Origin of the sequence: Kitasatospora sp. NPDC094016, from assembly GCF_040304045.1 — a bacterium.
GTDB lineage: Bacteria > Actinomycetota > Actinomycetes > Streptomycetales > Streptomycetaceae > Kitasatospora.
This window is the reverse complement of sequence record NZ_JBEOUK010000003.1, coordinates 200,728-258,398: the sequence shown is the minus strand read 5'-3', so window position 1 is coordinate 258,398 and position 57,671 is coordinate 200,728. Positions and strand designations below refer to the sequence as shown.

General features: G+C 72.6%; 49 protein-coding genes and 1 pseudogene (1 of these 50 running past the window's edge). 28 read left to right on the top strand and 22 right to left on the bottom strand.

Annotation, left to right across the window (positions count from 1 at the left end):
* The 5 genes from ABT015_RS04665 to dnaA all read right to left on the bottom strand — a co-directional run.
* Nucleotides 1–473, bottom strand: partial view of a DciA family protein gene (locus ABT015_RS04665; protein ID WP_350876745.1) — the 5' portion only. The gene continues 67 nt to the left of window position 1, outside the view; 473 of the gene's 540 nt are visible here — the first part of the coding sequence; it begins with the start codon at nt 471–473; the stop codon falls past the left edge of the window.
* 106 nt (nt 474–579) lie between these two features.
* Nucleotides 580–1,713, bottom strand: coding sequence for a DNA replication/repair protein RecF (gene recF, locus ABT015_RS04660; protein ID WP_350876743.1), 1,134 nt, complete (start codon nt 1,711–1,713; stop codon nt 580–582).
* Nucleotides 1,714–1,750: 37 nt separating this feature from the next.
* Nucleotides 1,751–2,626 carry a phosphogluconate dehydrogenase (NAD(+)-dependent, decarboxylating) gene (gene gnd, locus ABT015_RS04655; protein ID WP_350876741.1) on the bottom strand — a complete coding sequence of 292 codons (876 nt, stop codon included), beginning with the start codon at nt 2,624–2,626 and terminating at the stop codon, nt 1,751–1,753.
* A 182-nt stretch (nt 2,627–2,808) separates the two neighbouring features.
* Nucleotides 2,809–3,939 (bottom strand): DNA polymerase III subunit beta, encoded by a 1,131-nt coding sequence (gene dnaN / locus ABT015_RS04650; protein WP_350876739.1) that lies wholly within the window; start codon nt 3,937–3,939, stop codon nt 2,809–2,811.
* A 962-nt stretch (nt 3,940–4,901) separates the two neighbouring features.
* Complete coding sequence (gene dnaA, locus ABT015_RS04645; protein WP_350876737.1) at nt 4,902–6,815, bottom strand: chromosomal replication initiator protein DnaA; 1,914 nt, start codon at nt 6,813–6,815, stop codon at nt 4,902–4,904.
* Nucleotides 6,816–7,285: 470 nt separating this feature from the next.
* Here dnaA and rpmH point away from each other — a divergent pair, with 470 nt between their 5' ends.
* The 9 genes from rpmH (at nt 7,286) to ABT015_RS04600 (ending at nt 14,076) form a co-directional block, all read left to right on the top strand.
* Nucleotides 7,286–7,423 (top strand): 50S ribosomal protein L34, encoded by a 138-nt coding sequence (gene rpmH, locus ABT015_RS04640; protein WP_030392420.1) that lies wholly within the window; start codon nt 7,286–7,288, stop codon nt 7,421–7,423.
* Nucleotides 7,424–7,443: 20 nt separating this feature from the next.
* Nucleotides 7,444–7,872 (top strand): ribonuclease P protein component, encoded by a 429-nt coding sequence (gene rnpA / locus ABT015_RS04635; protein ID WP_350876735.1) that lies wholly within the window; start codon nt 7,444–7,446, stop codon nt 7,870–7,872.
* Nucleotides 7,869–8,240, top strand: a complete 372-nt coding sequence (gene yidD / locus ABT015_RS04630) for a membrane protein insertion efficiency factor YidD (RefSeq protein WP_063348465.1) — start codon at nt 7,869–7,871, stop codon at nt 8,238–8,240. The genes rnpA and yidD overlap by 4 nt, the downstream gene beginning before the upstream one ends.
* Nucleotides 8,237–9,400: a membrane protein insertase YidC gene (gene yidC / locus ABT015_RS04625; protein WP_350876733.1), complete on the top strand. Its 1,164-nt coding sequence runs from the start codon at nt 8,237–8,239 to the stop codon at nt 9,398–9,400. Before yidD ends, yidC begins: the two co-directional genes overlap by 4 nt.
* A gap of 82 nt (nt 9,401–9,482) precedes the next feature.
* Nucleotides 9,483–10,013 carry a Jag family protein gene (locus ABT015_RS04620; protein WP_063348467.1) on the top strand — a complete coding sequence of 177 codons (531 nt, stop codon included), beginning with the start codon at nt 9,483–9,485 and terminating at the stop codon, nt 10,011–10,013.
* 178 nt (nt 10,014–10,191) lie between these two features.
* Nucleotides 10,192–11,031 (top strand): 16S rRNA (guanine(527)-N(7))-methyltransferase RsmG, encoded by an 840-nt coding sequence (rsmG, locus tag ABT015_RS04615; protein WP_350876731.1) that lies wholly within the window; start codon nt 10,192–10,194, stop codon nt 11,029–11,031.
* A 283-nt stretch (nt 11,032–11,314) separates the two neighbouring features.
* Nucleotides 11,315–12,265: a ParA family protein gene (locus tag ABT015_RS04610; protein WP_350876943.1), complete on the top strand. Its 951-nt coding sequence runs from the start codon at nt 11,315–11,317 to the stop codon at nt 12,263–12,265.
* A gap of 14 nt (nt 12,266–12,279) precedes the next feature.
* A complete protein-coding gene (locus tag ABT015_RS04605; RefSeq protein ID WP_350876729.1) occupies nt 12,280–13,332 on the top strand; it encodes a ParB/RepB/Spo0J family partition protein in 1,053 nt (350 codons plus the stop codon).
* Between the two features lie 126 nt (nt 13,333–13,458).
* Nucleotides 13,459–14,076 carry a GNAT family N-acetyltransferase gene (locus ABT015_RS04600; RefSeq protein ID WP_350876727.1) on the top strand — a complete coding sequence of 206 codons (618 nt, stop codon included), beginning with the start codon at nt 13,459–13,461 and terminating at the stop codon, nt 14,074–14,076.
* A gap of 82 nt (nt 14,077–14,158) precedes the next feature.
* Here ABT015_RS04600 and trxA read toward each other — a convergent pair whose 3' ends face one another.
* The 7 genes from trxA to ABT015_RS04565 form a co-directional block, all read right to left on the bottom strand.
* On the bottom strand, nt 14,159–14,485 hold the full coding sequence (gene trxA, locus ABT015_RS04595) for a thioredoxin (RefSeq protein ID WP_350876725.1): 327 nt from the start codon (nt 14,483–14,485) through the stop codon (nt 14,159–14,161).
* A 142-nt stretch (nt 14,486–14,627) separates the two neighbouring features.
* Nucleotides 14,628–15,596, bottom strand: a complete 969-nt coding sequence (gene trxB / locus ABT015_RS04590) for a thioredoxin-disulfide reductase (RefSeq protein WP_350876723.1) — start codon at nt 15,594–15,596, stop codon at nt 14,628–14,630.
* 202 nt (nt 15,597–15,798) lie between these two features.
* Complete coding sequence (locus tag ABT015_RS04585) at nt 15,799–16,788, bottom strand: hypothetical protein (protein WP_350876721.1); 990 nt, start codon at nt 16,786–16,788, stop codon at nt 15,799–15,801.
* Complete coding sequence (gene sigM, locus ABT015_RS04580) at nt 16,785–17,516, bottom strand: RNA polymerase sigma factor SigM (RefSeq protein WP_350876718.1); 732 nt, start codon at nt 17,514–17,516, stop codon at nt 16,785–16,787. The genes ABT015_RS04585 and sigM overlap by 4 nt, the downstream gene beginning before the upstream one ends.
* 45 nt (nt 17,517–17,561) lie before the next feature.
* Nucleotides 17,562–19,538, bottom strand: a complete 1,977-nt coding sequence (locus ABT015_RS04575; RefSeq protein ID WP_350876716.1) for a protein kinase family protein — start codon at nt 19,536–19,538, stop codon at nt 17,562–17,564.
* 307 nt (nt 19,539–19,845) lie between these two features.
* Entirely contained in the window at nt 19,846–22,335 is a 2,490-nt protein-coding gene (gene murJ, locus ABT015_RS04570; protein WP_350876714.1) for a murein biosynthesis integral membrane protein MurJ, read from the bottom strand.
* Between the two features lie 57 nt (nt 22,336–22,392).
* Nucleotides 22,393–24,972 carry a DUF6049 family protein gene (locus ABT015_RS04565; protein ID WP_350876712.1) on the bottom strand — a complete coding sequence of 860 codons (2,580 nt, stop codon included), beginning with the start codon at nt 24,970–24,972 and terminating at the stop codon, nt 22,393–22,395.
* A gap of 331 nt (nt 24,973–25,303) precedes the next feature.
* Between ABT015_RS04565 and ABT015_RS04560 the strand changes: the two genes are divergently transcribed.
* Nucleotides 25,304–26,728: a CCA tRNA nucleotidyltransferase gene (locus ABT015_RS04560; protein ID WP_350876941.1), complete on the top strand. Its 1,425-nt coding sequence runs from the start codon at nt 25,304–25,306 to the stop codon at nt 26,726–26,728.
* 58 nt (nt 26,729–26,786) lie between these two features.
* On the opposite strand, the gene ABT015_RS04555 is transcribed toward ABT015_RS04560, so the two are convergent.
* The 5 genes from ABT015_RS04555 to ABT015_RS04535 all read right to left on the bottom strand — a co-directional run bounded on the left by ABT015_RS04555 (nt 26,787) and on the right by ABT015_RS04535 (nt 32,020).
* Nucleotides 26,787–27,857 carry an LppU/SCO3897 family protein gene (locus ABT015_RS04555; protein ID WP_350876710.1) on the bottom strand — a complete coding sequence of 357 codons (1,071 nt, stop codon included), beginning with the start codon at nt 27,855–27,857 and terminating at the stop codon, nt 26,787–26,789.
* 33 nt (nt 27,858–27,890) lie between these two features.
* Entirely contained in the window at nt 27,891–28,535 is a 645-nt protein-coding gene (locus tag ABT015_RS04550) for an LppU/SCO3897 family protein (RefSeq protein WP_350876708.1), read from the bottom strand.
* A gap of 96 nt (nt 28,536–28,631) precedes the next feature.
* Nucleotides 28,632–29,969 (bottom strand): MFS transporter, encoded by a 1,338-nt coding sequence (locus ABT015_RS04545; protein ID WP_350876706.1) that lies wholly within the window; start codon nt 29,967–29,969, stop codon nt 28,632–28,634.
* A 140-nt stretch (nt 29,970–30,109) separates the two neighbouring features.
* Nucleotides 30,110–31,192 carry an inositol-3-phosphate synthase gene (locus ABT015_RS04540; RefSeq protein WP_350876704.1) on the bottom strand — a complete coding sequence of 361 codons (1,083 nt, stop codon included), beginning with the start codon at nt 31,190–31,192 and terminating at the stop codon, nt 30,110–30,112.
* A 126-nt stretch (nt 31,193–31,318) separates the two neighbouring features.
* Nucleotides 31,319–32,020: a PadR family transcriptional regulator gene (locus ABT015_RS04535; RefSeq protein ID WP_350876702.1), complete on the bottom strand. Its 702-nt coding sequence runs from the start codon at nt 32,018–32,020 to the stop codon at nt 31,319–31,321.
* A 354-nt stretch (nt 32,021–32,374) separates the two neighbouring features.
* Between ABT015_RS04535 and ABT015_RS04530 the strand changes: the two genes are divergently transcribed.
* Both ABT015_RS04530 and ABT015_RS04525 read left to right on the top strand, forming a co-directional pair.
* Complete coding sequence (locus tag ABT015_RS04530; protein ID WP_350876700.1) at nt 32,375–35,038, top strand: transglycosylase domain-containing protein; 2,664 nt, start codon at nt 32,375–32,377, stop codon at nt 35,036–35,038.
* Nucleotides 35,039–35,200: 162 nt separating this feature from the next.
* Nucleotides 35,201–36,778, top strand: a complete 1,578-nt coding sequence (locus ABT015_RS04525; RefSeq protein ID WP_350876698.1) for a glycosyltransferase family 87 protein — start codon at nt 35,201–35,203, stop codon at nt 36,776–36,778.
* Between the two features lie 24 nt (nt 36,779–36,802).
* Here the strand turns inward: ABT015_RS04525 and ABT015_RS04520 are convergent, their stop codons facing one another.
* From ABT015_RS04520 to ABT015_RS04510, 3 genes are all read right to left on the bottom strand, one after another.
* Nucleotides 36,803–37,837 carry an alanine racemase gene (locus tag ABT015_RS04520; RefSeq protein WP_350876696.1) on the bottom strand — a complete coding sequence of 345 codons (1,035 nt, stop codon included), beginning with the start codon at nt 37,835–37,837 and terminating at the stop codon, nt 36,803–36,805.
* 13 nt (nt 37,838–37,850) lie between these two features.
* Complete coding sequence (locus ABT015_RS04515; protein WP_063348484.1) at nt 37,851–38,969, bottom strand: lipid II:glycine glycyltransferase FemX; 1,119 nt, start codon at nt 38,967–38,969, stop codon at nt 37,851–37,853.
* A 178-nt stretch (nt 38,970–39,147) separates the two neighbouring features.
* A complete protein-coding gene (locus ABT015_RS04510; RefSeq protein WP_063348485.1) occupies nt 39,148–39,447 on the bottom strand; it encodes a hypothetical protein in 300 nt (99 codons plus the stop codon).
* A 315-nt stretch (nt 39,448–39,762) separates the two neighbouring features.
* Here ABT015_RS04510 and rpsF point away from each other — a divergent pair, with 315 nt between their 5' ends.
* The 4 genes from rpsF (at nt 39,763) to rplI (ending at nt 41,548) form a co-directional block, all read left to right on the top strand.
* On the top strand, nt 39,763–40,053 hold the full coding sequence (gene rpsF / locus ABT015_RS04505; RefSeq protein ID WP_063348486.1) for a 30S ribosomal protein S6: 291 nt from the start codon (nt 39,763–39,765) through the stop codon (nt 40,051–40,053).
* Nucleotides 40,054–40,149: 96 nt separating this feature from the next.
* Nucleotides 40,150–40,767: a single-stranded DNA-binding protein gene (locus ABT015_RS04500; protein ID WP_350876693.1), complete on the top strand. Its 618-nt coding sequence runs from the start codon at nt 40,150–40,152 to the stop codon at nt 40,765–40,767.
* 80 nt (nt 40,768–40,847) lie between these two features.
* Entirely contained in the window at nt 40,848–41,084 is a 237-nt protein-coding gene (gene rpsR, locus ABT015_RS04495; protein ID WP_030304537.1) for a 30S ribosomal protein S18, read from the top strand.
* Nucleotides 41,085–41,101: 17 nt separating this feature from the next.
* Nucleotides 41,102–41,548 (top strand): 50S ribosomal protein L9, encoded by a 447-nt coding sequence (gene rplI / locus ABT015_RS04490; protein WP_063348488.1) that lies wholly within the window; start codon nt 41,102–41,104, stop codon nt 41,546–41,548.
* A 98-nt stretch (nt 41,549–41,646) separates the two neighbouring features.
* Here the strand turns inward: rplI and ABT015_RS04485 are convergent, their stop codons facing one another.
* Nucleotides 41,647–42,987, bottom strand: coding sequence for an MATE family efflux transporter (locus ABT015_RS04485; RefSeq protein ID WP_350876690.1), 1,341 nt, complete (start codon nt 42,985–42,987; stop codon nt 41,647–41,649).
* A 452-nt stretch (nt 42,988–43,439) separates the two neighbouring features.
* On the opposite strand from ABT015_RS04485, the gene dnaB reads away from it, so the two are divergent.
* Together dnaB and ABT015_RS04475 are read left to right on the top strand one after the other, a co-directional pair.
* A complete protein-coding gene (gene dnaB / locus ABT015_RS04480; protein WP_350876687.1) occupies nt 43,440–45,077 on the top strand; it encodes a replicative DNA helicase in 1,638 nt (545 codons plus the stop codon).
* A gap of 96 nt (nt 45,078–45,173) precedes the next feature.
* Complete coding sequence (locus tag ABT015_RS04475; protein ID WP_350876685.1) at nt 45,174–46,646, top strand: acyltransferase family protein; 1,473 nt, start codon at nt 45,174–45,176, stop codon at nt 46,644–46,646.
* A gap of 73 nt (nt 46,647–46,719) precedes the next feature.
* On the opposite strand, the gene manA is transcribed toward ABT015_RS04475, so the two are convergent.
* On the bottom strand, nt 46,720–47,910 hold the full coding sequence (gene manA, locus ABT015_RS04470; protein WP_350876683.1) for a mannose-6-phosphate isomerase, class I: 1,191 nt from the start codon (nt 47,908–47,910) through the stop codon (nt 46,720–46,722).
* A 329-nt stretch (nt 47,911–48,239) separates the two neighbouring features.
* Between manA and ABT015_RS04465 the strand changes: the two genes are divergently transcribed.
* From ABT015_RS04465 to ABT015_RS04420, 10 genes and pseudogenes are all read left to right on the top strand, one after another.
* Nucleotides 48,240–49,004, top strand: a complete 765-nt coding sequence (locus ABT015_RS04465) for a polyprenol monophosphomannose synthase (protein ID WP_350876681.1) — start codon at nt 48,240–48,242, stop codon at nt 49,002–49,004.
* 232 nt (nt 49,005–49,236) lie between these two features.
* Nucleotides 49,237–50,283: an MBL fold metallo-hydrolase gene (locus ABT015_RS04460; RefSeq protein WP_350876679.1), complete on the top strand. Its 1,047-nt coding sequence runs from the start codon at nt 49,237–49,239 to the stop codon at nt 50,281–50,283.
* Nucleotides 50,284–50,299: 16 nt separating this feature from the next.
* Nucleotides 50,300–50,881: a molybdenum cofactor guanylyltransferase gene (gene mobA, locus ABT015_RS04455; RefSeq protein WP_402446651.1), complete on the top strand. Its 582-nt coding sequence runs from the start codon at nt 50,300–50,302 to the stop codon at nt 50,879–50,881.
* A gap of 94 nt (nt 50,882–50,975) precedes the next feature.
* Nucleotides 50,976–51,257 (top strand): annotated as a pseudogene (locus ABT015_RS04450) (DUF6457 domain-containing protein); the annotation flags it as partial.
* Complete coding sequence (locus tag ABT015_RS04445; protein ID WP_350876677.1) at nt 51,254–52,519, top strand: molybdopterin molybdotransferase MoeA; 1,266 nt, start codon at nt 51,254–51,256, stop codon at nt 52,517–52,519. The pseudogene ABT015_RS04450 and the gene ABT015_RS04445, both read left to right, overlap by 4 nt.
* Before the next feature lie 49 nt (nt 52,520–52,568).
* The gene (locus ABT015_RS04440) at nt 52,569–53,615 is read left to right on the top strand and encodes a potassium channel family protein (RefSeq protein ID WP_350876675.1); all 1,047 of its coding nucleotides are present in this window, start codon (nt 52,569–52,571) and stop codon (nt 53,613–53,615) included.
* A 47-nt stretch (nt 53,616–53,662) separates the two neighbouring features.
* Nucleotides 53,663–54,640, top strand: coding sequence for an NAD(P)H-quinone oxidoreductase (locus tag ABT015_RS04435; protein ID WP_350876673.1), 978 nt, complete (start codon nt 53,663–53,665; stop codon nt 54,638–54,640).
* Nucleotides 54,641–54,774: 134 nt separating this feature from the next.
* Nucleotides 54,775–55,443, top strand: a complete 669-nt coding sequence (locus tag ABT015_RS04430) for a hypothetical protein (protein WP_350876671.1) — start codon at nt 54,775–54,777, stop codon at nt 55,441–55,443.
* 197 nt (nt 55,444–55,640) lie between these two features.
* On the top strand, nt 55,641–56,252 hold the full coding sequence (locus tag ABT015_RS04425; protein ID WP_350876669.1) for a bacterial proteasome activator family protein: 612 nt from the start codon (nt 55,641–55,643) through the stop codon (nt 56,250–56,252).
* Nucleotides 56,253–56,511: 259 nt separating this feature from the next.
* On the top strand, nt 56,512–57,671 hold a 1,160-nt coding region (locus ABT015_RS04420; protein WP_350876667.1), incomplete at its 3' end, for a protein kinase domain-containing protein.

The following is a 57,671-nucleotide window of genomic DNA, read 5'->3' as shown; positions in this document are numbered from 1 at the left end:
GCCGCCGGGCCCAGCACCTTGATGGTGCGGACCGTTCCGTGGCCCAGTTCGTGGTTCAGACGGGCCACCAACTGCCTTGCCAGCCATCGAAGTTGGGTGGCCCATGCGGTGGAGTCGCACTGCACGGTGAGCACTGCCGCGGCGTCGTCGTAGGAGGAGGGGTGGCAGTGCGCGGCGATGTCCGGGCCGACGATCTGCGGCCAACGGCCCATCACCCCGCCGACCGCGGCCGAGGACTCCCAGCCCCGTTCGGTCAGCAGCCGGTTCAGCGCCGCCCCCAGCGGGACCGGGTCACGGCCGTCCGACCGGGCTCCGCTGCGCAGGCCGTGCCGCTTCGCCTCGCGCTTCTCCCGGACCTGCTCGCCGCGCTGCCGCGCCTGGGCCCGGGCCGCCCGCAGCGCGGAGCGGGCGAGGTCGGCGCCGGTCGGCGTCGCGTCGCCCGGCTGGGGGGAGTTCTCCGCCGGCTCGCTCACGGCGATCTCCTTTCCCCAGGCTGTGGACAACGGTCGCGGACGCGCGCCGGTGAGCCGTCCAGCCTACGGGAGTGCCCGGACGGTGATTGCGCAGGTGCGGGGGGAGTCAGGCGTCGATCCGGCGGACGGCGCCGTCGGCGACCGCGAACCGGGCGCCGGCCAGCGCCTTCGGCACGTCCTCGGCGACCGCCGCGGTGACCAGCACCTGCTCGCCGTCGGCCACCAGTTCGGCCAGCCGGTCCCGGCGGGCCGCATCCAGCTCGGCGAACACGTCGTCCAGGATCAGCACCGGCTCGCCGCCGTCGGCGCGCAGCAGCTCGTACGAGGCCAGCCGCAGCGCCAGCGCGAACGACCAGGACTCGCCGTGGCTCGCGTAGCCCTTGGCGGGCAGCGGGCCGAGGCCGAGCACCAGCTCGTCGCGGTGCGGGCCGACCAGGGTGATGCCGCGGTCCACCTCCTGCTTGCGGACCGCCTGCAGCGCGTTCAGCAACTGCTCCTCGGCCTGCTCGCGGCTGGTCGGCAGCCCGCCCTCGAAGGAGCTGCGGTACTCCAGGACGGTGTCGCCGCCGCCCGGGGCCAGCTGCCCGTACGCGGCCGCCACCAGCGGCTGGAGGGAAGCCACCAGCTGGATCCGGAAGGCCGTCAACTCGGCTCCGGCCCGGGCCAGATGGCCGTCCCAGACCTCCAGGGTGGAGAGGTCGGCGCCCTTGCCGCCACCGGCCCGGCGGGCCATCGCGGCGGTCTTCAGCAGGGCGTTGCGCTGCTTGAGGACCCGCTCGTAGTCCTGCCGGACCCCGGCCAGCCGGGGGGCCCGGGCGGTCAGCAGCTCGTCCAGGAAACGGCGGCGCTCACCCGGGTCGCCCTTGACCAGGCTCAGGTCCTCGGGCGCGAACAGGACGGTCCGCAGCAGGCCCAGCACGTCGCGCGGGCGGACGTTGTCGGAGCGGTTGATCCGGGCCCGGTTGGCCTTGCCCGGGGTCAGCTCCAGCTCGACCAGGGTGGTGCGGCCGCGGTCCACCACCGAGGTGCGCACCACCGCCCGCTCGGCGCCCAGCCGGATCAGCGGGGCGTCGGTGGCGACCCGGTGGCTGCCCAGCGTGGCGACGTAGCCGATCGCCTCGACCAGGTTGGTCTTGCCCTGGCCGTTGGGCCCGACGAAGGCCGTCACGCCCGGGTCGAGGGGAACCTCGGCCCGGGCGTACGACCGGAAGTCGGCGAGCGACAGATGCGCGACGTGCATGGCTGTGGACTGCGCTCGCCTTCTGGGGAGGTGCGGGTTACTTGGACTCGACCGCGTGGCCGCCGAACTGGTTGCGCAGCGCGGCGATCATCTTCATCTGCGGCGAGTCGTCCTGACGGGAGGCGAAGCGGGCGAACAGCGAGGCCGTGATCGCCGGCAGCGGCACCGCGTGGTCGATCGCGGCCTCGACGGTCCAGCGGCCCTCACCGGAGTCGGCGGCCCAGCCGCGCAGCTTCGCCAGGTGCTCGTCGTCGTCCAGCGCGCGGACGGCCAGGTCCAGCAGCCAGGAGCGGATGACGGTGCCCTCCTGCCAGCTGCGGAAGACCTCGCGCACGTCGGTGACCTCGGGGGCGGCCTCCAGCAGCTCCCAGCCCTCGGCGAAGGCCTGCATCATCGCGTACTCGATGCCGTTGTGGACCATCTTGGCGAAGTGGCCGGCGCCCACGGCACCCGCGTGCACCGAGCCGAAGTCGCCCTCGGGCTTGAGCGAGTCGAACACCGGCTGGACGCGGGCCACGTGCTCGGCGTCGCCGCCGTACATCAGGGCGTAGCCGTTCTCCAGGCCCCAGACGCCACCGGAGACGCCGCAGTCGACGAAGCCGATGCCCTTGGTGGCCAGCGCCTCGGCGTGCTTGATGTCGTCGGTCCAGCGGGAGTTGCCGCCGTCGACCACCACGTCGCCGGGGGAGAGCAGCTCGGCGAGCTCGTCGACGGTCGCCTGGGTGGCGGCGCCGGCCGGGACCATCACCCAGATCACCCGGGGGCCCTGCAGCTTGGAGACGAGCTCCTGGAGGCTCTCGACGTCGGAGATGTCCGGGTTGCGGTCGTAGCCGATGACGGTGTGGCCGGCGCGGCGGATCCGCTCGCGCATGTTGCCGCCCATCTTGCCGAGACCGATGAGGCCGAGCTCCATGACCAAGTCCTTACCTGTGGTGACGTGCCTGCCGGCGGCGCCGTTGCCGCACGCCCCGAGCCTACGCGCTGCGGCGGTGGCGGCTCCCTGTGGTCGGGCCGACCGGGGGAGGACGCCCACAGGCTGTGCACATCTGCTGTGCACAGCCTGTGGGTGACGGCCTGCGGGCAGCGGCCGCGAGGTCAGCCGGAGAGGCGGACCGGCATGATCAGGTACTGGTACGCCTTGTCCTCCTCGGCGTCCACCGAGGCCTTGCCGCTGAGCAGCGCGGGCTTGGTCGGCGTGGTGAAGCTCAGCTGGGCGTAGGCGGAGTCGATGGCCTTGAGGCCCTCCTCCAGGTAGCCCGGGTTGAAGGCGATCGAGATGTCGTCGCCCTCCAGGTCGGCGTCGACCCGCTCGGTGGCCTGGGCGTCGTCGCCCGAGCCCGCCTCCAGGGTCAGCACGCCCTGCTCGAAGCTGAGCCGGACCGGGGTGTTGCGCTCGGCGACCAGCGAGACGCGCTTGAGCGCCTCCAGGAAGGGCTGGGTCTGGATCGCGGCGACGGCGCTGAACTCCGTCGGGAACAGGCTGCGGAACTTGGGGAACTCACCCTCCAGCAGCCGCGTGGTCGTCCGACGGCCGGCGCCCTCGAAGCCGATCAGGCCCTCGCCCGCGCCGCCCGAGGAGAGCGCGATCGAGACGTTGTCGCCGCTGCCCAGGGACTTGGCGATGTCCTGCAGCGTCTTGGCGGGCACCAGGGCGACGGCCGAGATGTCCGACTGCTCGGGCTTCCACAGCAGGTCGCGGACCGCGAAGCGGTAGCGGTCGGTGGCGGCCAGGGTGATCCGGTCGCCCTCGATCTCGACCCGGACACCGGTGAGCACCGGGAGGGTGTCGTCGCGGCCGGCAGCCACCGCGGCCTGGCTGACCGCGGAGGCGAACACGTCGCCCGAGACGGTGCCCGTGGCGGTCGGCATCTGGGGCAGCGCCGGGTACTCGTCCACCGGGAGGGTGGGGAGGGTGAAGCGGGAACTGCCGCAGACCACGCTGACCCGCTGGCCGTCGGTGGAGATCTCCACCGGCCGGTTCGGCAGGTTGCGCGAGATGTCGTTCAGCAGCCGACCGGAGACCAGGACGGTGCCGGCCTCCTCGATGTCGGCTTCCAGCTCGACCCGGGCCGAGACCTCGTAGTCGAAGCCGGACAGCGCCAGGCTGCCGTCCTGTGCCGTCAGCAGCAGGCCGGCCAGCACCGGCACCGGCGGCCGTGCCGGGAGGCTGCGGGCAGCCCAGGCCACCGCCTCCGCGAGGACGTCACGCTCCACCCGGAACTTCACCGGTAACCGCCTCCTGGATCGAGCGCTCCCGCTCGCACTCTGGTTCGTCTGATCTTGATCGTCGGTCGGACTGTCCACCGAGCTGTGCCACTCCGCTTCCGGTCGCCGAGGACAGTCTGACGTACTCCGCCGACAGACGGGGCAGACGGGCGGAAGCAAGCCGAACAGATGTCGGGGCGCGGTTGTCCACAGATTCGGGGCCCACCCACTTTCAAGCGAGTCGATGGGTCTAAATGTGTAGTGGTAGTAGTAGGGCCTGTGGAAACCGTGGATAACCTCGTTTCCGCAGGTCAGACCCACTTTTTTGTCCACAGCGGGTGTGGACGGCGGCTGTGGACGAACACGCGGTGCTGTGGACAGCGGAGCGTTACCCACAGGGCACGCTGGGTATCCACAGGTTATCCCCAGGGCTGTCCCCAGATTCGGGCCCGGTTATCCACGGGCGCCGGTCAACTTTACGTGACGCCTTTCACACCAGGGCATGAACGCCGCCCCACGCTTGTCGAACTGTGGATCATGCTGTGGACAACCTGGGGATAACCGCCCCTCCCCTGGGGACAACCGGTGGACAACCCGGACGGCCCATTGGCGGCCCGTCAATTGTCCACACCCTGTGGATAACGGTTGTGCACAAGTCCACAGGCGCCTGACCTGCGCGGAAGAGCGTAGCGGCGACACGCCTGTGGACGAATTCTGGATAACTTCGGACGCCCCGGCCTGTGGACTACGGGGAGGGTGCCCGTCCTGTGGACAACTGCCCTGCGCGGCCCCGGTTTTCGAATCACCGGTCAGATGTTCGGCGCGGGCTGTGGACTGGCGCGACGTCCGTCGACGGCATCTCTGCCCAGCCGGCGCCCGGGGCACACCTGCGGACATGAGAAAAGGGCGTCAGGATCGCTCCTGACGCCCTTCCGGCCATCTCGGGCCCCGGCCCCGACGCCGGCCCGACTCCGGCCCTGCGGCTAGCTCTTGATGCGGTTGGTCAGCTCGGTGACCTGGTTGTAGATCGACCGGCGCTCGGCCATCAGCGAGCGGATCTTGCGGTCCGCGTGCATCACCGTGGTGTGGTCGCGGCCGCCGAACTGCGCGCCGATCTTCGGCAGCGAGAGGTCGGTCAGCTCCCGGCAGAGGTACATGGCGATCTGACGTGCAGTCACCAGGACGCGGCTGCGCGAGGATCCGCAGAGGTCGTCCACGCCCAGCCCGAAGTACGCGGCGGTCTGCTGCATGATGACCTGCGCGGTGATCTCCGGCCCGGCGTCCTCGTCCCCGCCCGGGATCAGGTCCTTGAGGACGATCCCGGCCAACTCCAGGTCCACCGGCGCCCGGTTGAGGTTGGCGAAGGCGGTGACCCTGATCAGGGCGCCCTCCAACTCCCGGATGTTGCGGGTGATCCGGGACGCGATGAACTCCAACACGTCGGCCGGGGCGTTGAGTTGCTCCTGGATCGCCTTCTTGCGCAGGATCGCGATCCGGGTCTCCAGCTCCGGCGGGGTGACGTCGGTGATCAGGCCCCACTCGAAGCGGTTGCGCAGCCGGTCCTCCAGCGTGGTCAGCAGCTTGGGCGGCCGGTCCGAGGAGAGGACGATCTGCTTGTTCGCGTTGTGCAGGGTGTTGAAGGTGTGGAAGAACTCCTCCTGCGTGGACTCCTTGCTCGCGAGGAACTGGATGTCGTCCACGAGCAGGATGTCCATGTCCCGGTAGCGCCGGCGGAAGGTGTCCGCCTTGCCGTCCCGGATCGAGTTGATGAACTCGTTGGTGAACTCCTCCGAGGACACGTAGCGCACCCGGGTGCCCGGGAAGAGACTGCGCGAGTAGTGCCCGATGGCGTGCAGCAGGTGGGTCTTGCCCAGCCCGGACTCGCCGTAGATGAAGAGCGGGTTGTACGCCTTGGCCGGGGCCTCGGCGACCGCCACCGCCGCCGCGTGCGCGAAGCGGTTGCTGGCGCCGATGACGAAGGTGTCGAAGAGGTACTTGGGGTTCAGCCGGGCGGCCGGCTCGTCCTTGCGGGAGCCGCCGGCCGGCGGGGCGCCGGGCGGGGCGGGCACGCCGGGGACGGCCGGGCGTTCGGTTGCGCGTTCCGGCGCGTTCTTGTCCGCGGGACGCCCGCCGGCCGGGCGTGAGCCGGGGGCGCGGCGGCCGGCGCCGGCGCGGGGCTGCTCGTTCGGGCCGGGGCCGTAGGCGCCGCCGAACAGGTCGCCCTGGGTGGTCGCGGACGGGCCGGGCATCGGGCGCGGCGCCGGCCGGGAGGGCTCGTCGGCCTCGCGGTAGCCGGGGGGCTGCTCCTGGTAGCCGCCGCCCTGCTCCGGGTAGCCGCCCTGCTCCTGGTACCCGTTCTGGTCGGGGTAGCCGCCGCCCTGCTCCGGGTAGCCACTTTGTTCCTGGTACCCGCCCTGCTCGGGGTAGCCCGGCCAGGCCGGTCCGGCCGCCGGGCCGCCGTACGGCGCGGGGCGCTGCTCGTAGCCGCCGGTGTCGTAGCGGGGCCGGTCGTAGTCCTGCTCGTACGGCTGCTGGTAGTCCTGGCCGCCGTAGCCGCCGGCATCCTCCCCGGTCGGGCCGGGGTACGGCTCGGACGGGGCCTGGGCGGCGGGTGCGGGGGTGGTCGGGACGGCGTTGGCGTCGACCATCACGGCGATCCGCACCGGACGGCTGAGCTCGCGGCTGAGGGCCTCGGTGAGCTGCGGCAGCAGCCGGCCCTCCAGCACCTGCTTGGCCCGCTCGTTGGGGGTCGCCAGCAGGGCGGTGTCGTGCATCATCCACATCGGCTGGGTGCGCTGCACCCACTGCTTGTCCATCTCCCCGACGTCCGGGTCGCTGACCAGCCGCTCGACGACTCTCGCCCAGACCGGGACGAGGTCGCTGTTGACATCAGCCACTGGTGCACGCTTTCTCGGTTCCCCGCGGCTCCAGCAGGGGGTGGTGGATCAGGAGACTGTGGATCGGCGGGTCCGTCTCCGGCGGGCCGACCCCACGAGGAAGAACACGAAGAACAAACCAGACAAGTCCTGCAACGGTAGTCAGCGAACAGGGCCGGATCAAGTCGTTGTCCACAGGCTGTGGGCGAAGCGGGCTCCGGACGCCCTCGGGGGGCCGCTCGAAAAAGCTGGTTTGACCCTCGTGCCCCGTCCCGCGTACCGTAACCAGGTCGAGTTGTCGATGGCCGCTGCCGCATGTCCGCGGGTCCACCCGCTCCATAAGGCGCGCAGCACGGGCGCCGTGGATTGCCCTGAACCCCAGCCGAACTGGGGCGATGGGTCGGATTTCCGAATCAGGGGAGATCACGCGGACGCACGGTGACGGCCAAGCGATCCCCCGTCATCCTACGATTCACCTCAGGAGCCCCCGAGTGAGCAAGCGCACCTTCCAGCCGAACAACCGTCGTCGCGCGAAGACCCACGGCTTCCGGCTGCGTATGCGTACCCGCGCCGGCCGCGCCATCCTGGCTGCCCGCCGTGGCAAGGGCCGCACCAGCCTGTCCGCCTGATCCACGACAGAGAGTCTGTTGTGCTGCCCTCCGAGAATCGGCTGCGGCGGCGCCAGGACTTCGCGACCGCGGTGAAACGCGGTCGCCGGGCCGGCCGGCCCCTTCTGGTCGTCCATCTCAGCAGAGAAGGCGACCCCAAGGGGCAGACCGACCGGACCAGCGACTCCCGCCCGCACGTCGCCGAGGGGACTCCTTCGGCGCGTGCGGGTTTCGTCGTGAGCAAGGCCGTCGGCCCGGCGGTCGTCCGCAACCTGGTCAAGCGCCGGTTGCGGCACCTCGTTCGTGATCGTCTGTCCAGGCTGCCCGCCGGTAGCCTGATAGTGGTGCGTGCGCTGCCCCAGGCCGCGACCGCCTCGTACCAGGACCTCGAACGTGACCTGGACGCGGCGCTGAAACGGTTGCTGAAGGTGGAGTCCGCCACGACGGCGCCGACGGGAGCAGGACGATGAAGTTCCTGCTGATGGGTCTGATCAGGGTCTACCAGTGGACCATCAGCCCACTGCTCGGTCCGGTCTGCCGTTACTACCCCTCCTGTTCGCACTACGGCTACGAGGCCGTGAAGGTGCACGGGGCGGTCAAGGGCGGCGGACTGACCGTGTGGCGCATCCTGCGCTGCAATCCGTGGACGCCCGGCGGGGTCGATCACGTTCCGCCGCGTAAGCATCCGGTGTGGCACCGGCGGCTGCGAGACTGGCTGAGCAGCCGGTCCGCCACCGGACAGCCGGTGACCACGACCCCCGCCGGTCCGGACCCCGAGGGCCCGGCGACCATTGGTCCCGAGGGGCCAATCCACATGTCCAAGGAGCCTGACCGGTGACCTTCTCCTTCCTGAATCCCCTGTACACAGCGGTGTCCTGGATCATCGTCCAGTTCCACTCGCTGTACAGCAACATCTTCGACCCGGACGGTGGCTGGGCCTGGGGTCTGGCCATCGCCTCGATGGTGGTCGTCATCCGGATCTGCCTGATCCCGCTCTTCGTGAAGCAGATCAAGGCGACCCGGGCCATGCAGGCGATCCAGCCGAAGATGAAGGCCATCCAGGAGCGCTACAAGAACGACAAGCAGCGCCAGTCCGAAGAGATGATGAAGCTGTACAAGGAGGCGGGTACCAACCCGTTCTCCAGCTGCCTTCCCATCATCGTGCAGGCGCCGTTCTTCACCGCCCTCTACGGCGTGCTCGCCAAGGTCGCCAAGAGCGAGCCGATCGGCGTCATTCACGGCGACCTGCTGCTGAGCGCCGGCAAGGCGCACATCTTCGGTGCCCCGCTCTCCGCGACCTTCGTCAGCAGCCACGAGACCAGCGTCAAGATCGTCACCGCGGTGATGATCATCATGATGTCGCTGTCGCAGTTCATCACCCAGCGCCAGCTGATGACCAAGAACGTCGACCTCACGGTCAAGACGCCGTTCATGCAGCAGCAGAAGATGCTGATGTACGTCTTCCCGGTGATGTTCGCCGTGATGGGCATCAACTTCCCCGTCGGTGTCCTGGTCTACTGGCTGACCACCAACGTCTGGTCGATGGGCCAGCAGCTGATCGTCATCCACAACAACCCGACCCCGGGCAGCAAGGCGTGGGACGAGCGGCAGGTCCGTCTGAAGAAGGCCGGCCGGCTGAACCCGGACGGTTCGGAGATCAAGGGCGCGCTCTGGGGCCTGCTGCCCCCGTCCAAGTCGACCCTCGACGCCGCCTCGGCGGCGGCCGCCGTGGTCGAGGAGTCGGCGCAGGCGCGCCGCCAGCAGCCCCGCAAGCAGACCAAGGCGCAGCGCCAGCAGAGCGGTGCCGGTCAGCACACCGCCGACCTGACCAAGGACACCGAGGCCCCGGCCGAGGAGCCCGCCGACACCGTCCCGGCCGACTCAGGTACCAAGCCGGCGGCCGCCCAGCAGGGACCGGCCAAGCCCGGCGCGGCCAAGCCGGGCACCGCTCGGCAGCAGCCCAAGCGTGGCGGCCAGCGGCCGAAGAAGAAGTCCTGACCGGCCCTGGACCCGTTGTGACAGCGCGCAGAGCTTCGTTCCCGGCCCACCAATCTGGGCCCATCTCCGAAGGAGTCCATCAGTGACGGAAGGCACCACCTCCGCCGTCGAGGCCGAGGCCGCCGCCAGCACCGACGAGAACGTCATCGCCCGACTGGAGCAGGAGGGCGACATCGCGGCGGACTACCTGGAGGGTCTGCTCGACATCGCCGACCTCGACGGTGACATCGACATGGACGTCGAGGGCGACCGCGCCCTGGTCTCCATCGTCGGTGAGGGCAACGACCGCGCGCTGCAGCGCCTGGTCGGCCAGGACGGCGAGGTGCTGGAGGCGCTGCAGGAGCTGACCCGGTTGGCTGTCCACCGGGAGACCGGGGAGCGCAGCCGCCTCATGCTGGACATTGCCGGCTTCCGGGCCCGCAAGCGCTCCGAGCTGGCCGCGCTCGGTGCCGAGGCCGCCGAGCAGGCGAAGAGCAGCGGCGAGCAGGTCAAGCTGCGGCCGATGACGCCCTTCGAGCGCAAGGTCGTCCACGACGCGGTCGCGGCCGCCGGTCTGCGCAGCGAGTCGGAGGGCGAGGAGCCCGAGCGGTGCGTGGTCGTGCTGCCGGTCTGAGGCCGGCGGTACGACGACCGGCCGCCTCGGCGGCCGGTGGGCTTCACCGGACGCGACCCCGTCCGCCTCGTGCGGGCGGGGTCGTCGTCCCTTCGCGGGGCGTGGGCCCGGCGCGAGATGTTTCACGTGAAACTGTGCGGAGAGCGGGTCGGTGGATCCGGGGATCGGAGAGGTCGAGATGGACACGGAGAACGCGGCCGCTGGCCGGCCGGGGGCGGACGACGTGAATCCGGCCGCTGCGGGGCCGGCCGCCGAGGCGGTCGAGGCGACCGAGGTGCCCGAGCTGGCCGAGGCCCCGGCCGTCGCCCGGGAGGTCTTCGGTGATCGTTTCGACGCCGCGGTCCGCTACACCGAGCTGCTGGCCACCGCGGGCGTGCGGCGCGGGCTGATCGGGCCGCGTGAGGTGCCCCGGCTCTGGGACCGGCACGTCCTCAACTGCGCGGTGCTCGCGGAGCTGCTGCCGGCCGGCTCCACCCTGTGCGACGTCGGCTCCGGCGCCGGCCTGCCGGGCATCCCGGTGGCGCTGGCCCGTCCGGACGTCTCGGTGACGCTGCTGGAGCCGCTGCTGCGGCGGACCACCTTCCTGGAGGAGGTCGTCCGGGAGCTGGGGCTGGAGAACGTCACGGTGCTGCGCGGCCGCGCCGAGGAGATGGTCGGCAAGCTCGCGGTGGACGTGGTGACCGCCCGGGCGGTGGCGCCGCTGGACCGGCTGGCCGGCTGGGGGATGCCGCTGCTCCGTCCGCACGGGCAGATGCTGGCGCTCAAGGGCGACAGTGCCGAGCAGGAGCTGGCCGACTCGCGGGCCGGGCTGACCAAGCTGGGCGCGGTCGAGTGGAGCGTGATCTCGGTCGGCGAGGGCACTCTGGAGACCTCGACCCGGGTGGTCCAGGTCAAGGCGGGGGAGAGCCCCGGCGGGGTGAAGGCCGCGACCCGGCGGGCGAAGGCGGCCCGGGCCGGACGCAACGCCGGCGTCCGGACCGGCGAGCGCAGCCGGGGCGGGCGGCGCCGCAGCCGCTGAGGCGGGTGACGCCGGACACGCTCGACGACGGGCGGGTGGTTCCTCCTGAGGGGGGAGCCGCCCGCCCGTCGGCGTTCCGGTGACCGTCGGGGTGACGGCCGGTCGACGGGAGGACACCGGAGTGTCGCAACGTCAGATTTCCGACATAGCGGGCATGGTGTTTCACGTGAAACGTCGCTCCTTGCTCTCGGGAATCCTCGGCCGCAGCCGGGCGGCGACTGTTGCCGCTCCGGTTTCACGTGAAACACTGACCCCCATGCAGGACTCGGAGACCATCGACCAGATCGATGACACGCCCATCGCGAGGGCTGCCCAGGCTGCGGTTCAGGCGATCGGCCGAGCGGGTGAGGGCCTGCCCCGCCCCGGCGCCACCCGGGTGATCGTGGTCGCCAACCAGAAGGGCGGGGTCGGCAAGACCACCACCACCGTCAACCTGGCCGCCTCGCTCGCCATGCACGGACTGCGCGTCCTGGTCGTCGACCTCGACCCGCAGGGCAACGCCTCCACCGCCCTCGGCATCGACCACCACGCCGAGGTGCCCTCCGTCTACGACGTCCTGGTCGAGGGCAAGCCGCTCGCCGACGTGGTGCAGCCGGTGGTGGACGTCGAGGGGCTGTTCTGCGTCCCCGCGACCATCGACCTGGCCGGCGCCGAGATCGAACTGGTGTCGCTGGTGGCCCGGGAGAGCCGGCTCCAGCGCGCCATCGCCGCCTACGAGCAGCCGCTGGACTACGTCCTGATCGACTGTCCGCCCTCGCTGGGCCTGCTGACGGTCAACGCCCTGGTGGCCGGGCGGGAGGTGCTGATCCCGATCCAGTGCGAGTACTACGCGCTGGAGGGCCTGGGCCAGCTGCTGCGCAACGTCGAGCTGGTGCGCGCGCACCTCAACCCCGCGCTGCACGTCTCGACCATCCTGCTCACCATGTACGACGCCCGGACCAGGCTGGCCGCCCAGGTCGCCGAGGAGGTCCGGACGCACTTCCCGCAGGAGGTGCTGAGCACCGCGATCCCGCGCTCGGTGCGCATCTCGGAGGCGCCCAGCTACGGTCAGACGGTCCTCACCTACGACCCGGGCTCGACCGGGGCGCTCTCCTACCTGGAAGCCGCCCGCGAGCTCGGGCTGCGCGCGGCGGGGACGGGCGGCGGCCCGCTCCTGGGGCAGCAGCGGCACGGCAGCGGTACGGGGCACGGAGCCCCGGTGGCACAGCACGGTACGACGGAGGGTCATCGGTGAGTGGTCGCAGGGGTTTGGGACGAGGGCTCGGGGCGCTGATCGGCCCCGCCGTGCCGGTGGACGGCGGGGCGGCGGCACAGCCCGCGACGGCCGTGCCCACACCGGCCCCGGTGGGGGCGACCGGCGCGACGTCGCCGACCTCGGTACCGACGCTGCCGACCGGCCGCGGCACGGTGGCGGCCCGGGCGGCCGCGGAGAAGCAGGCGCAGCCGGCGCCGGTGGCCGGTGCCTTCTTCGCGGAGCTGCCGCTGGACGCGATCACGTCCAACCCGCGTCAGCCGCGTGAGAACTTCGACGACGACAAGCTGGCCGAACTGGTCGTCTCGATCAAGGAGGTCGGTCTGCTCCAGCCGATCGTGGTGCGCCAGGTCGCGCCCGATCGCTTCGAGCTGATCATGGGCGAGCGCCGCTGGCGCGCCTCCAAGGAAGCCGGGCTGAAGGAGATCCCGGCGATCGTCCGTGCCACCGAGGACGACAAGCTGCTGTTGGACGCCCTGCTGGAGAACCTGCACCGGGCCGAGCTGAACCCGCTGGAGGAGGCGGCCGCCTACGACCAGCTGCTGCGGGACTTCTCCTGCACCCACGACGAGCTGGCCGACCGGATCGGCCGCTCGCGTTCGCACGTCTCCAACACGCTGCGGCTGCTGAAGCTCTCGCCCACCGTGCAGAGCCGGGTCGCCGCCGGGGTGCTGACCGCCGGCCATGCCCGGGCGCTGCTCGGGGTGCCGGACGACGAGCGGCGGGAGCTGCTGGCCAAGCGGATCGTCGCGGAGGGCCTCTCGGTGCGGACCACCGAGGAGATCGTCGCGCTGATGGCCGAGGAGGAGGACCGGAAGCCGAAGCGCCAGGCGCCGAAGGCGGGCAAGCTGATCTCCCCGGCCTTCAACGATCTGGCGAGCCGGCTGTCGGACCGCTTCGACACCCGGGTCAAGGTCGAGGTGTCGCAGCGCGGCGGCAAGCTGGGCAAGGGCAAGGTGGTGCTGGAGTTCGGTTCGGTCGAGGACCTGAACCGGATCCTGGACAGCCTGGCCCCGGGCGAGGACGGTCTGCGGCTGTCTCAGGGCTGAGAGCCGGGCCGGGGACGACACCCGAGGGGTGCATGTTCCGCGTGAGCACTGTTTCACGTGAAACATGCACCCATCGGCGTCTGTGGGGGCATGCTCGACCGTGAAGTGGAGGAGGAGATGCGGGGCATGGGACGCCGGATCGCTCCGCTGACCCTGGACAACCTCGCCGATCTGCCGACGACCTGCCGCTCCTGCGTGTTCTGGGAGCTGGACCCGGTCAGCGGGAAGGCGGCGGTGGAGTCCGGGAAGCCGGAGCTGGAGAAGGAGGGGTGGATCTCCGCGGTGCTGCTGGAGTGGGGGTCCTGCGGCCGGATCGTCTACGTGGACGACCAGCCGGCCGGCTTCGTGCTGTACGCGCCGCCCGCCTACGTCCCCCGGTCGCAGTCCTTCCCGACCAGTCCGGTCTCACCGGACGCCGTTCAGCTGATGGTCAGCCGGGTGGTTCCGGGCTACCAGCGACAGGGGCTCGGCCGGGTGCTGGTGCAGACCGTGGCCAAGGACCTGCTCGGGCGCGGGGTGCGGGCGATCGAGGCCTTCGGCTCGGCCGGTCCTGAGCCGGTCAGCTGCGTGCTGCCGGCCGACCACCTGCTCGCGGTCGGCTTCAAGACCGTCCGCTCGCACCACCGCTACCCGCGGCTGCGGCTGGAGGCGCGCACCACGCTCTCCTGGCGGGGCGATGTGGAGGTGGCGCTGGAGCGGCTGCTCGGCGGGGCGCGCAAGGAGCCGGCGCTGCGGCCGTTCTGAGGCCGGAGGCGGGTGGAAACGACGGCGGCGGGGCTCCCCGGTGTGGGGAGCCCCGCCGCCGTGCGGTCGACGACCGGTCGACCTAGATGAAGCCGTCCAGCTCGCGCAGCAGCGCGGCCTTCGGACGGGCACCGGTGATGGACTTCACCGGCTCGCCGCCCTTGTAGAGGATCAGGGTCGGGATCGAGATCACGTTGTACTCGGCCGCGGTCGCCTGGTTGGCGTCCACGTCCAGCTTGGCGATGGTCAGCTTGTCGCCGTGCTCGGCCGCGATCTCGTCCAGGATCGGGGCGACCTGGCGGCACGGGCCGCACCAGGTGGCCCAGAAGTCGACCAGCACGGGCTTGTCGCTGTCCAGGACGTCGGCCTTGAACGTCGCGTCGGTGACGGTGGTGGTGGCGCCGGCCACGGGAACTCCTCGGGTTCGGACGGAGGGGGCTGCTGCCAGGTGAACAACGGGCGGGCCCGTTCTGTTTCGCCCTGGCCGGGGCGGGGGTGTTTCACGTGAAACGGGTGCACACCCCCGCGGGGGTCGATCGGTGGGGAGGAGGTCAGACCGCCACGGCGGCGCTGGCCTTGGCCTCCAGGTCGTCCAGGGCGGCGAGGTGGCGCTCGGCGTCCAGCGCGGCGGAGCAGCCGGTGCCGGAGGCCGTGATGGCCTGGCGGTAGGTGTGGTCCACGACGTCGCCGGCGCCGAACACGCCCGGGACGTTGGTCCGGGTCGAGGGCGCCTCGACCTTGAGGTAGCCCTCCGCGTCGAGGTCCAGCTGGCCCTTGAACAGGTCGGTGCGCGGGTCGTGGCCGATCGCGATGAACAGGCCGGTGACGGCCAGCTCGCGGGTCTCGCCGGTGGTGGTGTCGCGCAGGGTGACGCCGGTCAGCTTCGGGTCGCCGTGGATGGCCTCGACCGCGCTGTCCCACTCGAAGCGGATCTTCTCGTCGGCGAAGGCGCGCTCCTGCATCGCCTTGGAGGCGCGCAGGCTGTCCCGGCGGTGGATGATCGTGACGCTCTTGGCGAAGCGGGAGAGGAAGGTCGCCTCCTCCAGGGCGGTGTCGCCGCCGCCGACCACGGCGATGTCCTGGTCGCGGAAGAAGAAGCCGTCGCAGGTGGCGCACCAGGAGACACCGCGACCGGAGAGCTTGTCCTCGTTCGGCAGGCCCAGCTTGCGGTGCTGGGAGCCGGTGGTGACGATCACGGCGCGCGCCCGGTGCACGTTGCCCTCGGAGTCGGTGACGGTCTTGATGTCACCGGTGAGGTCGACCGAGACGATGTCGTCCGGGATCAGCTCGGCGCCGAAGCGCTCGGCCTGCGCCCGCATGTTGTCCATCAGCTCGGGGCCCATGATGCCGTCCCGGAAGCCCGGGAAGTTCTCGACCTCGGTGGTGTTCATCAGGGCGCCGCCGGCGGTGACGGCCCCCTCGAACACCAGCGGCTTGAGGGAGGCCCGCGCCGTGTAGAGCGCGGCCGTGTAGCCGGCCGGGCCGGAACCGATGATGATCACGTTACGGACGTCGCTCACTGCATCTCCTGGTTCGCATCGCGACCCGCGCTAGGTGCGGGGAGGGCGGTCCTGCTCCGCCGCCCGGGACAACGACTGACCAGTGTCTCGCATTCCCAGGCGGATCAGTACCAGGCGGCCGCACTGTGGGAGCGGCGCGGCGCCCTGTTCGTCGATCGCATGGGAACGGAGCCCCGGCCCCTGGGACGCCCGCCCCGGGACGTCAGCGGGTGGGCACGGTGCGCTCCAGCACGACCGGGCCGCAGCCGGGGGAGCGCAGGTACACGTCCGCGAACCCGGGCCGGCCGGGCGTCGGGTAGACCAGGACCTCGACCGGGGCGCCCGCGTAGCTGCCGTGGTCGGTGGCCAGCGGCACGCCCTCGGCGGGGGCCGGGCAGGCCGGCGGGGACGACGGTGGGGAGGACGGCGGGGAGGACGGCGGGGAGGCCTGGGTGGTGAGCTCCTGGCGGCCGTCGGCGGGCATCGCGGCGGAGGGCTTGGCGGGCCCGGTCGGGCGCAGCCCGGGGGCGGTGCCCGACCGGGCCAGCAGCTGCTGGATCTGGGTGGCGAGCTGGTCGTCCTGGTAGGTCGGGCCGGCTCCCGCGGCGTGGTCGGCGCGGGAGCTCTGCACGGTGCCGGGGCTCGCGCCGGTGCCGAGGGAGGCGGAGGCGGGGGCGCCGGCGGACAGTGCCGGGTGCTGGTCGTCCTGGCCGGCCGGGTGCAGCAGCAGGGTCGCGCCGAGGGCGATCGCGGCCAGGGCGGCGGTCGCGCCGAGCAGCAGGCCGGCGCGCCGCCGCCGGGGGCGGGGGCGGCCCGGGCCGGTGGGCGCGGCGGGCCGGGAAGGGGGCGCGGCGGGCGCCGCGGCGGTTCGGGTGGCCGGGGCGGGGGCGGCGGCCCGGGAGGCCGCGACGGGGGCGTTCTGGGCCTCCTCCGCCGCCGCCGCGGCGACGGCGGCCGCGGCGAGGGCGGCGTCCAGCCGGGCGGCGACGTCGGCGGGCATCGGCGGGGCCTCGACGGCGCCGAGCAGTGCCTGGACCTCGTCGAGCGCGTCGGCGGTCTCGCGGCACTCGGTGCAGCCGTCCAGGTGCCGGCGCAGCGTCCGGGCGGCGTCGGCGGACTCGACGAGCCCCTCGGCGAGGTCGGCGAGCTCGTCGACGGAGGGGTGGTCCTCGGCGGGGCCGGCGGGGCCGGGGGAGGAGAGGTGGGCCGTCATCGCGTGCTCGCGTCTCCTTCCAGAACCGTCCGACCGGTGTTCGGGCCTGTCCCTGTGACGGTGCCGGCGCCCGTCGGGTTCCCCGGCGCGTTCCGCCGGGGTGGCGGGGCCGCGCCGGGGGCGTTCGGTGTTCTCGGTGTTTCACGTGAAACATCCGGAGCGCCGCCGCTCTCGCGCAGGTGGCGGACCAGCGGGAGGAGCCGGGCCCGGCCCCGGGCGCAGCGGCTCTTCACCGTGCCCACCGGGACGCCCAGCAGCTCGGCGGCCTCGGCGACGGGGTAGCCCTGCATGTCGACCAGGACCAGTGCGGCCCGCTGCTCGGCGGGCAGCTCGGCGAGCGCGGCGGCCAGCTCGCGCTGCACCTCGGCCCGGACCACCGGGGAGTCGGCCGGTTCCGCGGCGCCGACCAGGGTGTCCAGGCGCCGCGGGTCCTCGTCGAGCGGGGTGGTGCGGCGGGTGGCGCTGCGCCGGGCGCGGTCCAGACAGGCGTTGACCACGATCCGGTGCAGCCAGGTGGTGACCGCCGAGCGGCCCTGGAAGCCGGGGGCGGCGCGGAAGGCGGAGACCAGGGCGTCCTGGAGGGCGTCGGCGGCCTCCTCGCGGTCGCCCAGGGTGCGCAGGGCGACCGCCCAGAGCCGGTCGCGGTGGCGGTTCACCAGGAGGCCGAAGGCGTCCGGGTCGCCGGCGACGTGTCGGGCGAGCAGCGCCGCGTCGTCCTCCGCCACCATCACCCCTCGCCCCCCTCGCCGTCGTTCCGCGGGCCGGACCTCCGGTCAGCCGGAGACCTTGACCTCGGCGACCTGCCCGCGGAACTTGCCATCCGTATCCTTCGGCAGGCTGGTCAGCCAGATCAAGAGGTAGCGGGTGTTCGTCGGGGCGTTGAGGGTGAAGTCGACGCTGCTGCCGCTCTTCTTTCCCACGGTCGTGAAGGAGGTCAGCGGCGCCTTCTGCGGGTTGTCCGCCGCCTGGGCGTTCGGGATCCGCAGCTCGGCCGTGGTGGTGCCGACGAACTGGACGTTCACCGAGCTGACGGCGTGCGGAGAGCCGAGGTCGATCAGCAGACCGGTGCCCTCCTTGTAGCCGCCCGGGACGAACTGGTCGTCGTAGCCGTAGGTCGGCCAGCTCGTGTTGGGGTCGCCGTCGATGGCCTTGGGGAGGGCCCAGGCGGATTCCGCCGAGTCGCCCTTCGGGTTGTACGAGAGGGCGGCCTTGGGCGCGATCGGCGTCGGGTTGTGGGTGCTGGCCTGCGGGGTCGGTGCGTCGCTGGTGGCCGTGGCCCGCGGAGTGGTGACCGGTCCGGTGTTGCGCAGGTTGTCCACGAACTGCCAGGAGGCGACGCCGATGGCGCCCAGGGCGACCGTCCAGGCCGTCGCCTTGACGACCCGGCGCAGCCGCCGCCGGGTGCGCCGGTTCGAGGTCGGCCGGGACGAGGCGGGCAGCGGGGCGACGGCCGGGTCGGCCACCCGGGTCGGGTTGGGGGCGGTCGGCAGCGCGTGGGTGTTGTGCCGGGGCGGGGCCGGGAAGGCGGGCAGTTCCGGTTCGGGCTGGCGGATCCGGGGCATCTGCGCGATCGCCCGGGTCAGCTCCTCCGGGGTGGTGATCGGCTCGGCGTGGTGCGGCGGATGGTCGAACAGGGCCCGCGCGGCCAGCTCGGACAGGCCCTTGTGGACGCCCGCGCGGACCTGGTCCGGCGCGGCGTTCTGGAGGCCCTTTGGCAGGCCCTGGAGGTCGTAGCGGTCCTCCGGGTAGGGCCAGCGGTGGGTGAGCGCGGCGAACAGCAGGGCGCCGATCGCGCGGGTGTCGGTGCGCTCGGCGCTGTCGGTGCCGTCCTCGTCGGGCAGCCCGCGCAGGGCGGCGTCCACCGCGATGCCGTTGATCCGGTACTGGCCGCTGTCGGTGCGCAGCACGCAGCGCGGGGTGAGCCGCAGGTGGGCCTGGCCGCGCCGGTGGGCGGCGGCGACCGCGTCGGTCACCTGGCGGACCATCTGGTACGCCTCGTGCGGCTCCATCGGGCCGTCGGCGAGCAGCTTGGCGAGGTCGGAGGCGTGCGGCAGCCACTCCCGCACGACGTAGACCAGCTCGCCCTCCTGGACGGCGTCCAGGACCTGGACGAAGCGCGGGTCGCCGAGCAGGGCGGCGGACTTCGCGGCGGCGAGCACCTTGCGGGCGCGCTGGTGGCCGGAGGCCATCAGGTGGACGCCGACGGCCCGGCGCAGCTTCTCGTCGACCGCGCGCCAGCTGCTGAAGGTCTCGGTCTGGGAGATGCACTCCTCCAGCCGGTACCGGTGGCCGATCGTGTCGCCGCTGTGCCGCATCGGGGCGGGGAGGGTGCGGGGCAGGGTGGCGGTGTCGCGCGGGTCGACGGTGGGCTGCGGGTCGGTGGGGCGGCGCTTGGCGGCCGCGGGCTCCGGGGCGGCGGGCTTGCGCCGGGCGGTGCCGCCGGCGGCCAGCTCGGCGGCGATCTCGTGGACCGAGAGCGGAGCGGTGATCTCCGAGGTCTCCTCGCCGCGGGGGGTGTCCTGGCCGGCGTCGGAGGCGTCGGTGTCCGCGTCGGCGGCCACCGGGGTGTCCGGGGCGGCGGCCCGGTCCTCGGGCGCGTCCTCGGACGGGTTCTTGGAGGAGGTGTCGGCGGCGCCCGCCTTGGCGGCCTTCCCCGCCGTGAGCTCGTCGATCGCCGCGGCCAGTGCGGCCTCGTCCGCCGCCGCGTCAGCTGCTGACGTGTCGACGACCGCCTTGGTGCCATCAGCCACCGTGGTCCTGCCTCCCCTTGTGTCGCCCCGGCTTGAGAGAGTCGCTGGAGCCCGCGGGTTGGCGGCCACGTGCTCCAGGACAATTGTGCCCACTCTTCTCCACCGAGTACGACCGCTGAGGGGCGCGCTCGGTTGCGTGCTGGTGGAGAGATGTGGTGCAGATCCGACACCGGGCCGCCATCTCGCGGCCCGGGCGGAGCCGGGCGCGGGCGGCGGCCCGGCACCCGGCCGGACGGGCGGAGGAGCCGGTGGCTCCCGTTGACACCCGGTCAGGGCGCCCGCTCGTCCGGTCGGTCGGTGTGGTGGATCAGCGGCCCAGCCGGCCGCGCACCATGCCGAGCATGGCGTTGAGCTCCTCGATCCGCAGGCGCTTCGCGATGAGCACGAACACGGCCAGCTGGAGGCCGCCGCCCGCGACGAGGGACAGCACGCTGCCCATCCAGCCGTCGAGCACCTGTTGGACCGCCAGGCTGACGCCGAGGCCGACCAGCGCGGACGGCACACCGGCGGTGGCCAGTCGGCTGTAGGTCTTGCCGATCCGCTTGCTGTCCAGCCCGCCGATCTTCTTCTTCAGCTTCGGCAGTGCGACCGCCACCCCGACGGCGTAGGCCAGACCATAGCCGAAGGCCATCCCGATCACGGTCCACTGGGCGGGCAGCAGGAACCAGCAGAGCACCGAGAACCCGGCCTGGCAGACCGCGACCCAGACGGTGTTGGAGAACGGCGTCCGGGTGTCCTCGTAGGCGTAGAAGCCGCGCAGCATCACGTACTGGGCCGAGTACGGGATCAGCCCGAGCGCGAAGGCCGAGAGCATCAGACCGACGTTGGTGGCGTTGTCCAGGGCCCGGTCACCGCCGCCGATCCCGTAGATCGAGCGGGCGATCGCCGGGCCGAGCGACAGGAACAGGAAGGCGCCCGGGACGACCGCCACCGCGCTGGTGCGCAGCCCGTACGACAGGTCGTCGCGGACGGCGCCGGCGTCCTCGTCGGCCGCCGCCCGGGAGAGCCGGGGGAGCACCGCGCTCATGATCGAGACGGTGATCACGGCCTGCGGGAGCTGCCAGATCAGCAGGGCGTTGGAGAACGCCGCGAGGCCGACGCCCTCGTGGCCGCCCTTCTCGGCGGCGCTGCCGGCGGCGGTGGCCAGCTGGGTGATGACCAGGAAGCCGGCCTGGTTGGCGAGCACGAAGAGGAAGGTCCACTTGGCCAGTCGGGCGGCCTTGCCCAGGCCGTGGCCGCGCCAGTCGAAGCGCGGCCGGTAGCGGAAGCCGGCCGACCGCAGGTACGGGATCATCGCCAGCGACTGGACGACCAGGCCGAGCAGGGTGCCGAGGCCGAGCAGCCGGACGCCCTCGGGCGAGATGCCCTCGGGGGTCACGTGCGTGCCGCTGTAGCCGCCGTACACCCAGATGTAGGCGCCGAAGGTGAAGATCACCACGATGTTGTTGAGGACCGGGGTCCACATCATCGCGCCGAACCGGCCGCGGGCGTTGAGGATCTGCCCCATCACCACGTGGACGCCCATGAAGAAGATGGTCGGCAGGCAGTACCGGGCCAGCGCGACCGTGGTCTCGGCGCGCTCCGCGTTCTCCATCATCGGGTGCGAGATCAGCTGCACCAGCAGCGGTGCTCCGAGCACCGCGAGGAACACCACGCCGCCGAGCCCGACCATCACCAGGGTGAGCAGCCGGCTGGCGTACGCGGTGCCGCCGTCCTCGTCGTTCTTCATGCTGCGCACCAGCTGCGGCACGAAGACGGCGTTCAGCGCGCCGCCGCCGATCAGGATGTACAGCAGGGTCGGCAGGGTGTACGCGGCGTTGTACGAGTCGCCCATGACGGCGACGCCGATGGCCGCGGTGATCACCATGGTCCGGACGAAGCCGGTGCCGCGGGAGACCAGCGTGCCGGCCGCCATGATCGCGCTGGAGTTCAGCAGGCTCGCGACCTTGCCGCCGCCGCCGGCCGCCGGGGCGGGCTCGGCCGCGGGCGCGGGCGCGTACTGCGCGGCGCGCTCCTCGGCGACGAGGTCCGCCAGCGGCTCCACCGCCGGCGGCACCGCCACGGCGGCCACCTGCATGGTGGCCTCGTCCTCGGAGAGCGGCGGGTCGAACTCGATCGGGGGGACGAAGGGGCGGTGCCCGTCCGGGCCGGCGTACTGCTGCTGCCCCGGGTAGCCGCCCGTCGGCGGGTACGGCGCGGGGGCGACCGGCGGCACGGCGGCGGGGGGCGGGGGCGCGACCGGCGGTGCCGTCGGGTGCGCCGGGGCGGGCGGGGGCACCGGCGGTTGGGCCGCGGCCTGCGCCTGGTGGCCGCCGAACAGCGCGTCCACCCCGACGTACTCGGTGGTCTCGCTGTCCCAGGTCGAGTGCGCCGGGCCGGGCTCCCACTGCGGCCGGGGCTGCTCCGGGCCGCCCCACTGGCCGCCGCCGGCCGGAGCCGGGGCCTCCTGCCAGGCGGCCTGCACCGGGGTGTCCCAGCCGGGCTGCACGGGCGGCACCGGGGCCGCGAACGGCGTCGGCGCCGAGTACTGTGCCGGCGGCACCGGCGTCGGGTAGCCGCCGCCCTGCGGCGGCAGCTGCGGCGGCACGTCGTACGCGGTGGCCGGCGGCTGAGGTGCCGCGGGCCGGTCGGCCCGCAGACCGTACGGGTCCTGGCCGGCCTGCGGGTTCCCGTACGCGTCGGCCGCGTACGGGTCCTGGGCGTAGGTGTCGGCCACGTACCAGTCGCCGGACGGCGACTCGGCGCCCGGCCGGTTCTCACCGCGGCCCGGCGGCCGCTCCTCGCTGCGCCCGGTCATGTCACCTCTTCGCTGTCGTGGGGGAGGCCGGCCCGGCGTCGCGGGGTCTCGGCGGTATCAAGGACCAACCTTCTCATCACTGGCGGTCCGATCCCGGCCATCCGCGTTGCTGCCGCGCGGTGTCTGCGTGGGGCCGGCCCCGGTGGATCCGCCGCCGGAGCCGTCCTCGGGGCCGTCACCGGGGCCCTTCCCGGCAGGTCCGCCGGCGCCGCCCCCGGTCTCGCCGTCGGGCTTCTCGCCGCTCGCGTCCCCGCCCGCGCCCTGAGCCCCGTCCCGGGCCTCGTCCGCCGCCGGGTCCTGAGCCCCGCCCGCCGCCGGGCCGTCGACCGGCTGGTCGCCGTCGGCGTGCGGCTGCCCGGCCCGCCGCTTGCGCTGGCGCACGAAGCGCAGCGCGGCCAGCAGCAGCAGGGCGGCGGCGGCCGCGAAGACGTACAGCACGCCGTTGGTCACCGAGGTGACGTCCACCCTGAACTGCTGCGGTTCGCCGTACTTCTGCGGGTTGGGGCCGGTGGTCCAGAGCTGGGCGGTCATGTACACCGGGCCGTTGCTGTGCGCCTCGGCGTTGAACCGGAGGGTGACGCTCTGGGAGGCGGGGATGACCAGTTCCTCCTCCTTGCCCACCCGCAGCCGGTTCGGCTGGGTCGAGGTGAGCACCAGCTTGAGGTTGGTGACGGTCTGGGTGAGGTCGTTGCGGACGCTGACCTGGAGCAGACCGGTGTTGCCGGCGAAGGTGACGACGTTCTTCTTCGGCACCCGGACGGCCCCGGTCAGCTCGTCCAGGTACTTGGCGACGTCCGCGCGGTAGGTGCTGCCGGCCGCCGCGTTGGTGCGCCACTCGGTGGACAGCGAGCGGACCATCGCGGCGCTGAACGGGCCGCGCACCCGCTGGGGCAGGGTGAGCACCCGCATCAGCGTGTCCAGGTTCTGCTGGATCTCGTCGGTGCTGCTCAGCTCGGCCGCGGACAGCTCCGAGGCGCGGACCTGGGCCGGGTAGTCGGCGGCCGCCGGGACGGCGGTGTTGGCCTTCGGGTCGGGCGAGGCCTGGGCCAGGGTGTCCAGCTTGACCGGGGTGAGCCACTTGTTGTCGGAGGCCGTCTGCAGGGCGTCCGCCAGCACCTTGGCGGTGCTCGCGGTCAGGTCGCGCGGCGGCATCACCAGCAGGCCGCGCTGGTTCTGCGGCTGCTCGTGGGTGATCGTGTAGGTCTCGGCGAGGAAGCGCTGGTTCGCCCTGGTCTGCGCCTGCGGGGAGGCGAGGTCGGTCTGGAACAGCGAGGAGACGGTCTCGTCGGCGACCACCGCGTTCTGCCCGTTGCCGATCGGGCGCACCGCGGTCGGGGTGTAGTTCATCGCGTCCGGCTCCGGCATGCTCGCGCCGTTGACCAGGACCAGGCCGTCGCCGGCCTGCTGGGCGATGCCCGCGATCTGCTGGTCCAGGTAGCCCTGGTACGGCCAGGCCACGTCCGAGCGGGTGTCGACGGACAGCCGCCCCTCGACGGTGAGCCGGCCGGCGGTGGCCGCCTTGCCCAGGGCGGTGGCCATCCCGGTCAGGTCGGCGCCGTTGTGCGCGATCGAGGCGAGGTCCGGGTCGGCGTAGGGCAGTGACACCACCTGGCCGCCCGGCTTGGCGACGGCGGCCCGCAGCTTGTCCAGCCAGGCCGTGGCGGCGGCCTGGCCGGTGCCGGGGACGGTGTTGTCGTCCTTGGCCGGCTTGCCGACGTCCTGGCCCGGCTTCTGCACCCGGTACGGCCTGGTCATCGCGAACGCGGTGTCCAGCAGGTCCGGGTCGACCACCCAGGTCAGCCCGGTCATCTTGGCCCCGGTGTCCACCAGCTCGTACAGCCGGCCGCCCGGGGAGAACTCGGCGGTCAGGCTGTCGTCGCGCAGGACGGGGACGGGCTGGTCGTTGTCGGAGTAGGTCTGCGCGGCCAGCACCGGCGCGTGCACCAGCGGCCAGAGCGTGGTGACCTTGCCGGGCTGCGCCTCGGCGCCGCCCGGGTTGTACGGCAGGAAGGTCCGGGCGATGCCCAGCGGCCGGTCGCGCTGGTTGTCGGCGGTCGAGCCCCAGGCGTCCACCGCGAGCTCGTAGACGCCGCTGTCGGACAGCCCGAGGTCGCTCACCGAGACGCTCAGGGTGTAGGGCTGGTTCTGGCCCGGTCCCAGCTCGGGCAGGGCGTACTGCGGGCTGTCCAGCTCCACGCCGTCGTAGCTGCTCGGGCCGCTGCGGGTGGCCACCAGGGACAGGTCGCTGCGCCGCTGCAGCGGCTTGCTGGACAGCGGCTTGCGGACGGCCGCGTGGGCGTTCTTGACCGCGGCCTTGCCGGTGTTGGTGACGTGCCCGGTGATCTTCACGATGCCGTTCGGGCTGGCCACCTGAGGTGCCACCGTCTCGATGGTCATCTCCACCGGGTACTCGGCCGAGACGCCGTTGTCGGCGGTCGGCCGGATGCCGCCCCCGGCGGGTAGCGCCGCGGCCGGGGCGACCGCCGAGAACAGGGCCAGGGCGGCCCCGCAGACGGCGGCGAGGCGGCGGGCCGCCCGTTCCGCGCGCCGCCCCGTACGGTGCCCTTCGACGGGGCGTTCGGTCCTTCCGGGCCGTCGTTCCGCCCCCAGGCCCGAGTGCCGTGCCGGCTCACTCACTCGTTCCGCCCTCGCCGTTCTCGATCGCTCGCTGCTGATGCTGTTCGCTTGACGTTCTTCGCTTGACGCTGTTCGCCGCGCTGGTGCCGCGGGAGCTCCGCCGACCACGGCGGCACGCGACACCGCATCCCCTGTCCGGTGCCCGAGACTCGTCCACCGGCATGGTAACGATGCAGCCCGTGGTGCAGTGTTGCGGGCCTCGGGGTGAGACGCCCAAAACGCGCGGGCGGTTGACCTGTCGGGCCACGTACTCTTGTGAGCCGTGTCCACTGCCAATGAGTCCACCGCGCACCTCGACCGTTCCAGCACCGCCGTCCAGGCCGTCCCAGGCCTGAGCGAGGCCCAGACCCTGGGGCTGCAAGAGCTGCTGCGGGTGTCGCCGGTGGCCGACGAGATCGCCCGTCGGTTCGAGGCGGCCGGCCACCGGCTGGCCCTGGTCGGCGGTTCGGTGCGGGACGCCCTGCTCGGCCGGCTCGGCAACGACCTGGACTTCACCACCGACGCCCGCCCGCAGCAGGTGCTCAGGCTGGTCAAGGGCTGGGCGGACGCGGTCTGGGACGTCGGCATCGCCTTCGGCACGGTCGGCGCCCGCAAGGACACCCCCGAGGGCTCCTTCCTGATCGAGATCACCACCTACCGCTCCGAGGCGTACGACCGGACCTCCCGCAAGCCCGAGGTCACCTACGGCGACACCATCGAGCAGGACCTGGTCCGCCGGGACTTCACCGTCAACGCGATGGCCGTCGACCTGCCCGGCCGCGGCTTCGTCGACCCGCACCACGGCCTGGAGGACCTGGAGGCCCGGGTGCTGCGCACCCCCGCGACCCCCGAGGAGTCCTTCTCCGACGACCCGCTGCGGATGATGCGCGCCGCCCGCTTCGCCGCCCAGCTCGACTTCGAGCCGGCCCCCGAGGTCGTCGCCGCGATGACCGCGATGGCCGAGCGGATCACCATCGTGTCCGCCGAGCGCGTCCAGGCCGAGCTGAACAAGCTGCTGCTGGCCAAGCATCCGGTGAAGGGCCTGCGGCTGCTGGTCGACACCGGCCTCGCCGACCACGTGCTGCCCGAGCTGCCCGCACTCCGGCTGGAGCGCGACGAGCACCACCGGCACAAGGACGTCTACGAGCACTCGCTGACCGTCCTGGAACAGGCCGTCGACCTGGAGCAGGACGGCCCGGACCTCACCCTGCGGCTGGCCGCGCTGCTGCACGACATCGGCAAGCCGCGCACCCGCCGCTTCGAGTCGGACGGCCGGGTCTCCTTCCACCACCACGAGGTGGTCGGCGCCAAGATGACCCGCAAGCGGATGCGCGAGCTCAAGTACTCCAAGGAGCTCACCGAGGACGTCTCGCAGCTGGTCGAGCTGCACCTGCGCTTCCACGGCTACGGCGGCGGCGAGTGGACGGACTCCGCGGTGCGCCGCTACGTCACCGACGCCGGACCGCTGCTGGAGCGCCTGCACAAGCTCACCCGCTCCGACTGCACCACCCGCAACCGCAAGAAGGCGGCGGCGCTGTCGCGCACCTACGACGGCCTGGAGCAGCGGATCACCGAGCTGAAGGCCAAGGAGGAGCTGGACGCCGTCCGCCCGGCGCTGGACGGCAACCAGATCATGGAGCTGCTCGGGCTCAAGCCCGGCCCGCAGGTCGGCAAGGCGTACAAGCACATGCTCGAACTCCGGCTGGAGCACGGCCCGCTGGAGCACGACGAGGCGGTGGCCGCGCTGCGGGCCTGGTGGGCCGAGCAGCAGGGCTGAGCGACGCCGCGAGGGGTGGTCCCGGCGTCGGCCGGGACCACCCCTCGGGCGTGCCGGGTCAGCCGTGCAGGCTCTGCAGGCAGAGCACGTAGTCGAGGGCCGGCAGGTTGGAGTAGGTGCGGGTGTAGGTGCTGTCCGACTTCGGCTGCTTCTCGCAGACCTTCTCGTCGGACGTGGCCAGGTACTTGAAGACCACCTTGTACTGGGCGCGGGAGTCGCCGCAGGGCAGCATGGTGATCTTCGGGTTGGCGTCGTGGGTCGCGCCGGTGCCGTTCTCGTTGCGCAGGCAGTCGCCGGGGTTGGCCCGGTCGATGCTGTCGGCCGCGGTGCTGGGGGCGGTCGGCGGCGGCAGCGTGATGGTGGGCACCGGCGGCAGGCTGAACGTCGGCGAGGGGAACGGCCGCGGCGCGTGGGTCGGCAGCGGCGGCGCCGAGAAGGTGGTCACCGGGGGCACCGCCACCGTCGGTACCGCGATCGGCGCGGCCGGGCCGTCGTCCTTCGGGCCGAGCACCCCGGTGGCGGCCAGGACGAGCGTGACGACCACCGAGAGCGGCAGCAGCAGCATCAGCGCGTGCGGCCGCCGGCCCAGCGGGACGCCGGGGTCGAGCTGGGGGCCGTGGCTGCCCGGGACGGGCGGCGGCAGCCGCTTGACCTTGCCGTTGGCGGCGAGGTTCAGCAGCAGGGTGATCGGCGCCAGCAGCACCGACGCCGGGCTCCACCAGCCCTGGACCAGGGTGCGGGCGGACAGGTCGCGCACCGTCGCCGTCCCGCAGGTGCGGCAGAACGGGCCCGGCATCCGCAGCATCCGGTAGGCCAGGACCAGGCCCTGGTGGCCGCGGACGGTGGCGTCCACGGCCGGGAAGCCGCCGCAGAAGCGGCAGGCGGGACCGCCCTGCGGCGCCGGCGGCGGGTACCCGTACCCGTACCCGTACCCGTAGCCGGGCGCGGGCTGCGGGGGGTAGCCGTACGGCTGGTCGGGCGGCGGCGGGGCGGCCGGGTAGCCGTAGCCGGGCGGCGGGCCCGGCGGCGGGGGCGGGGTCGGCCGGGCGTAGGGGTTGTCGGTGGCGTACGGGTTGCCGTCGTCGGGCGGCGGGGCGCCGTACGGCAGTTGGGGCGGCGGAACGGACAAGAGATCCCCCGGGATGCGGTGGTGGTGGAGAGGTCAGGCCTTCCCCGGCAGCGGGGCTCCGGCCGGGGTCATCGGGCCGAGGCAGAGCACGTACCGCTTCTTGTTCCAGCGGCGTCCACTCTTGCCCGAGACGGCGCTGGTGGTCTGCGGCGTCTGCCGGCAGCGGTTCACGTCGGTGGTGTCGCCGAATGTCGACAGGACCCGGTAATTCGCTTTGGCGTCAGTGCACTTGACGATCTCGACATCGCGCGTGCCGCTCACCCGGACGCAGTCGCCGGGCTTGGCGCTGCTGACGCTCGGCCCGCTGACGAAGTAGCCGACGGCCAGCGCGAGGCAGCCGCCGACCACGCCGACGATCCGCAGCTTCGCCTTGACGCCGCGCTTCGCGGGGGGTGCCTCGGCGGCCGGGGCGACCGGCGGGTAGCCGTACGGGCCGGCGGGCGGCTGCTGGCCGTACGGCGGTTGGGCGGCGTGGCCGGGCGGTTGCTGGCCGTAGGCCGGGGGCGGTCCGAAGCCGGGGGGCCCGGGCTGGGGCGGCCCGGGTTGCGGCGGTCCGAAGCCGGGAGGCCCGGGCTGGGGCTGCGACGGGATGTACGGCACCTGCCCGTACGGCGGGGCCGGCTGCGGGGGCGGCCCGTACGGCGGAGGTGGCCCGTACGGGCCGGGCGGTGTGCTCATCAGTTCGTCCCCCGAGGCCGAGTGCTGTCGCTCCGACAGGTCTGACGTACCTTAGCGACTCGGTCGGACGCCCCCGTTCCGAGGGGCCGAGGGCCTTCAGGAGGCCTGGTCGCCGGGGAGCGGCCCGTACCGCCGGGCGGAGCGCAGGTAGAGGAGCGCGGCGAGCCCGTACACCGCGGCGACCCCGACGACCACCACGACCGAGCGGCCGGAGAGCGGCAGCACCAGCGCCGTGACCAGGGCGGCGGTCACGAAGGCGACGTTGAACAAAACGTCGTAGATCGCGAAGACCCGGCCGCGGTACTCGTCCTCGACCGACTCCTGGACGACGGTGTCGGCGCAGATCTTGGTGCCCTGGGTGACCACCCCGAGCAGCAGCGCCGCGATCAGGCAGGGCAGCAGGGTGAAGCTCAGGCCGAGCGCCGGGACGAAGAGCACCGGGGCCGCCAGGCAGACCGTCATCCAGCCGGCCAGGCCGAGCCGCCGGGTGCACCAGGGGCTGATCACCGCGGCGACGAAGAACCCGGCGGCGGACAGGCCGACCGCCTGGCCGAGCGTGACCAGTCCGGCCGCGCTGTCGGCCGGGTCGTTGAAGGTGTACCGGGCGAGCATCACCACGACCACGATCAGCACGCCGTAGCAGAACCGGGCCGCGGTGACGGCGGCCAGCGCGTGCACGGCGGGCCGGCAGTCCCGCACCAAGTGGCGTACGGCGGCGCCGAGTTCGACGGCGGCGCGGACCAGCGCCTGGCCGAGTGCCGGGCGGTCGCCGTGCTTCTCCGGGCCGAGCAGGTCGCGGTCCATCCGGCGGGCGGCCAGCGCGGCCGACAGGTAGAGCAGGGCGGCCACCGTGACCAGCGCGGCGTCGGCCTTCGGCCCGGGGGTCATCACCTGGTGCAGCAGGAAGCCGACCCCTCCGCCGGAGGCGGCGGCGACGGTGCCCAGCGTGGGCGAGAGCGCGTTGGCGGTGACCAGCTGGTCCTGCTCGACCACCCGGGGCAGGGCGGCGGACAGGCCGGCCAGGATGAACCGGTTGAGCGCGGTGACCAGCAGCGCCGAGGCGAAGAACAGCCAGGTCGGCGCCTCCGCCAGGAGCAGGGCGCCGGTGACGAGGCCGAGCCCGAAGCGGGCCAGGTTGCCGTAGTAGAGCACCTGGCGGCGGCGCCAGCGGTCCAGCAGCACCCCGGCGAACGGGCCGATCACGGAGAACGGCAGCAGCATCACGGCCAGCACCGAGGCGATGTCGGCGGGGGAGGACTGCTTCTCCGGGGAGAACACGACGTAGGCGGCGAGCGAGACCTGGAAGACGCCGTCCGAGAGCTGGGAGAGCACCCGGGCGGTCAGCAGCCGCCGGAAGTCCCGGCCGCGGAGCAGACCGAGAAGCGTGGCACGGTGTGCGGACTGGTGGGTGCTGCCGTTCTCGGTGATCGCCACCCGCCCAGAGTGCCATGGAACCGGCCGCTGTTTCACGTGAAACATTCGTCGAGAAACGGTGGAGGGCCCACGATCCGATGATCGTGGGCCCTCCGGCGCGGCCGGCGGCGGTCACCCGCCGCCGGCTCCGGCGCGCTACCTCAGCGCTCGACCTCGCCGCGGATGAACTTCTCGACGTTCTCCTTGGCCTCGTCGTCGAAGTACTGCACCGGCGGGGACTTCATGAAGTACGAGGAGGCCGACAGGATCGGGCCGCCGATGCCGCGGTCCTTGGCGATCTTCGCGGCGCGCACGGCGTCGATGATGACACCGGCGGAGTTCGGGGAGTCCCAGACCTCGAGCTTGTACTCCAGGTTCAGCGGGACGTTGCCGAACGCGCGACCCTCGAGGCGGACGTACGCCCACTTGCGGTCGTCCAGCCAGGCCACGTAGTCCGACGGGCCGATGTGGACGTTGTCGGCGCCCAGCTCGCGGTCGCGGATCTGCGAGGTGACGGCCTGGGTCTTGGAGATCTTCTTGGACTCCAGGCGCTCGCGCTCGAGCATGTTCTTGAAGTCCATGTTGCCGCCGACGTTCAGCTGCATGGTGCGCTCGAGGATGACACCGCGGTCCTCGAACAGCTTGGCCATCACGCGGTGCGTGATGGTGGCGCCGACCTGGGACTTGATGTCGTCACCGACGATCGGCACGCCGGCCTCGGTGAACTTGTCCGCCCACTCCTTGGTGCCCGCGATGAACACCGGCAGGGCGTTCACGAAGGCGACCTTGGCGTCGATGGCGCACTGGGCGTAGAACTTGGCGGCGGCCTCGGAACCGACGGGCAGGTAGCAGACCAGGACGTCGACCTGCTGGTCCTTGAGGACCTGGACGACGTCGACCGGGGTCTCGTCGGACTCCTCGATGGTCTCCCGGTAGTACTTGCCCAGGCCGTCGAGGGTGTGGCCGCGCTGGACGGTGACGCCGGTCGGCGGCACGTCGCAGATCTTGATGGTGTTGTTCTCGCTGCTGCCGATGGCGTCGGCCAGGTCGAAGCCGACCTTCTTGGCGTCGACGTCGAACGCGGCGACGAACTCCACGTCGCGGACGTGGTACTCACCGAACTGGACGTGCATCAGCCCGGGGACCTTGCCGGCCGGGTCGGCGTCCTTGTAGTACTCGACACCCTGCACCAGCGACGCGGCGCAGTTGCCCACGCCCACGATGGCTACGCGAACCGAACCCATTCCGGTTGCTCCCTGTGATCTCATGAGGGCCGCCGGGGTCGACGGCACTCGTCCTGCTTCTTCGATGACTGCTTGTACGGGCGCGAGGCGCCCACTCCTGCCGCGCGGCACAGGGCTGACGCGGTGTCAGCGCTCCTGGGCGGAGCGCCCCGGGCGGTCGTACGGTGGCCCGGGCGGGTCCTGGGACCCTTCCTCCTGGTCACGGCCGTCCGAAGTCTTGTGGGGTACGGCGGTGGTGTTGCCGCCGGTCGCGGGCCCGGTCCGGCCGGTGCGGTTGGCCCGCTCGGTCTCGATCAGCTCGTTGAGCCACCGGACCTCGCGCTCCACCGACTCCAGTCCGTGCCGCTGCAGCTCGACGGTGTAGTCGTCGAACCGCTCGCGGGCCCGGGCCAGCGAGTTGCGCATCTTCTCCAGTCGCTCCTCCAGCCGGCTGCGGCGCCCTTCCAGGACGCGCATCCGCACGGCCCGGTCGGTCTGACCGAAGAACGCGAAGTGGACGCCGAAGTGCTCGTCCTCCCAGGCGTCGGGCCCGGAGTCGGCGAGCAGCTCCTCGAAGCGCTGCTTGCCTTCGGGGGAGAGCCGGTAGACGGTCTTGGACCGCTTGCCGTTGAGCGCGGTGGCCGGGACGTACTCGACGTCCGGGTTGTCCTCGACCAGGAAACCCTGGGCGACCAGGCTCTTCAGGCACGGGTAGAGCGTTCCGTACGAGAACGCCCGCAACGTTCCGAGCAGGACGTTGAGCCGCTTGCGCAGCTCGTAGCCGTGCATCGGGGCGTCGTGGAGCAGACCGAGAACGGCGAACTCCAGCACTCCTGAGCGCCTGCCCATTGCCGTCGTCCTCCTTCCTCTCGGCCGTTGATCCGGCCGCTGCATCGGGCGGTATGCCGCGTCGATGTATCGGCTCGATATATCGAGAACACTAAACCGGGTCCTCGGAACGGGCAAGGGGGGCACGCGTGAAGGTGATCACAAGCCGACGCGCAGGAGTGATTGGCAACGGGCGTGTAATGATCTGCTGCCGTTTTGCGGTCATTGGGGACTGATGCCCGATTAGTTGGGATTCCCGGCTGCGTACGCTGTCGCGTGTGCACGAGGACCACCTCCGGGGTTAGGGCGGTTGGCGGGCATCGGACGTGAACCCTGCCTTCAGGCTGGAACCGCCTGGCGAGGAGTGGCTGCAACATGAGTGAACGACGGCGAAGGACGCCCAGCCCGGGCGGTGACGGGCAGCAGCCCCCGGGTGGTGGTGGCCGTCAGGGCGGACCCGGCCGGGACGAGGTGAGCTCGGACGGCATCGGCCGCCGGCGCCCCCCCGGCGAACGGGAGACCGCTCAGCAACCCCGGATGGGCCGCGCCGAGATGCGCAAGGCCGCCCAGAAGGGCGGCAAGGGCGGCCGGCGCGGTGCTGCCGCCGCCACCGCGTCCGCGGCCGCCGCCGCAGGCCCCGGCAAGAAGCGGTTCATCGACTACCCGCGCTTCGGCAAGACCGGCGTCCGGCGCTGGCTGCCGTCCTGGCGGCAGTGGCTGAGCGGCTTCCTGATCTTCTTCGCCACCTGCGTGGGCGGGGTGTTCTACCTCTACCAGACCACCGAGATCCCGCAGCTCAAGGATCTGATGAAGGACCAGAACACGATCTACTACTGGGCCGACGGCTCGGAGATGACCCGCAAGGGCGAGACGAACCGTCAGATCGTCGAGCTCTCCGACATCAGCCCCAACCTGCAGAACGCCGTGATCGCGGCGGAGAACCAGACCTTCCGCGAGGACAGCGGCATCGACCCCAAGGGCATGCTCCGCGCCGTCTACAACATGGCCAAGGGCGGCGAGACCCAGGGCGCCTCGACGATCACCCAGCAGTACGTCAAGAACGCGTACCTCAGCCAGGAGCAGACCCTCAGCCGCAAGCTGAAGGAATTCTTCATCACGCTGAAGATCAATCAGAAGATGCAGAAGCCGGACATCCTCAAGGGGTACCTGAACACCAGCTGGTTCGGCCGCGGCTCGAACGGCGCCCAGGCCGCCGCACAGGCCTACTACGGGGTCGACGCCAAGGACCTCGACCTCTGTCAGAGCGCCATGCTGGCCGGCCTGTTGAAGGGCGCGTCGTACTACGACCCGACGAAGCCGGAGAACAAGGAGCGGGCCCAGGGGCGGTGGGCCTGGATCCTCGAGAACATGGTGAAGACCAAGGCCATCACCCCGGAGGAGCGCGCCAAGTGCGCCACGTTCCCCGACCCGATTCCGGTGAAGCCCAACTCCAGCATGAACGGTGAGGTCAGCTACCTGGTCGACACCGCCAACAAGTACCTGATGGCCACCGACAAGTCGATCACCCAGCAGGTGATCGACAAGGGCGGCCTGAAGGTCTACACCACCTTCGAGAAGGACAAGGTCGACGCCCTGAAGAAGGCCGTCGACGACGTCAAGGGCGAGAACCTCAACGCCCAGAAGCGCCCCAACAACGACACCTTCATCCAGTTCGGCTCCGCCAGCATCCGCCCCGGCGACGGCGCGATCGTCGCCCTCTACGGCGGCGACGGCGTGGAGAACGGCCACTTCGACAACAACGCCGACGCCATCGGCGTCCAGGTCGGCTCGACCTTCAAGCCCTTCGTGCTGGCGACCGCCATGCAGATCGGCGTCCAGACGGCCACCGACGACAAGGGCAAGCCGAAGCGGATCAACGCCGACAGCCGCTACCTGTCCGACGACATGTCCGAGATCCGCAAGCCGGACGGCTCGTTGGTGATCGGCGACGACGGCAAGCCCTACCGGCAGAAGAACGAGGACTCCGGCAAGCGCGGCTACGTCTCGCTGCGGGCGGCCATGCAGAACTCCTACAACGTGCCCTTCGTCCAGCTCAACCAGGACGTCGGCGGTCAGAACGTGGCCAACATCGCCGAGCAGATGGGCGTCCGGAAGGAGAGCTTCGCCGACCCGAAGACCCCGACCTTCGCCCTCGGCACCTCCACCATCAGCCCGATCCGGATGGCCACCGCCTACGGCACCCTGGCCGCCAGCGGCAAGGAGGCCGAGCCCTACTCGGTCACCAAGGTCGAGGTGAACGGCACCGAGCGCCCCGGCTTCGGCAAGAAGGACTCCAAGGTCGCCCTGGAGCCGGCCGTCGCGGACAACGTCACCGACGTGCTGGTGAACGTGGTGAAGAACGGTACCGGTTTCAAGGCCAAGGAGCTGGGCCGCCCGGTGGCCGGCAAGACCGGTACCACCGACCAGAACAAGTCGGCCTGGTGGGTCGGCTACACCCCGCAGCTGGTGACCAGCGTCGCGATGTGGCGCGAGGACCCGAGCAAGCACGAGCGGCTGTCGCTCAACGGCACCGGCGGCAAGGAGTCCATCCACGGCGGTGACATCCCGACCGACGTCTTCACCCGGTACATGAAGGCCGCGCTGGCCAACGAGAAGAAGGTGGACTTCCCGGCCCCGCAGCCGGTCGGCACCGAAGTGGACTCCTCCGGCGCCCCGGTCTCGCCGAGCATGACGCCCACGCCGACGACGAGCGAAACCCCGTCGGCCCCGCCCGCGACCCAGCCGGCCAACAACCAGCCGCCGCCGACCAACAACAACCAGCCGCAGCCGCCCGTGTCCAGCCAGGGCCCGGGCTGTGTCCCGGGCGTGGACTGCCCGGGCACGCAGCCGAGCCAGACGCCGTCGCACACCAGGACCAACCCCGGTCCGACGAACAGCTGCGGGCTCCTCGGCTGCACCACGCCCCCGCCCACGGCGCCGCCGACGGACCCCCCGCCGACGAGCAGCAAGCCGACCGGCAAGCCGCCGACCCCGTCCTCGACCGGCGGTGGCGGTGGGCAGAACGCGCTGCTGCCCTGACCACCACCCGCTGAGCGGATGAACCGAACGGCGGTGGCGGCCCTCTCCGGAGGGCCGCCACCGCCGTTTCGTCATGATTCGCCGTGCCGCCGGGCGACGGAGGCCGGGCCCGTTGCGGGGTCCTCCTCGTCCCGGTGGGGCCGGTGCGGCAGGATGTCCGGCATGACGTCGAGCGATCGTGACGAATCCGCAGGGCCGGTCGGGCCCGGCGACGCCGCAGGACCGGTCGGGCCGGCCGTCGCCACGGCCGCGCCGCCGGTCAACACCGTGGTCGTCCCGGCCGACGAGGACCCGGTGGCGGCGGCCGGCAGCGAGGTGATCGGCGGCCCGCCGGGCCGCCGGGCGCTGCTGGGCGTCTCCTGGTGGATCCCGGCGCGCTTCCTGGCGCTGGCGGTGATCGTGATCTCGGTGCTCGGCATGGTGCAGAAGGCGCCCTGCTACAACCAGGCCTGGTTCCAGCCGGGTTCGCCGCAGTACATCCACGCCTGCTACAGCGACATCCCGCACCTGTTCTCCGGCCGCGGCTTCTCGGCCGGGCTGCACCCGTACGTGGACCGCATCCCGGGCACCTCGGGGGATCTGCAGTACCTCGAATACCCGGTGCTGACCGGCCTGTTCATGCAGGTCGCGGCCTGGCTGACGCCCGGCGCCGGCACCGCGCAGGACCAGGAGCGGTGGTTCTGGGCGATCAACGCGGGGCTGCTGATGGCCTGCGCGGTGGTCGCCGTGGTGGCGCTCTCGCGCACCCACCGCCGCCGCCCCTGGGACGCCCTGCTGTTCGCGCTCGCGCCCGTCCTGCTGCTGAACGGCACGGTCAACTGGGACCTCCTCGCGGTCGCGCTGGCCGCCGTGGCGATGGCCTGGTGGTCCGGCTCCCGGCCCGGCTGGGCGGGTGTCTTCATCGGCCTGGCCACTGCGGCCAAGCTCTACCCGGTGCTGCTGATCGGCCCCCTGCTGGTGCTCTGCTGGCGAGCCGGGAAGTGGCGCGAGTTCCGGGTGATGCTGGCCGGCGCGGCCGGCTCCTGGCTGCTGGTCAACCTGCCGATCATGGCGGCCAACTGGCAGGGCTGGTCGACCTTCTACGTGTTCAGCAAGCACCGCGCCGAGGACTACGGCTCGTTCTGGCTGATCCTGATGCAGAGCCGGGGTACGGGGCTGGCCGACCTCGACGTCTACATCGGCGTGCTGATGGTCCTCGGCTGCCTGGCCATAGCGTGGCTCGGCTTCTCGGCGCCCCGCCGCCCGCGCTTCGCGCAGCTGGCCTTCCTGGTGGTCGCCCTGTTCGTGCTGGTCAACAAGGTGTACTCGCCGCAGTACGCGCTCTGGCTGCTGCCGCTCGCGGTGCTGGCCCGGCCGCGCTGGCGGGACTTCCTGATCTGGCAGGCCTGCGAGGTGCTGTACACCCTGGGCATCTGGTCCCACCTGGGCTTCGTCACCGGGCCCAAGCAGCACGGGATCGGCGAGGCCTGGTACCACTTCGCGGTCGTGCTGCACCTGCTGGGCACGCTCTACCTGGTGGTCATGGTGGTCCGCGACGCCCTGCAGCCGGACCGCGACCCGGTGCGCTGGGACGGCAGCGACGACCCGTCGGGCGGGGTGCTCGACCGGGCCCCGGACGTGTTCGTGCTCGGCACCGCCCGGACGCTGCGCGAGGAGGAGAGCTACGCCGGATACGCGCCGGCCGGCTCCGAGCAGTGGCTGGACGAGCCAGGACTGCCGGAGCCGGCCGAGAAGGCGTAGCCGCTCTCAGGCGCTTCGCACGCCCTAGCGGTCCACCACGCGGTCGAAGTGCGTGGTGGTGTGCCGGACCTGGAGGCCGAGCTCCTCGCCGATCGCGGGGGGCTTGGTCTCGCCGTCCAGGAACAGCAGCGAGACCTGCATGTGCGGCGGCTCGGCGAACCAGAGCTGCTTGCCGGCCCAGTGGAACGGCGACTTGGTCTTGTTGACGGTCGCCAGGCCGGCCCGGGCGATGCCCTTGGCCCGGGAGGCCATGGTCTGCACGTACTTCGGCGCCTCCAGGCCGATGCCGTGCGCGGTGCCGCCGGCCACCACCACGATGTGGCCGTCGGCCGGCGCGGGGTGCTGGCGGTAGCCGTAGCGGTCGCCCTTCTTCACCGGGGTGACGTCCAGCACCGTGGCCCGGACCTCCAGCGCGCCGTGGTCGCCCAGCCAGAGCCGGGTGCCGATCCGGGCCCGGAAGACGATGTCCGGGTAGCGCTGGGCCAGCTGCTCCATGCCGGCCGCGCCGAGGTGGCTGACGTACACGGTGTGCACCGGCACCCCGGCCGCCCGGGCGGTGTCCACCCAGTGGACGACCTCCTCGGTCGGGCTGGAGCCGTCCGGCCGGTCCATCGGCAGGTGCAGCGCCAGGCCCTCGAAGGCGACGCCGTCCAGCTCGGCGGCGACGGCCGTGAGGTCGGCGGCGCTCACCCCGTGGCGGCGCATGGAGGTCATGCACTCCACCACCACCCGGGTGCCGTGCAGCGCCCGCAGCGCGTCCAGGTTCGCCACCGTCCGGATCACCCGGGCGTGCGGCAGCGGCAGGGCCTCCTCGCCGACCCGGTACGGGGTGAGCACCAGCAGCTCGCCGCCGTACCATTCGGCGGCGTCGGCCGCCTCGTACGCGGTGCCGACGGCCAGCACACCGGTGCCCAGCAGCGTCGCCTCCTCGGCCAGCCGGTGGTTGCCCAGGCCGTAGCCGTTCCCCTTGGCGACCGGCACCAGGCCGGGGAACTCGGCGAGGACGGAGCGCTGGTGGGTGCGCCAGCGTTCGGTGTCGAGGTAGAGCGACAGCGTCATCGGGTCAGCCTCCTCAGCGGCGGGACATGTAGAGGTCGAGGGCCTTGTGCAGCAGCTTGTTGAGCGGGAAGTCCCACTCGCCGAGGTACTCGGCGGCCTGGCCGCCGGTGCCGACCTTGAACTGGATCAGGCCGAACAGGTGGTCGTTCTCGTCCAGAGTGTCGCTGATGCCGCGCAGGTCGTAGACGCCGCCGCCGAGCGCGTAGGAGTCGCGCATCATCCGCCACTGGATCGCGTTGGACGGCTTGACCTCGCGCTTGTGGTTGGCCGAGGCGCCGTAGGAGTACCAGACGTGCTCGCCGACCACCAGCATCGTGGTCGCGGCCAGCGGCTCGCCGTCGTGGTAGGCGATGTAGAGCCGCATCCGGTTCTGGTCCTCGGCGGTGAGGGCCTTCCACATCCGCTGGAAGTAGGACAGCGGGCGCGGGGTGAACTTGTCGCGCTCGGCGGTCACCAGGTAGAGCTGGTGGAAGATCGGCAGCTCGTCGTAGCCGCCCTGGTACACCTCGACGCCGCTCTTCTCGGCCTTCTTGATGTTGCGGCGCCAGAGCTGGTTGAAGTTCTTGTGGATGTCGTCCAGCGAGCGGTTGGCCAGCGGCACCTGGAAGACGTAGCGGGGCTGGACGTCGCCGAAGCCGGCGCCGCCGTCCTCGCCCTGCAGCCAGCCGGCCTTGCGCAGCCGGTCGGCCACCTCGAAGGCGCGCGCCTCGTACCAGTCGGCCTCGACGTCGCGCAGGCGCTTGGCCTGCTTGCCGGCGATGGCCTCCTTGATGGTGGGGGCGTTCCAGCGGCGGATGACGATCGGCGGGCCCATCTTGACCGAGAACGCGCCCTGGGACTTGAGGTGGGCGAGCATCGGGGAGAGCCAGCGGTCGAGGTCCCGGTCGAACCAGTCGATGACCGGGCCCTCGGGCAGGTAGGCGAGGTAGCGCTTGAGCTTGGGCAGCTGCCGGTAGAGCACCAGGCCGGCGCCGACGAGCTGGTTGGCCTCGTCGAACCAGCCGATCGACTCCGAGCGCCACTCGGCCTTCACGTCACCCCACGACGGCACCTGCATGTGGCTGGCCGAGGCGCGGCTCCTGATGAAGGCGAGGTGCTCCTCGCGGGTGATCGTCCTCAGGCGCAGGCTCATTGCTCGGTGCTCCTCGTCGGTCGGGCTGCGGTGGGCCCAGGTTCTCGGGCTGACCCTATCGTCCGGGGCCCGGGCGCCCGCCGCTGCGGGCGCGACGGCGCCCCCGTCGCGTACCTGTCTCCTTGCAGATACGCCACGGGGGCGCCGAGGGTTCCGGAACGGGTGCGACCGGGGCGGCTCAGCCCCAGAGGCCGCCCCGGGCGATGCCGAGGTAGAAGCCGATGGCGGAGGCGCCGAGCGTGATCATCAGCACGAAGCGCTCGGCCGTGGTGACCGAGACGAACATGCCGAGCAGCCCCGTGATGATCCCGAACAGACCGGTCCACGAGGTCAGCAGGTGCAGGTTGTGGAAGAACGAGGTGGTGAAGGCGATCACGCCCAGCACGGCGGTGAGGCCCACCAGGGCGTTCTCGCGGGGGTGCGGGTGGCCGTCGGTGTTCAGTGTGAGCGCGGGCATGCGGTGGACGGACTGGGCCATGAGTCCCACCTCCTGGCGTGGAGACGAACGGGCAGGAATCCCGTTCCGTCCAGATTGCGGCGGTTGGGTCGGTCTCACAACCCCTATGCGTTTTGTTCGGCCGTCCGGGTGCGGGTAGGCTGTGCCGTCTGCACTGGTGTAGTTGTGCCCCCTTGCGCCCTCTTCCGGGCGACCACCCCGTCGGGTGAGCGGGGCCCGATTGTCGGACCCGGCCGCTACGGTGGCCGGTGTCGTCACTGCTCCGGTGCCGACGCTGCACAACCCTCCTGCCACGGAGAGACCGTGGCCGTTGAGTCCAAAGGAGGTGGGTTACCCATGCGTCACTACGAGGTGATGGTCATCCTCGACCCCTCGGTCGAGGAGCGCGCTGTCTCCCCCCTGATCGAGAACTTCCTCACCGTCGTCCGGAACGCCGGCGGCAAGGTGGAGAAGGTCGACACCTGGGGTCGTCGCCGTCTGGCTTACGAGATCAACAAGCAGTCCGAGGGCATCTACTCGGTCATCGACCTGAAGGCCACGCCTGAGGTCGTCAAGGAGCTCGACCGCCAGATGGGCCTGAGCGAGTCGGTTCTGCGGACCAAGGTCCTGCGCCCGGACACCCACTGAGCCACCTCTGAGGCCTTCGGGTCTCGGGTAGCTCGCGTCCGCTGTTTCACGTGAAACAGCGGTGAACGGACATCTTCCCGAGAGGTCATCACCACCATGGCAGGCGAGACCGTCATCACCCTCGTCGGCAATCTCGTCGACGACCCCGAGCTGCGCTTCACCCCGTCGGGTGCGGCGGTCGCGAAGTTCCGTATCGCGTCCACCCCCCGCACCTTCGACCGTCAGACGAACGAGTGGAAGGACGGCGAGAGCCTCTTCCTCACGTGCAACGTCTGGCGGCAGCCGGCGGAGAACGTGGCCGAGTCGCTGCAGCGCGGCATGCGCGTCATCGTGCAGGGCCGACTGCGCCAGCGGTCTTACGAGACCAAGGAAGGCGAGAAGCGGACGGTCTTCGAGGTCGAGGTCGACGAGGTCGGCCCGAGCCTGCGCTCGGCGACCGCGAAGGTCACCCGGGCCAACCGGTCCGGTGGCCCCGGCGGTTCTGGTGGCGGCTTCGGCGGCCAGCAGGGCGGCGGCGGTGGCCAGCAGGGCGGTTGGGGCGGCGGTGGCGGCCAGCAGGGCGGCGGCAGCTGGGGTGGAAACTCCGGCGGCGGCGGCCAGTCCGGCCCCTCCGACGACCCGTGGGCGTCCAGCACTCCGTCCGGCGGCCAGCAGGGCGGCGGCAGCTGGGGCGCCCCGTCCGGTGGCGGCTTCTCGGAAGAGCCCCCGTTCTAAGAGCTGACAGATTTCGTGCGGCCCGGCCGCCGGCGTCCTGAGGACGCGGGCCGGGCCGTGAACCCCAAATGGAGCACACAATGGCGAAGCCGCCTGCTCGCAAGCCGAAGAAGAAGGTTTGCGTCTTCTGCAAGGACAAGGTCAACTACGTTGACTACAAGGACACGAACCTGCTGCGGAAGTTCATCTCCGACCGCGGCAAGATCCGTGCCCGCCGGGTCACCGGCAACTGCACCCAGCACCAGCGCGACGTCGCCACGGCCGTGAAGAACAGCCGTGAGATGGCGCTGCTGCCCTACACCAGCACCGCGCGCTAAGAGAGGGTGACCAAGTAATGAAGATCATCCTCACGCACGAGGTGCCGGGTCTCGGCTCCGCCGGCGAGGTCGTCGAGGTCAAGGACGGCTACGCCCGCAACTACCTGGTTCCGCGTGGCTACGCCATCCGCTGGACCAAGGGCGGCCAGAAGGACGTCGACGCGATCCGTCGCGCCCGCAAGATCCACGAGATCCAGACCCTTGAGGCCGCCAACGAGGTCAAGGGCAAGCTCGAGGGCGTCCAGGTCAAGCTGGCCGTTCGCTCGGGCGACGCCGGCCGTCTGTTCGGTTCGGTGACCCAGGCCGACGTCGTGGAGGCCATCAAGGCCGCCGGCGGCCCGGCTGTGGACAAGCGCGCCGTCGCGATCGCCTCGCCGATCAAGACCGTGGGCACCCACAAGGTCTCGGTCAAGCTGCACGCCGACGTCCAGGCCAACCTCGACGTCGCCGTCGTCGCTGCCTGAGTTCCGTAGCAGTGGCCTGAGGGCCGGACTCCTCCGGGAGTCCGGCCCTCGGTCGTGTTCCGGTGCGTCCGGTGCCGGAGCCCCCGGCCCCGGCGCCGTCAGCCCCGGACGGCCCCGGTGACCAGCCAGCGGCCACCGCGCGCCCGCCCGACCAGGAAGGCCGCGCGGACCAGCATGAACAGGTTCATCGCCCACCACAGCCCGGCCAGCCCGGTACCGGTGGCCGGCACCGCGATCGCCGCCGGGGTGAACACCGCCAGGGTCGCGATCGCCGCCCAGGCCAGGTAGGGGCCGTCCCCGGCTCCCATCAGCACCCCGTCCAGCACGAAGACCAGGCCGGCGACCGGCTGGCTCAGCGCGAGCAGCAGCAGGGCGGTGTCCAACTGCCCCTGCACCGCCGGGTCGGGCGTGAACAGCGGGACGTACAGCGGGCGGGCGGCCACCACCAGCAGTCCCAGCAGCACGCCCGAGCCGATGCCCCACTCGACCATCCGGCGGGTGGCGGCCCTGGCACCCGGGACGTCCTCGGCGCCCAGGTAGCGGCCGATGATCGCCTGGCCGGCGATCGCGATGGCGTCCAGGGCGAAGGCCAGGAAGCTGAACAGCGTCATGGTGATCTGGTGCGCGGCCACCTGGTCGTCGCCCAGCCGGGCGGCCACCGCGGTGGCGATCATCAGCACCGCGCGCAGGCTGACCGTCCGGACCAGCAGCGGACCGCCCGCCCTCGCACTGGCCCGGATGCCGGTCGCGTCCGGCCGCAGCGAGGCGTGCTCGCGCCGCGCCCCGCGCACCACCACGACCAGGTAGACGGCGGCCATCCCGGTCTGCGCGAGCACGGTGCCCCAGGCCGAGCCGGCCACCCCGAGCCCGGCGCCGTACACCAGGCCGGCGTTCAGGCCGATGTTGGCGGCGAAGCCCGCGACCGCCACCAGCAGCGGCGTGCGGGTGTCCTGGAGGCCGCGCAGCACGCCGGTGGCGGCCATCACCATGAGCATCGCGGGGATGCCCAGGGCGCTGATCCGCAGGTACGTCACGGCGTAGGGGGCGGCGGTCTCCGAGGCCCCCAGGACGTCGGCCGCCCAGGGGGCCAGCAGCACGGTGAGCAGCACCACCGGGACGGCCAGGCCGAGGGCGAGCCAGATGCCGTCGACGCCCTGCTGGACGGCGCCGCGGCGGTCCCCGGCACCGATCCGGCGGGCCACCGCCGCGGTGGTGGCGTAGGCGAGGAAGACGAACACGCCGGTCGCGGTGGACAGCGCGGCGGCGGCGACGCCGACCCCGGCCAGCTGCGGGGTGCCGAGGTGGCCGACGATCGCCGAGTCGGCCATCAGGAACAGCGGCTCGGCGACCAGCGCGCCGAAGGCCGGGACGGCCAGTGCGAGGATCTCCCGGTCGTGCCGGCGTCTGGAGGGGGTCGGGGCTGCGGGAGGCGCGGTCATGGGCCCCAGGCTACTCATCCACAGGTAATGACTGCTAGTGCCAGTTGGCTATTACTCGAATTCTTGAGCGAGGCGCCCGGCCCGCTCCGCGCCCGAGGGCGTCCGGCTGTGTGTGAAGAATTTCTCATGCACAGGCCCGGTAAGAGGTAATACCTGGTCAACAGGTTGACGGTGGACAGATGGTCTGGTTATCCACAGGGCCTTCCACAGGGGCGTCCACAGCTTTGCGGCACTTCTCCACAGCCCAGGGCCGCTCGTCCACACCCCCTGTGGATAACCGCCTTGGCTGAACGGCTCCCGGCGCCTTAGCGTGGGCCCTCCGCCCGACACTCCCGCCCGCCCCGGCGTCCGATTTGTCGGTGCCGTGGCGTACAAAGAGGAGCGGCTCCGCTCCACCCAGCCACCGGCAAGGCCCGCTCCAACTCGCACCACTCGCTGATCGGGGAACACGCGTGACCGGCCCCCAGTACGACGACCACGACGCCCCGCCGCCGGAGGAGGACTGGCAGCCCGCCGAGGACCCCTTCCCGGCCGGCGCCTTCGACGACGCGTCCTTCCCCGACGGGCCCGGCGACCGGCTCCCGGTCTCCCGCAGCCGCTCCGCCCAGGGCGGCGGCCGGGAGGGCGGCCGGGACGGCGGCGGTCGCGAGGGCGGCTTCCAGAAGGGCGGCAAGGGCGGCCGGAGCGGCTCCCAGCGCGACGGTTCGCAGAGCGGTGGCAGCGGCTGGCAGCGCCGCGACGACGAGGGCCAGGGCGGCGTGGACGGCTTCGAGCGCGTCCCCCCGCAGGACCTCGCCGCCGAGCAGTCCGTCCTCGGCGGCATGCTGCTCTCCAAGGACGCCATCGCCGACGTGGTCGAGGTGCTCAAGCCGGCCGACTACTACCGGCCCGCGCACGAGATGGTCCACGGCGCGATCCTCGACCTGTACGCCCGCGGCGAGCCGGCCGACCCGATCACCGTGGCCGGCGAGCTCACCAAGCGCGGCGAGCTGCAGCGCGTCGGCGGCGCCTCCTACCTGCACACCCTGGTCAACTCCGTCCCGACCGCCGCCAACGCCGAGTACTACGCCCAGATCGTCCACGAGCGCGCCGTCCTGCGCCGCCTGGTCGAGGCCGGCACCCGGATCGCCGGCATGGGCTACGCGGCCGAGGGCGACGTCGACGAGATCGTCAACGCCGCCCAGGCGGAGATCTACGCCGTCACCGAGCAGCGCACCAACGAGGACTACGCGCCGCTCGCCGACATCATGGAGGGCGCCCTCGACGAGATCGAGGCGATCGGCTCCCGCAACGGCCAGATGTCCGGCGTCCCGACCGGCTTCGCCGACTTCGACGCGCTCACCAACGGCCTCCACCCCGGCCAGATGATCGTCATCGCGGCCCGCCCCGCGATGGGCAAGTCGACCCTGGCGCTGGACTTCGCCCGCGCCTGCTCGATCCAGAACAAGCTGCCGAGCGTGATCTTCTCGCTCGAAATGGGCCGCAACGAGATCGCCATGCGCCTGCTGTCCGCCGAGGCCCGGGTCGCGCTGCACCACATGCGCTCCGGGAACATGACGGACGACGACTGGACCCGCGTCGCCCGCCGGATGCCCGACGTCAGCGAGGCGCCGCTGTTCATCGACGACTCCCCGAACCTGTCGATGATGGAGATCCGGGCCAAGTGCCGCCGGCTCAAGCAGCGCAACGACATCAAGCTGGTCGTCATCGACTACCTCCAGCTGATGCAGTCCGGCGGCTCCCGCCGGGCGGAGAACCGCCAGCAGGAGGTCTCCGACATGTCGCGAAACCTGAAGCTGCTGGCCAAGGAGCTGGAAGTCCCGGTCATCGCGCTCTCCCAGCTGAACCGTGGCCCCGAGCAGCGCACCGACAAGCGGCCGATGGTCTCCGACCTGCGCGAGTCCGGCTCGATCGAGCAGGACGCCGACATGGTCATCCTGCTCCACCGCGAGGACGCCTACGAGAAGGAGTCCCCGCGCGCCGGCGAGGCCGACCTGATCGTCGCCAAGCACCGTAACGGCCCCACCGCCACCATCACGGTGGCCTTCCAGGGCCACTACTCGCGCTTCGTCGACATGACCCGGGACTAGGCCGGACAGGACCTGGGAGCGGCCGGGGGCATCGGGAGGCCTCGTCCGACCGTCACCGGGGCGAACGCATCGGTGTGATGAGCTACTGTCCGTGCGGTGAAAACGATACGACAGCTGTCCGCCCGCCGGGCCGGGGGAAGCAAGCAGGCTCGGGCGGGCGGATCGGCCAGTCGGCTGGGCTGGCTCGACGCACTTCGCGGCGTGGCCGCCCTGGTGGTGGCGCTCCACCACTTCGACGTCCTGAAGATGCTGCCGGACGGGGTGGCGTCCTTCATCTGGTGGCACGCCGACCTGGGCCTCTACGGCGTCATGCTGTTCTTCCTGGTCAGCGGTTACATCATCCCGGCCTCGCTGGAGCGCCGCGGGGACGTGCGGGCGTTCTGGATCGGACGGATCTTCCGGCTCTGGCCGCCGGTGATCATCGGTATCACGGTGGCGCTCGCCATCATCCCGAAGGGCGACGGCTCGGTCGCGCTCTTCGCCACCGATCACGACCTGATCTACGTGGCCGCCAACTCGACCATGCTGCAGGACTTCATGGGCGTCTGGAACGGCCTGGGCGTCATGTGGACCCTCAGCTACGAGATGGTCTTCTACTACATGGTCACCGCGCTCTTCACGGTCGGCCAGCACCGCCGCAGCGGCCCGATCGCGGTCGGCTTCGCCGGCGTGGCGCTGCTCTTCGGCACCTCCATCGCCTCCCACACGCTGACCAGCGACATCACCTCGACCCGCAACCTGGTCTGGGGCTCCGTCCTGATCGTGCTGTTCGGCTTCGCCTGCGTGCTGAGCGGTCGGCCGAACCTGACCCGGGTCGGGGCGATCACGCTCGGGCTGCTGGGCTTCGTGCTGATGTACAACAACAGCCGGGCCCCGATGTTCGAGACCCTGATGATCTTCGCGACGATGTTCGCGGGCACCGCGATCTACCGGGCCGAGAACCGCCAGATCGACCGCCTCCAGGCGATCCTGTGCTGCGGCTTCGTGCTCGTCGCGGGGGTGGCCGTCGCCTGGATGTACAACCGCGACGGCATGGAGCAGAACACCTGGACGTCCGGCTGGATGGCCTGGGCCGGCTCGTACCTCGGGGCCTGGATCACGTTCGGCATCGGCATGGCGCTGCGCAAGCGCCGCTTCCCGAAGCCGCTCACCTGGCTCGGCGGGATCAGCTTCTCGCTCTACCTGCTGCACGTCCCGCTGGTGCACACCATCCAGCCGCTGCTGCACGTGCCCAAGGTGCCGCCGACGACCGGCGGCAAGCTGATCTGGACGGCCGAGTACCTCGTCGTGATCATGCTGGCGAGCTGGGTGATGTACCGGCTGGTGGAGCTGCCCGTGCAGAAGCTGGGCCGCAAGGTGGCCAAGGCGGTCGAGCGCCGCTGGCCGGGCAGCGTCCCGCAGCCGGCGGCCGCCGCGCCGATCGGGGCGCCCGCGACCGGCGAGGCCGCCGGAGCTGTTCCGGCTCAGCCCGGCGCGAAGGGCGAGGGCGAGGGCCAGGGCGGGGGCCAGGACCAGGAACAGGTGCCGGTCGAGGTCGGCGCCGGCGGCCCGGGGCAACGGGTCGGCTGACGCCGCACGGACCCACCGAGGGCTCGCCTCCCACCCGGGAGGCGAGCCCTCGGTGCGTGGTCCCCGGGCGCCGTCAGACGGTGACGGTGGCGCGGAAGATGGTCGTGGCGGTGCCGGACAGCCGGGTGGGGGCGCCGGTGGCGGGGAGGAAGGCCGACCGGCCGCGGGCGAGGTCCAGGGTGGTGCCGTCGGCGGCGGTGAGCCGGGCGGTGCCCTCGGTGCAGAGCAGGATCTGCGGGGCGCGGCCGTCGATCTCGCGGTCCCGGCCGTCCAGGACGAAGCGGGAGAGCCGGAACTCGTCGATCGGGACGGGGTAGAGCTCCTCGCCGGCGGTGCCGTCGACCGGGCGGGGGTGCAGCACCTCGGGGGCGCCGGCCTCGAAGACCAGGACCTTCAGCAGCTCGGGCACGTCGATGTGCTTGGGGGTGAGGCCGGCCCGCAGCACGTTGTCGGAGTTGGCCTGGAGCTCGACGCAGGCACCCGCCAGGTAGGCGTGCGGCACGCCGGCGTCCAGGTAGAGCGCCTCGCCGGCCCGGAGCCGGAAGTGGTTGAGCAGCAGGGCGGCGATCAGGCCGCGGTCCTCCGGGAAGTCCTCGGCGATCCGGGCGTACGGCCCGTAGTCGCCGGCCGGGTCGGTGCGGGCCAGGGCCTCGGCCGTCTCCCGGACGGTCTCCTCGGCGGCCTTCCCCTCCATGGTGAGGACGGCGGCCAGCGTGCCGCGCAGCGCCTCGGCCTCGTCCTGGACGGCCAGCAGGTCGATCAGCGGGCCGAGCCCGGGCACCGCGAGCCCGGCCATCAGCCCGGCCGCCTCGGCGGGCCGCCGGAAGCCGCAGAGCCCCTCGAAGGCGCCCAGCGCGCAGACCATCTCGGGCTTGTGGTTGGCGTCGCGGTAGCTCCGCTCGGGGGCGTCCAGCGGGATGCCGAGGGCGTTCTCGGCGGCGAACCCGGCGCGGGCCTGGGCGATCGTGGGGTGGGCCTGGATGGACAGCGGGATGCCCGCGGTCAGGATCTTGAACAGGAACGGCAGGGTCGGACCGAACCGGGCGACGGTCGCGGCGCCGAGTTCGCCCTCGGGGTCGGCCGCGATCAGCTCGTCCAGCCGGCGGGGCCCCTCGCCCCGGTCGGCCCGGGACGGGTCGCCGGGGTGGGCGCCCATCCACAGCTCGGCCTGCGGTTCGCCGGTCGGCTCCTGCCCGAGCAGTTCGGGCAGGGCGGTCAGCGACCCCCAGGCGTACGGGCGGACGGTGTTGATGAGCCTGTCCATGCGCGCGGTCCTACTCCTTCGCTGGGTGGCGGGTGTGCCGGATCGTCGGGGCAACGGGCCCGACGGTGCGGGGGCCGGGCACGGGCAAGGTCATCGACCCTAGCCGACCGGTGTCGCCCGCGAGGAAACGGCGGGTACCGGAGGGGAGTGCCCTGGCCGGACCGGTGGTTCCCGGGCGCGGTAGTAGGATGCCAGGACGCAGTAGTCTCCGCCCTGCACAGCAGTTTCCACCGTGGTTCACCCCGTCGGCGGGCTGCCGGCGGAGCCGCGTTCCAGAGTGCGGGCGATGGTGTTCTGACACTCCCCGCCATCGGCCGAGAGGTTTGTACGTGACCGTGAACCAGCAGAGTTTTGCTGATCTCGGCAGGGTCCTGGTGATCATTCCGACCTACAACGAGGCGGAGAACGTCGAGCGGATCGTCGGCCGGGTGCGGGCGGCGGTCCCCGAGGCCCACGTGCTGGTCGCCGACGACAACAGCCCCGACGGCACCGGCGAACTGGCCGACAAGCTGTCCGCCGAGGACCCGAACGTGCACGTCATGCACCGCAAGGGCAAGGAGGGCCTGGGCGCCGCCTACCTCGCGGGCTTCCGCTGGGGCATCGACAACGGCTACGACGTCCTGGTCGAGATGGACGCGGACGGCTCGCACCAGCCCGAGGAACTGGACCGGCTGCTGAGCGCGCTGCGCGGCGCCGACCTGGTGCTGGGCTCGCGCTGGGTGCCGGGCGGCCGGGTGGTGAACTGGCCGAAGTCGCGCCTGCTGCTCTCCCGCGGCGGCTCGACCTACTCGCGGCTGGCGCTGGGCGTGCCGATCCGGGACGTCACCGGCGGCTACCGGGCGTTCCGCAAGGAGACCCTGCTGGGCCTGGGCATGGACGAGGTGGCCTCGGCCGGGTACTGCTTCCAGGTCGACCTGGCCTGGCGCACGGTGAAGGCCGGGTTCAAGGTGGCCGAGGTGCCGATCACCTTCGTCGAGCGCGAGCTGGGCGCGTCCAAGATGAGCCGCAACATCGTGGTCGAGGCGCTGTGGCGGGTGACCGCCTGGGGCGTCGCCGACCGGCTGGCCCGCCTGCGCGGCGCGGCCAAGCGCTGACCTCCACGACGTGACCGCCCGGGGCCCGTCCGTTGTCACAACGGACGGGCCCCGGGCGCGTTCGTGCCCTGGGGCGGGCCGCCCACGACGCCGGGGCGCCGGCCGTTCGAACCGCGATGTGACCTGAGCCGGAAGGCCCGCCCCGCCGGGCGCGCCTCCCGCGCAATCCGACACCGGTACTCCCATGCTGTAGGGCGCAGGAAGTCCGACCGCCGACCAGAGGGAGCAGCCAGTGACGTCGTCCCCGCCCGAGGAGGGCGCCGGCGCGGAGCGCACGGCCGCCGAGGCCGCCGCCCCGGACCCCGAGCGGCCCGCCCGCCCGCTGGAGGTCGCCGTCTTCACCGGCCCCGAATCGGCCTTCTTCGCCACCTCCACCCTGATCCTCGGCGAGCGGACCGCGATCCTGGTCGACGCCCAGCTCACCCGCAGCGCCGGCCGCGAACTCGCCGAATGGGTCGCCGGCAAGGGCCGCCGACTGCTCGCCATCGTCGTCACCCACCACCACCCCGACCACTACTTCGGCGCCGAGGAGGTGCTGAGGCTCTTCCCCGACGCCCGGCTGCTGGCCGCGCCCGCCGTGGTCGACGGCATCCGGCGCACCGCCGCCGCCAAGGTCGCCCAGTGGAAGCCGGTCTACGGCGACGACATCCCGGACCACCCGCTGATCCCCGCCCCGCTGCTGCCGCAGCCCCTCATGCTCGACCGCCAGGTCATCCCCGTGCTGCTGCTCGGCCAGGGCGACTGCGGCGACTCGACGGTCGTCCACGTGCCGAGCATCCGGACGGTGATCGCCGGGGACTTCGCCTACAACGGCACCCACGTCTGGACCGCCGACACCACCCCGGCCCAGCGCACCACCTGGGGCCACAACCTCGGCCGGATCGCCGACCTCGGCGTGGACCGGGTCATCGCCGGCCACCGCGCACCCGACCAGGGCGACGACGCCGCCCGGGTGCTCGCCTTCACCGGCGAGTACCTCCAGGACTTCGACCGGCTGCTGGCCGAGCACCCGCACGACCCGGAGGCACTGGTCACCGCGATGAACGAGCGGTACGGGGAGCTGACGCTGCCGGCCATCCTGGAACTGGGCGCCGCCGCCAACACCGCCCGGGCGGCGCGCGGGGGCGAGATCGTCGAGGCGGAGATCGTCGAGGACGACATCATCGAGGCGGAGATCGTCGAGGACGAGCCCGTCGAGGAGCCCGAGGAGCCCGAGGAGCCCGAGGAGCCCGAGGAGCCCGGGAAGTCCCCGGAGCGCGGGACGGGCGGAGCCGGGTAGGGCGGATACTGGCCGCATGACGCCCTACGACGTGATCGTCCCGGCCGGCGGGGCCGCCCGTCGCCTCGGCGGGGCCGACAAACCCGGGCTGACCGTGGGTGAGACCACCCTGCTCGACCGGGTGCTCGCCGCCTGCGCGGGCGCCCGCACCACCGTCGTGGTCGGCCCCGGCCGGCCGACCGCGCGCACCGGCGTCCGCTGGACCAGGGAGCAGCCGCCGGGCGGCGGGCCGGTCGCCGCCGTCGCCGCCGGACTCGACCTGGTCACCGCGCCGACCGTGCTGCTGCTCGCCGCCGACCTGCCGTTCCTGGACCGGCGGACCGTCGACCGGCTGGTCACCGCCCTCGCCGAGGCGGGCCCGGCCGTCGACGCCGCCGTCCTGGTCGACGCCGGCGGGCGCGACCAGCCGCTCGCCGCCGCCTACCGGACCGCCCCGCTGCGCACCGCGCTGACCGCCCTCGGCGATCCGGCCGGCCTCCCGCTGCGCCGCCTCACCGGCGCTCTGGCCCGGCAGTTGGTGGCCGACACCGACAACGTCGCCTACGACTGCGACACCTGGGAGGACCTCGAACAGGCCCGGGAACGCGACCGGTCGTAGGGACACCCCGTGGTCCGTGCTCACGGCCCGCGCGGGTGTCGGCGCGGGAACGACGCGCGCCGCACACGGGGCGAACGCTCCGGGGAAACCGCCGATCAGGCAGCATGGGCGCATGGAGCGCACGCTGGAAGACTGGATCGCCGAGGTCAGGGCCGACCTGGGCATCGACCTGGACGTCGACGTCCGGGGACTGCTCGACCTCGCCCGGGTGGTCGCGCACGGGGTGGCCCGCCCGGCCGCGCCGCTGACCGCCTTTCTGATCGGCTACGCGGCCGCCCAGCAGGGCGGCGGGCCGGAGGCCGTGGCCGAGGCCGCCCGGCGGACCGCCGCGCTCGCCGAGCGCTGGAGCGCCGCCGCCGGGCCGGGCGAGCCGTGAGCGCCGTCGGGCAGACCACCGTGGCCGCCCCGTCGACCGGTCCCGGCGTACTGAGCTGGGCGCAGGCCCGCGAGGCCGCCCGCCGGGCCGGGCTGCGCCCGCTGCCGGCGGTCGGGCTGCCGCTCGCCGAGGCGCTCGGCCGCACCCTCGCCGAGCCGCTCACCGCGCTGACCGACCTGCCCGCCTTCGACACCTCCGCGATGGACGGTTGGGCGGTCTCCGGGCCGGGCCCCTGGCGGGTCGCCGGGCGGGTGCTGGCCGGTCGGGCCGCGTCCGCGCCGCTGGCCGACGGCGCCGCCGTCGAGATCGCCACCGGCGCCCAACTGCCGCCCGGCGCCACCGCCGTCCTGCGCCGTGAGCACGGCCGCACGGACGGCACGCTGCTGCACGACTGCGGCCACCAGTCGCTGACCACCGGTCAGGACGTCCGCCCGCGCGGCCAGGAGTGCCGCCGCGGCGAGGCGTTGCTGCCCGGTGGCGTCCCGGTCGGCCCGGCCGTGCTCGGCCTGGCCGCCGCCTGCGGTCACGACCGGCTCGCGGTGCGTCGCCGCCCGGTGGTCGAACTGCTCGTCCTCGGCGATGAGTTGCTCGCCTCGGGCGTTCCCGGTCCGGGCCTGGTCCGGGACGCGCTCGGGCCGCTGCTGCCGCCCTGGCTGCGGGCGGCCGGTGCCGAGGTGGCCGAAGTGCGGTCCGTCCGGGACGACTTCGGGCTGCTCCGGGACGCGCTGCGGCACTCCACCGCCGACATCGTGGTCACCACCGGCGGAACGGCGGCCGGCCCGGTCGACTTCCTGCACCGGGCCCTCGCCGAGGCCGGGGCCCGGCTGCTGGTGGACGGCGTGGCCGTTCGCCCCGGGCACCCGATGCTGCTGGCCGAACTCCCGTCGGCCGCATCCCCGTCGGCCGGCCCCGCCCTTGGCGGGGGTCCGGGTGGGCTTCCGGGCGGGCGGCACCTGGTGGGCCTGCCCGGCAACCCGCTGGCCGCCGTCGCCGGGACGGTCACCCTCGCCCTGCCGCTGCTGCACGCCCGCAGCGGGCGGTCCGCCGTCACCCGGGCCCTCGCCCCCACCGCCGTCGGCCTGCCCGGGCACCCGGCGGACACCCGGCTGCTGCCCGTCCGGCACACCGCCGACGGCGTCGTCCCGCTCGCCTTCGACGGGCCCGCGATGCTGCGCGGCCTCGCCCGGGCCGAGGCGCTGGCCGTGGTCCCGCCCGGCGGCGCGGCGGCCGGCGAACCCGTCGAACTGCTGGAGGCACCGTGAACGGGCCCACCGGGGCGTGCGCGTCCCACGACGGCGGGGAGGTGGCCGTATGAGCAGGCTGCGGGGTGCGCCCGCCCCGGGGACCGAGCCGTTGTCGGACGCCGGGATCGTGCTGCCCGCCCGGCGGAGCGCGCCGGCCCTCCGGCAGGTCGGCTCCCGGTTGCTGCTGGCGCTCGCCGTCCTGGTCGCCACGACGCTGATCGTCTACGTCGACCGGGACGGCTACAACGACAACGCGGGCGACGGGGTCAGCTTCCTGGACGCGGCGTACTACGCGACCGTGACGCTGTCCACCACCGGGTACGGCGACATCACCCCGTACAGCGACGGCGCCCGGCTCACCAACATCTTCGTGATCACCCCGCTGCGGGTGGTGTTCCTGATCATCCTGGTCGGGACCACGCTGGAGGTGCTCACCGAACGAACCCGCCAGCAGTGGCGGTTGAACCGCTGGAGGTCCACCGTGCGCGAGCACACCGTCGTCATCGGGTACGGCACCAAGGGCCGCAGCGCCGTTGACACCCTGCTCGGGCAGGGCGTGAAGAAGGACGAGATCGTCGTCGTCGACCCGCAGCGCAAGGTGATCGACCAGGCCGCCCGGCACGGGCTGGTCGGCGTGGTCGGCGACGCCACCCGCACCGACACGCTGCTGCGGGCCGAGGTGCCCACCGCCGCCCGGGTCGTGGTCGCGCCGGAACGGGACGACACCGCCGTCCTGGTCACGCTGACGGCGCGCCAGCTGAACAAGGGCGCCACCGTGGTCGCGGCCGTCCGGGAGGACGAGAACGCCCCGCTGCTGCGGCAGAGCGGCGCCGACGTCGTCGTCACCAGCTCCAGTTCGGCCGGGCGGCTGCTCGGCCTGTCGATGCTCAGCCCGCACGCCGGCGCGGTGATGGAGGACCTGCTCACCTACGGCAACGGCCTGGACGTGGTCGAGCGCCCCGTCACCCGGGCCGAGGCCGGGCACAGCCCGCGCGCCTGCGAGGACCTGGTGGTCGCGGTGGTCCGCGGCCGGCGGGTGCTCAACTACACCGAGCCCGAGGCCGCCGTGCTCCAGCTCACCGACCGGGTGATCGTGATCAAGTCGACCGGCTGACGCGGGCCTTGCCCGCTCCTCGCCATGACGCGCAGTAGGTTCGGGTCATGCATGCGATGACGATTCCCGTACCCGGCGGTCCCGAGGCACTCGTGTGGGCGGAGGTGCCCGACCCGGTGCCCGGCGAGGGCGAGGTCCTGGTCGAGGTGGCGGCCACCGCCGTCAACCGCGCCGACCTGCTCCAGCGGCAGGGCAACTACAACCCGCCGCCCGGCGCCTCGCCCTACCCCGGGCTGGAGTGCGCCGGGCGGATCGTCGCCCTCGGCCCGGGCGTGTCCGGCTGGGCGGTCGGCGACGAGGTGTGCGCGCTGCTGTCCGGCGGCGGGTACGCGCAGCTCGTCGCGGTGCCGACCGGGCAGTTGCTGCCGCTGCCCAAGGGCCTGGGCTTCGAGGAGGCCGCCGCGCTGCCCGAGGTCGCCTGCACGGTGTGGTCCAACGTGTTCCTCACCGCCCACCTGCGGCCCGGCGAGACGGTGCTGCTGCACGGCGGCGCGAGCGGCATCGGCACCATGGCGATCCAGCTGGCCAAGGCGGTGGGCGCGCGGGTCGCGGTGACCGCGGGCAGCGCCGGCAAGCTGGCCCGGTGCGTCGAACTCGGTGCCGACATCGCGATCGACTACCACGAGCGGGACTTCGTCGAGGCGGTCAAGGAGGCCACCGGCGGGGCCGGGGCGGACGTGATCCTGGACATCATCGGCGCCAAGTACCTGCAGCGGAACGTGGACGCGCTGGCCGTCAGCGGGCGGCTGGTGATCATCGGGCTGCAGGGCGGCGTGAAGGGCGAGCTCGACCTCAACACGCTGCTGCGCAAGCGCGCCGCGGTGATCGCCACCAATCTGCGCGGGCGCCCGCTGGCGGAGAAGGCGGCGATCGTGGCGGCGGTGCGCGAGCACGTGTGGCCGCTGGTGGAGTCCGGGGTGGTGAAGCCGGTGGTCGACCGGGTGCTGCCGCTGACCGGCGCCGCCGACGGGCACCGGGCGCTGGAGGCGGGGGAGCAGGTCGGCAAGGTCGTTCTGCGGGCCTGAGCCGGGAGCGAGGGTCCGCGGCCCGGGGCGGAGCATCCGAAATGCCCTGATCGTCGGATTGTGTGAGGCTGGTTCGGAGCTGTCCCGCCGCCGACCCCGCCGCGCGCGGTCGGCCGTCGGAAGGACCTCCGACCGTGGCCGCACCAACGCACCTCCTCGGGCCGCTGCCCGCCGCGCCGCACCACCGTCGTACCCGCCGTACCGGCCCGGGCCGGGCCCAGCGACTGATCGCGGCGGCCGTGCTCGGGCTCACGCTCCCGCTGGCCGCCGCTTCGGCGGCCGCCGCCGTCGGGCCGGCGTCGTCGCTGCCGTCCCCGTTCACCGCTGAGCCCGCCGCCGTGGGCGGGTCGGAGCCCGAGGCCGTTCCGGCGGTCGGGCCGCAGCACCCGCGCCCCGGCCGGGGTGACGCCCGGGTGTACCGGCGCTGGGTGGTGTGGGCACCCGAGCGCGCCGACACCGCACCGGAGCGGGCGCCGGACCGGGCGCCCGGGCAGAACCCCGAGCAGGCTCCTGCGCAGGCTCCCGGGCAGAACCCCGACCAGGTTCCTGACCGGAGCACCGGGCAGGCCGGTGCGGGGGACCGGCCCGAGGCCGACCAGGGCGCACCGGACGCGGCGGCTCCCGCCGCCGACGCCGCCGCCGCGGCCGCCGCCGCGACCTCCCAGGCCGTCGCCGCCGCCGTCCCCGCCGTCCTGCCCGCCCGCTGGCGGGACGCCTCGACCCTCCAGTTCCCGCTGGGCGCGGGGCTGGGGCTGATCGGCTGCGGCCTGGGGTTGATCGGGTTGCGGCTGCGCCGGGGGTGAGCCGCGGGGCGGGGCAGCGGGGGAGGTTCCGTGAGGGGTGTGTGCGCGCCCCAGGGGGGCCGGGGCGGGGCGGGAGCTGAGTATCCGTACGGATTCCGGGGCGGCGCCCGGGGGCGTACCGTCGTCAGCGGTGGCTCAGGACGGCGGTCGTACGGGGGCTTCCGCCCGACCAACCCCAGTGAGAGAGAATGTTGTTCATGACGAATCCGATGAACGAGCGCTCGTTTCAGCAGCCATTCCAGGCGGCGGGCGGGCAGTCGCAGGACGGCCAGAAGGTGCTGATCGTCGGACCGGACGGGCTGCCCGTGGGCCAGGGGTTCGCCGGCTCGGCGGGGGACGAGGACGAGGGCGACCTGCCGCGTGAGCTCCCGGTGACCGAGATGGTGGAGCAGCCCGCGAAGGTCATGCGCATCGGCAGCATGATCAAGCAGCTGCTGGAGGAGGTCCGGGCGGCGCCCCTCGACGAGGCCAGCCGGGCCCGGCTGAAGGACATCCACGCCAGTTCGATCAAGGAGCTGGAGCTCGGTCTGGCCCCCGAGCTGGTCGCCGAGCTGGAACGGCTGTCGCTGCCCTTCACCGAGGACAGCATTCCGACCGAGGCGGAACTGCGGATCGCCCAGGCCCAGCTGGTCGGCTGGCTGGAGGGCCTGTTCCACGGGATCCAGACCGCGCTGTTCGCCCAGCAGATGGCGGCGCGGGCCCAGCTGGAGCAGATGCGGCGGGCGCTGCCGCCCGGTCTGCACGGCGGCGAGCCGGACGAGGACGAGCCGGGCCAGGGCCGCGGCATCCGTTCCGGCCCGTACCTGTAACGGGTCGCCGACACCGGACGTACCACGACGGTCCGCCCCGGGCCGGGGCGCCGCCGGAAGACGCCCCGGCGGTCCGGGGACAGGACCGGCCCTGGACCGATCACCGTCGGCTTCAGCCGATACCCTGACCCCTGTCGCAGGCCGGTCGTACCGCCGCGGCAGGGGTCCGCCAGGCCCGCGGGCCCGGCCCACCACGCACGGACGAGACCGAACGTCACGGTCGCGGCGCCACGGCCGCGCCGAGGGGGAGCAGAGGACCATGAGCGAGCACGGCAACGCGGCGGTCGGGGGCTCCTCCCTGGGCAACGGCCGCTATGTGCTGCAGCGGCTGCTGGGCGAGGGCGGCATGGCCTCGGTGCACCTCGCGTACGACAGCGTGCTGGACCGGCAGGTCGCGCTGAAGAGCATGCACAACGAGCTGGGCCGGGACGCCTCGTTCAAGGAGCGGTTCCGCCGCGAGGCGCAGGCGGTGGCCCGGCTGGAGCACCCGAACATCGTCACGGTGTACGACAGCGGCGAGGACGTCGCGCCGGACGGCTCCAGCATCCCGTACATCGTCATGCAGCTGGTCGACGGCAAGGGCCTGCGCGAGGCGATCAACGAGGCGGTCGGCCAGTACGGCGCGATGCCGACCGAGGAGGCCCTGCGGGTCATCGTCGGCGTGCTGAACGCGCTGGAGGCCTCGCACGACATGTCCCTGGTGCACCGCGACATCAAGCCCGGCAACGTCATGTTCGACCGCAAGGGCAACGTCAAGGTCATGGACTTCGGCATCGCCCGGGCGCTGGAACCGGGCGCCACGTCGATGACGCAGACCGGCATGGTGGTCGGCACCCCGCAGTACCTGTCGCCCGAGCAGGCGCTCGGCAAGCCCGTGGACGCCCGCTCCGACCTCTACTCGGTCGGCGTGATGCTCTTCGAGATGCTCACCGGGCAGCTCGTCTTCGACGGCGACTCGGCGTTCTCGATCGCCTACAAGCACGTACAGGAGGAGCCGCCGGCGCCGTCCACCCTCAACCGGTCGGTCACCCCGGCGGTGGACGCCTTCGTCGCCCAGGCGCTGCGCAAGGACCCGGCGCACCGGTTCCAGAGCGCGGCCGCGATGCGGGACGAGGCGGAGCGGCTGATCGCGGTCGCGAAGGGCGGCGGCAGCGGGCACCCGTTGCAGGCCAGCACGCCGCTGGTGATCAACGAGGGCCCGCGCTCGGTGCACGCGGCGCCGCAGACCCCGCACCCCCAGTACCTCCAGCAGCCTCCGCCGCCGCAGCAGCCGCAGTACCGGACCCCGCCGCCGGCCTTCCAGCCACCGCGTCCGCAGGGGCCGCAGACCCCGCACCCCCAGTACCTCCAGCAGCCTCCGCCGCCGCAGCAGCCGCAGTACCGGACCCCGCCGCCGGCCTTCCAGCCACCGCGTCCGCA

Excerpts from the sequence above, each read along its gene's own strand:
- ABT015_RS04540 (WP_350876704.1), bottom strand. The coding sequence starts at position 31,192 with ATGGGTTCGGTTCGCGTAGCCATCGTGGGCGTGGGCAACTGCGCCGCG.
- ABT015_RS04525 (WP_350876698.1), top strand. The coding sequence starts at position 35,201 with ATGACGTCGAGCGATCGTGACGAATCCGCAGGGCCGGTCGGGCCCGGC.
- recF (WP_350876743.1), bottom strand. The coding sequence starts at position 1,713 with ATGCACGTCGCGCATCTGTCGCTCGCCGACTTCCGGTCGTACGCCCGG.
- rplI (WP_063348488.1), top strand. The coding sequence starts at position 41,102 with ATGAAGATCATCCTCACGCACGAGGTGCCGGGTCTCGGCTCCGCCGGC.
- ABT015_RS04600 (WP_350876727.1), top strand. The coding sequence starts at position 13,459 with ATGGGACGCCGGATCGCTCCGCTGACCCTGGACAACCTCGCCGATCTG.
- ABT015_RS04520 (WP_350876696.1), bottom strand. The coding sequence starts at position 37,837 with ATGACGCTGTCGCTCTACCTCGACACCGAACGCTGGCGCACCCACCAG.
- manA (WP_350876683.1), bottom strand. The coding sequence starts at position 47,910 with ATGGACAGGCTCATCAACACCGTCCGCCCGTACGCCTGGGGGTCGCTG.
- rpsR (WP_030304537.1), top strand. The coding sequence starts at position 40,848 with ATGGCGAAGCCGCCTGCTCGCAAGCCGAAGAAGAAGGTTTGCGTCTTC.
- ABT015_RS04435 (WP_350876673.1), top strand. The coding sequence starts at position 53,663 with ATGCATGCGATGACGATTCCCGTACCCGGCGGTCCCGAGGCACTCGTG.
- murJ (WP_350876714.1), bottom strand. The coding sequence starts at position 22,335 with ATGACCGGGCGCAGCGAGGAGCGGCCGCCGGGCCGCGGTGAGAACCGG.
- ABT015_RS04500 (WP_350876693.1), top strand. The coding sequence starts at position 40,150 with ATGGCAGGCGAGACCGTCATCACCCTCGTCGGCAATCTCGTCGACGAC.
- ABT015_RS04530 (WP_350876700.1), top strand. The coding sequence starts at position 32,375 with ATGAGTGAACGACGGCGAAGGACGCCCAGCCCGGGCGGTGACGGGCAG.
- ABT015_RS04585 (WP_350876721.1), bottom strand. The coding sequence starts at position 16,788 with ATGACGGCCCACCTCTCCTCCCCCGGCCCCGCCGGCCCCGCCGAGGAC.
- ABT015_RS04440 (WP_350876675.1), top strand. The coding sequence starts at position 52,569 with ATGAGCAGGCTGCGGGGTGCGCCCGCCCCGGGGACCGAGCCGTTGTCG.
- ABT015_RS04515 (WP_063348484.1), bottom strand. The coding sequence starts at position 38,969 with ATGAGCCTGCGCCTGAGGACGATCACCCGCGAGGAGCACCTCGCCTTC.
- rpsF (WP_063348486.1), top strand. The coding sequence starts at position 39,763 with ATGCGTCACTACGAGGTGATGGTCATCCTCGACCCCTCGGTCGAGGAG.
- rsmG (WP_350876731.1), top strand. The coding sequence starts at position 10,192 with ATGGACACGGAGAACGCGGCCGCTGGCCGGCCGGGGGCGGACGACGTG.
- ABT015_RS04550 (WP_350876708.1), bottom strand. The coding sequence starts at position 28,535 with ATGAGCACACCGCCCGGCCCGTACGGGCCACCTCCGCCGTACGGGCCG.
- yidD (WP_063348465.1), top strand. The coding sequence starts at position 7,869 with ATGAAGTTCCTGCTGATGGGTCTGATCAGGGTCTACCAGTGGACCATC.
- ABT015_RS04425 (WP_350876669.1), top strand. The coding sequence starts at position 55,641 with ATGACGAATCCGATGAACGAGCGCTCGTTTCAGCAGCCATTCCAGGCG.
- ABT015_RS04510 (WP_063348485.1), bottom strand. The coding sequence starts at position 39,447 with ATGGCCCAGTCCGTCCACCGCATGCCCGCGCTCACACTGAACACCGAC.
- mobA (WP_402446651.1), top strand. The coding sequence starts at position 50,300 with ATGACGCCCTACGACGTGATCGTCCCGGCCGGCGGGGCCGCCCGTCGC.
- ABT015_RS04535 (WP_350876702.1), bottom strand. The coding sequence starts at position 32,020 with ATGGGCAGGCGCTCAGGAGTGCTGGAGTTCGCCGTTCTCGGTCTGCTC.
- gnd (WP_350876741.1), bottom strand. The coding sequence starts at position 2,626 with ATGGAGCTCGGCCTCATCGGTCTCGGCAAGATGGGCGGCAACATGCGC.
- ABT015_RS04485 (WP_350876690.1), bottom strand. The coding sequence starts at position 42,987 with ATGACCGCGCCTCCCGCAGCCCCGACCCCCTCCAGACGCCGGCACGAC.
- sigM (WP_350876718.1), bottom strand. The coding sequence starts at position 17,516 with ATGGTGGCGGAGGACGACGCGGCGCTGCTCGCCCGACACGTCGCCGGC.